This is a genomic window from Haliscomenobacter sp. (genome assembly GCF_965225875.1).
Lineage (GTDB): Bacteria > Bacteroidota > Bacteroidia > Chitinophagales > Saprospiraceae > Haliscomenobacter.
Genome location: NZ_CBDDBS010000002.1, coordinates 2,123,186 through 2,180,856, shown reverse-complemented (window position 1 = coordinate 2,180,856; position 57,671 = coordinate 2,123,186). Strand labels below are relative to the sequence as shown.

Below are 57,671 nucleotides of genomic sequence, written 5' to 3'. Positions count from 1 at the left end.
ACGCTCCGAAGTGGCTTTCCCCTGGGAAAAACTGATGCAGGCAGCCAACAAATTGAACCAGACTGCCATTGCAGACCTGGAAAAAGTGCTACCCGATTACATCGATATCGATCGTACCCTCTGGTTTTTGGCGACTGAGATTGCCTTTGGCGACGACGACAGTTATGTCTTTAAAGGAGGCATGGACTATTACCTGTATTGGGACCCGGAGACCAAAAGATTAACTCCAATCGAGGTAGATGGCAACAGTTCTTTGGCGGGTAGCCGGGCCAGTTGGAGTCCTTTTTACAATGAAACCAACATCAATTATCCCCTGCTCAATCGCATGTTGGCGGTTCCGGCCTGGCGGCAGCGCTACCTGGCGCACCTGCGCACCATTGTGGAGCAAAGCCTCAATCCAAGTGTGGCGAATGTACACATCGATCGTTTGGCAAAAAAAATTGACCCCCTGGTCAAAACTGATCCACAGAGTCTTTATGGCTACTCGAGTTTCACTTCAGGTATCACCACCTTGAAAAGTTTTTTCAGCACCCGTTATACCTATCTGAAGGCCCAAACTGAAGTCAACCGCATTTCGCCCAGCATCAGTGGTACGGTGTATCGGGTGAATAACGTAGAAGGGCAACTGCCACAAAGCGGGCAAAATGTACAAATCCGCAGCAAAGTGACCAATACCGAAGGTATATCAGCGGTTTGGTTGTACTACTCCAATAACCTGACCGGCAATTTCACCAAAATCCAGATGAAGGACGATGGCAACAACGGTGACGGCAGTGCTTCCGACGGCATCTTCGGAGCTACCATCCCCGCTTTTGGGGCTGGGACCTACGTGCGCTACTACATCGAAGCCGTATCCAACAACAGTGTCAAAACCGCCAGTTATGATCCCGTAGGTGCGGAGCACGATGTGTATTTTTATCAGGTACAAACCTCCCTCAGCTCAGCATCCAACGTAGTCATCAATGAAGTTTTGGCTTCCAATACCAAAGACCTTGATGAAAAACAACAAGCGGATGACTGGATCGAGCTGTACAATACCACCAACAGCCGCATCAATCTGGGTGGTTACTTCCTGACGGACAACCTGACCAACCTTAAAAAATGGGCTTTCCCTGCCGATACCTACATCGAACCCAAGGGCTTTATAGCCGTCTGGGCCGATGAAGATCAAAACCAGGGGCCGCTGCACGCCAATTTTAAACTATCCAAATCCGGTGAATTGCTTATTTTGTCCGACCCAAATGGCATCCAACTGGATCGGGTAGAATTTGGAGAACAACAGGACGACCAGGGCTATGCCCGGGTACCCGATGGCACAGGGGCGTTTGTGACTCAAAAATCGACTTTTAACAAAAGCAATAACCTGACTACCACCCCAGTGCTGGACTTAGCTGCCATAGGACTTAAAATTTATCCCAATCCGGCACAAGATCAGGTGACCATTGAAGCTGAATCCAGCATCGAAGGCGAGATTGTAGAATTGTACAATATCCAGGGGCGCTTGATTGCCCGGCAGGTATTGCAGCAAAAAACCATTGTGAATACCAACAACTGGCCAAACGGCACTTATCTGCTACGCATCGGCGGAGTGGGGAGGAAGCTGGTGATTTTGAAATAGTTGAGGAGTTGAGGAGTTGAGGAGTTGAGGCTGCCGCAGAGACTTAGACAATGTTCTTGTCAAAGTAGCTCGCGGTAGCCTCAACTCCTCAACTTCTCAACTTCTCAACTTCACTACTACAGACATGCAGGAATTTTTGTCCATCTACTCGAAGATCGAAAACCCGACCTTCGAAATGGTTTTGTTTACCTTTTTGTTGTCGTTTTTGTTGTCGGCCTTGATTGCCTTCACTTACAACATGACTACGCGCAGCACCCTGCGCACCACCAATTTTATCCAATCCTTGATCCTGAGTGCCTTGATTGCCACGATGGTGTTGCAAGCCATTGGCGACAATGTAGCTTCGGGTTTGGGCATGTTGGGCGCCCTGACGGTGATCCAGTTTCGCACTGCTTTGCGCAATCCACGGGATATTGTGTTCATGTTCGCAGCCTTGGGAACGGGGATCGCCTGTGGTTTGTACGGCTTTTTTATTGCCATTCTGGGGGTATTCTTTTTCTGCCTGCTGGCCATTGTGCTCAGTTTTACCCCCTTCCATTATGGGCGCCACATCGTGTGGGAATTGCGGATCAGGATGGAGGAAAGTGCAGGCGACCCAGGCGAAAATTTCATCCAGGTCATGGCGCAATATTGCCAGCACTGGACGCTTGATTCTGTCAATCTGGATCGGCTCAAAGACAACGCAGTGTCGCGGGAATACGATTACACCCTGCTTTTTAAAGACGATACCAAACAGCCCGCTTTTTTACAAGCCCTGCTCGACAATGGTGTAGCTGTACGCCGCCTCAATAAACAAAATGACGAATTGACGCTATGAAATTCAACGTATTATACCTCTTTTGGGCACTGGCTTTTGCCGCCTGCTTTTGGTTGAAGGACAACTTCATGGGGCGGAGCAATACGTCTTTTTTTGGGGCTACCGAAACGGAAAGTCAAATTCTCAACTACGATCACACCGTAGTCATCCAGGAAGTGCTGGTCAAAACGGGTGATAAAGTGCAGGCTGGAGATACCCTCATGGTCTTTTATCGCGCCGAACTGGACCAGGAAAGTGCCGAAGGTTTGAGCGACATCAACCAATACGCAGTGGAAAAAAATGCGCAAAACAGCATTTTGGACAAATCCCTGGAAGTGCTCAAAGCCCAGCATCAGACGGAATTGAGCGAGCTTCAAGCCCAGATTCGCATCGAACAAGCTGAATACAACGCCGAAAGTGGAGTACGCAAACTTTTAGGCGAATCCACTGATCTCAATGCAACTGACCCCTTACGCGCCGAAAAAATTGCCGCTTTGCGCAGCCAAATTCGCCAGGCCGAAGAAGAATACCGACAACGGGTGCAGGAAATTCAGGCCGAACGCCGGGCCAATCAAGCGGTGTTTGAAGCCCGCAGTGCCAAAACCCAAATCGACCTCGATTTTGTCAACGCCGAACGCCAACGCTTAGCGCTCGTTGCGCAGGTGGATGGCTTCGTAGAAAGTATTGCCGTAGGCACCAACGAAGTAGTACCCCAGCACAAGGAAATGCTAAAAATCAATCCACTTCAGCCTACCCGCATCCGTGGCTTTGTATACGAGCACGCCGAAATCAGCTATCAACTGGGTGATACGGTTCAACTGAGTGCCTACAGTCGCCCGACGGTATTGTCTCAGGGAATCATCATCGGCAGCAATCCTCAGGTGGTTGAGTTGCCCGTGCGCCTGCGCAAGATGCCCGAAGTACGCACCTGGGGCCGCGAATTGTTCATCAAAATCCCCTATGACAATCCTTTTTACCTCAATGAAAAAATTGTCATTTCTTTTGAATAAGGGCGATAAAAAATAAGTGATCATTTTGCCAGAGGATTAGATAAGTAAACGTTTCATTTCAAGTGTCTTATCTAATCCTCTGGCTCAGGAAGAATGAGTACTTATTTTGCCCACTACCTAAGCCAATCGCCATGAAAGTATTGTTGTGTAGCTTGAGTTTGTTGCTTGCTTCCCTTACTCCTATTGACCCCATCAAAATCAGCATGAAAGAGGTCCTAGCCTCCGTCAATCAGGATGAACAATGGCGCTTGAGTCAACAAACAGTCAATTGGTTGGAGCAACAAAACTACCAGAACCCGCTGCTGCAAAAACTGGAGCTACGTGCTGGATCCAATGATTTTTCCCTGACCCGGCAGCAATACGGCATCCGGGTAAGCCCCAATGCATTCGGATTAAGCAAATACCAGAAACAATACCAACAAGCCCAGTCGGGGGTACTTCAGGCCGAGGCCGAAGTGTACTGGAATGAAGCTTTGCTCCAACGTTATGAAGCGATCGTCGCTTATCATTTTGCGCAACAATTGACTTTGGCTAGCCAAAAACTCGACTCTTTGTACCAGGCTCAGGAACAGGTATTTCGGGCCATGTTGCGCCAGGGTTTGTCCGTGAAAGTAAAAGAGGTGGTGGAAAACGAACAGGATCGGCAATCACTGCGCCTCGATCAGGCTCAGTTTTTACAAGCCAAAAGCCAGGCGGAGGAAAAAATCAGACAATTTATTGCCGGAACGGGAGCGGTAGAACTGGAGCTCCTGGACTTCATCTCGATCGCCCGCATCGAACAAGTCATCGCCCGCATCCAGGCCAACTCCCTGGATATCCCCTTGGCCGAAGCCAAAATTCGTCAAGCCCAAATGGGTTTGGTACAATCCGAAATGGATTTGCTCAAAGTCCGCAACCGCGAATACCTCAGTTTTTTCCAGTTTGGCTACGAACGTGCACCCAAAACGCCAACCCTCGACGATGATCTCTTTATGCGTCTGGGCCTGAACATTCCGCTCAACAGCAACAACCGTTTTAAAAACAATGAGCTGGCCCTGGAAATGTATGAGTTAAACACCAAAAATACCTTGACCTTATCTCGCCGCAAACAGGAATTGGATGTACAACTCAACAAAGTCCGGCACCTGATTCAGGAACACCAATTGCTCAAAGAACAGGAGGGAAAAAACTTGTTGCTCAGTATTTTGGAAGACCCCGCGCTACGGGCTTCACTTACACCTACTGAATTGATGGAGGTAAAATTGATGCAGCAGAAAAAACAGTTTGCCCGCCTCAAACTCAGCGAAGAGCTTACCCAGGAGTACATTCAATTGCTTTATCTCAACGGCCAATTGAGCCAAAAACCCTTGCTCAACTACCTGAGTGCCAACCTAGAACCCTGGTAATTGCTATCCAAAAAATTCCATTTGTAGGGGATAACTCCGCTTTTGTATAAAAAATACTTCCATTTGAGCCAACCTGAAGTATTCTTGAGTACACTTTTGGTTGAGAAGTTGAGGGGTTGAGAAGTTGAGGCTGCCGCAGTAACTTAGACAATGTCGTTGTCAAATTCGCTCGCGGTAGCCTCAACTTCTCAACTTCTCAACTTCTTTTGTACCCTAACACCTTTATCGAATCGGCTTATGGAGTTATCTATCCAAAACTTATCTAAAACTTATCCAAACGGAGTGCAAGCGCTCAAAAACGTGAGCCTGCATATTCCGACCGGCATGTACGGCCTCCTTGGCCCCAACGGCGCGGGCAAAAGTACCCTCATGCGCACCCTGGCTACTTTGCAAGACGCAGACAGCGGAACAGCTACCCTCGGCGACATTGACGTGCTCAAGGACAAAGACGCGGTACGCCGGGTACTGGGCTATTTGCCCCAGGAATTTGGCGTTTACCCCCGTATGTCGGCCCTCGATATGTTGGACCACTTTGCGACCTTGAAAGGAATCCCTAGCAACCAACGCAAAGAAGTGGTACAAACCTTATTGAATCGGGTCAACCTCTGGGATCACCGCAAAAAAGCAGTAAGTAGCTACTCCGGCGGGATGCGCCAACGTTTTGGCATTGCCCAGGCCTTGATTGGTGACCCCAAACTGATCATTGTAGACGAACCTACCGCAGGCCTCGACCCAGGTGAGCGGAATCGTTTTTACAACCTCTTGTCTGAAATCGGCGAAAACGTGATCGTCATCCTCTCTACCCACATTGTAGAGGATGTACGTGAGCTTTGTTCCAATATGGCCATCATCAATGGTGGCGAGGTGAAATACGCAGGGATACCCGATGCTGCATTGGGTGAGTTGGGCGGCAAAATTTGGGAAAAAATCATCCTGAAAGCCGAACTCAATGATTACGAAAAGAACTTCAAAGTGATCTCCAGCAAACTGGTGGCGGGCAAACCCATCATCCACATTTTCAGTGAGGATGATCCCGGTGAGGGATTCCAGCCTGCTGAGCCAGGATTGGAGGATGTGTTCTTTTCAAAAATCAACCAATAAAACCCCAATTGCATGCTCTTCACCTTCCTAAAATTCGAATTAAAATCCTGGCTGCGTGCACCCATGCCCTGGATTTTTCTCTTCATATTCGCGTTGATCACCTATTTTGCAACGGTTACTGATCAGGTGCAAATCGGCGGTAGTTTTGGCAACATTTGGAAAAATGCTCCTTTTGTCACCCAAACCTGGTATGCTGTATTCAGCATCCTTTCCCTTTTGCTGATTACTGCATTTTTTAATACCGCCGCCATCCGCGATTTTGAGAACAATACGGCCCAGATCGTATTTGCTTCGCCTGTCCAAAAAATGGGCTATTTCTTTGGTCATTTTTTGGGGGCACTGCTTGTCTGTTTGATTCCGATGCTGGGTATTTCCTTAGGTATGTGGATTGGCGTTGGGATCAATCCTTTGACGCACTGGATTGATCCGGAGCGGCTTGGCCCTTTTGAAATCCAGAGCCATATCAACGCTTATGTTGCTATCGTCATTCCCAACATGATTTTTGGGGGGAGCATTTTATACACTGTGGCTGCACTTACACGCAGCACCATGTATGCTTTCATTTCGGCAATGTTGCTGCTGGCTGGATCAATCATTGCTGCCAGTCTCATCAGCGACATGGAGAACGAAACTTTATCAACCTTGTTGGATCCATTTGGGTTACGGGCATTTGAAATCATTACTAAATATTGGACAGTTGACGATAAAAACCATCTTTCAGTTGGTCTTATACATCCGATGATGTTGCGAAACCGCCTCTTGTGGATGGGGGTCGGCTTACTGGTCCTTTTTGTAGGCTATTGGCGTTTTAGTTTTGCTGAAAGAGCAAAAAGAGTTAGCAAAAAACGTATGAGCAAGGTCGAAGAAGAACCTTATGGCCTTCAACAATTGGGTAAAATGACTACTGTCCAGCCCGCCACTGGATTCAGCATTACCCTGGCTCAGTTCCGCAGCCAATTAAAAGCCAATTTTTGGGGCGTTGTTAAAAGTACTCCCTTTATTCTTTTAACATTCATTGGGTTGTTGAACACAACTTCAAGCATGCAATTTGCTACGGAAACCTACGGCACCCACAACCTTCCAGTGACCTACACAATGGTTGAAATCATTCGGGGTACTTTTTATATGTTTTTAATTGCCATTGTCGCTTACTTCTCAGGTGCGCTGGTTTGGAAAGAGCGAAACGCCAAGGTCAATGAGATTTACGACGCTATGCCAACGCGCAATTGGACCGACTTTTTATCTAAATTCCTGACCATTATTGGAGTGGTCATTATTTTGGTAAGTGTAAGTATTGTAGCCGCCATAATTGCACAAACATTAAATGGCTTTCACCGCTATGACCTTGGAGTATATGTACGGGAACTCCTGGTACTTGATGTTCTATGGCTGTCATCCTTGGTGGTTCTGTTTTTATTGATCCAAACACTTGCCCCCAACATGTACCTTGGCTTTTTTATCTGCATCGTTGTGGCGATCATTAACGTTTACATTTGGGGTGCGCTGCGGATCGAAACAAATATGGTCCAAATCGGTGGTACCCCAGACTACGACTTATCAGACCTCTACGGTTACAAACCTTACGCTAAGGGTTTATTTTGGTTCAACACCTACTGGGTCTTATTTAGCTCAATTCTCGCGGTTGCTGCAGTCTGTTTTTGGCCTCGCGGCAAAGAAAGTGACTGGCGCAAACGTTTCAAACTGGCTGCATTAGAATGGCGGACTTACCGCTGGGCGGGTTTTAGTGCGATTGTCTTGTGGGGTTTGAGTGCAGCCTGGGTGTTTTACAATACCCTGGTTTTAAATCCTTTCAAAAACAGCAAACAGGTTGAAAAACTGACTGTGCGTTATGAAAAGGATTACAAAAAATACGAAGGCAAAGCCCAACCGCGCATTTATGCAGTGAAGTACAACATCCAGGTTTTTCCGGAAACCCGCAACATCGACGCCAAGGCGGAAATGTGGGTGCGGAACCTGCATCCTAAAGCCATCGATACCTTATTGGTGCAAGTGCCCCGGCAAATCAAGTTCAGCTTGAACAACCCTCGCCTGAAGCTACTCAAGGATGATAAGGACGTTTATTTCCGCATTTATCGCCTGCAACCTGCCCTGCAACCCGGCGACTCCATGCGCCTGGATTTTAGCTCTGTATACCAAAGCAAGGGGTTTGAAAATGAACTGAGTGTGCAGCAAGTGATGCAAAACGGCACATTTTTCAACAATTTTGACATCGCACCCCGCCTGGGTTACCAACCCGATGGCGAGATGACCGATAAAAACCGTCGGAAAAAGTTCAAACTTCCTGAAAAGACCCGGGCACCCAAACTCAACCGCGCGGATACCATCGCCCGGGGCAATTCCTACCTGGGCAATGACGCAGACTGGGTCAACGTAGAAACGGTGATCAGTACCTCAGCCGATCAAATCGCCATTGCGCCCGGCTCCCTGCAAAAGGAATGGACCGAAAATGGACGGCGTTATTTCCAGTACAAACTCGATCACGAAAGTTTCAACTTTTACTCCTTCATGTCGGCACGGTATGAAGTGGCGCGCAAAAAATGGAAGGGAATCGATCTGGAGGTGTATTACCACAAAGACCACAAGGACAATGTAGACCGGATGCTCAAGTCGATGCAAAAATCGCTGGAATATTATACAACCAACTTTGGGCCTTACTTCCACAAGCAATGCCGCATCATCGAGTTTCCGCGTTACGCCGATTTTGCCCAGGCTTTCCCGGGCACCATGCCTTACTCGGAAGGCATCGGGTTTATTGAGGATTACCGGGCGGACAAGGACGATATCGACATGGTCTTTTATGTAGTTGCACACGAAATGGGACACCAATGGTGGGCTCACCAGGAATGTGGGGCCTACATGCAAGGCAGCGAAATGACGGTGGAAACCTTTGCCCAATACAGCGCACTGATGGTGATGGAAAAGGAATATGGCCGCGACATCATGCGCAAATTCCTGGAATACGAGGCGGATCGTTACCTGCGCGGGCGCGGGGCAGAGCGTTTGCAGGAACTCCCGCTGGCGCGTTCCGAAAACCAGGGCTACATCCACTACAACAAGGGTTCCCTGGTGATGTATTACCTGAAGGAAATGATTGGTGAAGAAAAAGTCAATCAAGGCTTGCGTGACTTTTTGAACAAGTTCCGCTACGCGCCACCACCCTTCCCGGTTTCCACCGATGTGGTAGACGAGTTCTACAAACAAACACCGGATTCGCTCAAGTACATCATCAAAGACCTGTTTTGGGACATCACCCTCTTTGAAAACCGCACTACTGAGGCAAGTATCAAAGAACTCGGTAAAGACAAATACCAGGTCACACTGAAGGTGGAATCGCGCAAATTAAAGGCCGACGCACTGGGCAAGGAGAAGGAAGAGAAGGTAGCGGACTGGATGGAAATAGGCGCTTTTGCCAAACCTGAAAAGGGTAAAAAGTACGGCAAAACCCTCTACCGCAAGCGGGTTTTCATCAACAAAAAGGACAATACCTTTACTTTTGAGGTCCAAGGCAAGCCTGAAAAGGCGGGCATTGATCCGTTCACCTTGCTGGTGGATCGAAACCCCGAGGACAATATGCGAGATGTGAAGTAAACCAAGGCCAGTCATCCCGAATTGTAATTTCAAAAAAACCATTAGAATCACGGCAGTGATTCAATCTTGAATAGCCGCGGTCGTCCGCGGTAAAATGACCAGAGGAATGTTTCACAACCGCGGCAGCGGTTGAACAAAATGAGGCAAAATTCAACCGCTACCGCGGTTGCCAAACTACTCAGAACCTCTGAGTCCGCGGACGACCGCGGCTATTCAAGATTCAACCGCTGCCGCGGTTGGGGCTTTAGAATTCGGGATGCCCTGATTTTTTTATAAAAATTCACCCAAATAGGTGAGGCGCAGCCGGCACTTATACCCGCAATATTGTAGTGAATACAAACCCATTAAAATTCACTGCAATTATGAACACCAAATCCTATTTAATCTTGACAATGTGGGCCTTTTTATTGCTTGCTGGCAGTTTTGCCTGTAAAAAGGCAGATCCCTGTGAGTCAACAACTTGTCTGAATGGCGGCACCTGTGATTCGGGTGACTGCAACTGTACCGAACGCTGGACCGGAGAGACCTGTAATGCCCAAAAAACACCCGCCTCCATCAAATTCACTAAGCTAGAACTGACCAAATATCCAGCTAAAACTACAACTAACGGCAATTGGGATCCTTCGGATGGCCCCGATGTGTACATGAAAATTTACAAAGGCACCACTTTGATCTGGACTGGGCCAGTTTTTCCCTTGCCACTCGACCCCGTTTCAGGGCAAAACCCGGTATTTTTTCCTGCCACCAAACCTGAATTGACCAGCCCTCTGGAAGAATACACCATCGAGCTATGGGACAAGGATATCGCACCCGATACCGACGATTTTATGGGTGGTTTGAAGTTTAAAGCGTACAATGAAACCAATAATTTCCCGGAAAGCTTGCGTATTGAATGTACGGGTTGTAGTACGGGCTATAAGGTAGATTTGGAGTATACTTTTTAAAAACTGCCCATCTACGTCTTGCCGTTGAGGTAAATTATACCAAATCCATCCCGATTTTGACTTAACTCAAAATCGGGATGTTTTTTTTTGCCACATTTGTCTTTCGATTTTGTCCAATCGAAAAACACCTACCGCTATGCTCACCTTCAATTTTTGTTTGCTCTACGCCGCATTGTTTGTTGTGATTGGCTTTGCGTATGTCAATGTGCAAAAAGCCAGTGATCAACTGCCCAGCAATGGCTTGTTTAAATTGTATGGAGGTTTGATCCTCTGGACCATTTACCTGCTGGTTCTGGATCAATCGGGGATACTGCGGCCTATGGTCAATCCGCCACGGATACCCTTGTTGGTCATTCTGCCTGCCTTTATTTTGATAGTCTGGTTTTTTGCCTCGGGCAAACATCGGCCTTTTACCCAAAACATTCCCATTTGGCAACCGGTATTGATCCAGTCTTTTCGCATTGGGGTGGAGTTTTTGATCCTGGGCATCTATCTCAAAGGCATTGGCCCGGTGCAAGCTACTTTCGAGGGCTATAACTTTGATATTGTTTCGGGCTTGCTGGCTATCCCTACTGCCTGGTTTTTGTACAAAAAAAAGAGCTTTGCCAAAATAGTCGCCTGGATTTGGAGCATCTTCAGCTTATTGCTATTGGCCAATATTGTTTTCATTTTTAATACGCTGGTACTGCGCCCAGAGATGTGGGGCTTTGCGGAAAATCCCATCAGTGTGGAGTTTACTCAAATGCCATACATTTTGATCGCTGGTTTTTACATGCCGTTTGCGGTGTTTTTACATGTGTTTACGATCACGCAATTGCGGGAAAAGTAGAGACGCAGGGCTATGCGCCTCTACTTGAACGAAAGAGTTTCCCCCAAACCCGCAAACAAATAATCCCCTAAAAACACGTCACTAAAAATCTTGAACCCCAAATGCCCGGTGCAATGTGCGGGTGCTACCCGATGCACTGCGAGCCCATCTTTAAGGTAATGGCAAATTTCGCTGATCTTGTTTTGGTCAAAGGGGATCAGGTGGAAGCCTCCGTACACCAATTCAATCTTGTGCGCGGTTTCCTTTTTGGTTTGCTCCACGATACGTTCCACTCCGCTGTGGGAACAGCCAACGATGAGGACTTCTCCTTTATCAGTTTTGAGTGAAAGGGACAATTCAGGAAGGTTGGTGTATTTGTAGTTGGAATTATCGGCACTTTGAAATTGCCCATCCACAAAACTTTTATTGGGATAACCCGAAAAGTAGCCCATAAAGGGTGAGTTGGTGGCAACGAGGCGGATACCTGGTTCAATCTCAATCGAGGATTTGACAAATTCAACATTTCCATTCCAAAAACGCCCGGATTGCATGATTTGGAATTTGGTTTTGCCGCCGCCAAAATAGCGCATGTGTACGGGCAAAAGATTTTTGGTGGTGCTATCCTGCCCGGTAGCGTCGTATGGCACCGGTGCGCCCCAAAAAATATCAAAAGGAAAATAAATTTTGACTTTAGGGTTGATTTTCAACAAATAATCGATGCCGTTGAGGTGGTCAAAATGGCTATGTGAAATCACCACCACATCTACCTTCCGCAAGTCGACGCCGAGGGTTTTTACATTCTTTTTAAAAATATCGGCATTGCTTCCAGCGTCAAACAGGATGGTTTTACCCTGGTATTTCAGGATAGAGGAAAAGCCGAAATCTTGAACCAAATTGCTGTTTTTGCCAAATGCATCGTAGAGGTTGGTGATGCTGCCTTCGTGAATCTCGAATTTTTTATGTGACTGGGCAAAAGATGGGGCAAAAAGCCACAGGGAGAGGAGGAAAACGGATAGTTTTTTCATGTTTCAGGTGTTGGTTGGTTTAACCTACGCAAAAACACCTGATTTGGATGTTTGGACAGGTAGAGACGCACAGTTGTGCGTCTCTATTCGTCCTATATGAGACGCACAACCGTGCGTCTCTACAACGATGTTTATTTAATGAGCGGTTTACTCACAATCTTTTGAATCGCCGCCTCTAGACTGTTCTCCGGCGTGAGTTCCAGGTTCCTTTCTTTTGCTCCTGAGGCAAAAACCATCCTAGCTTTTCCACAGGGCGCAGGACTGATCACCATCGTTACCCGGTCTTTTCCTTTGCTGAAACGCAGGGCGTATTTGGCCATGAAAGGGCAATTTTTGACATTCACCAGGTCAAAGTTTTTGGCATCCACTGCGGCAAAGGTTAGGCTTGCTGCTTCAGCCGGACCCGTTGGAATAAACTCAATCACCTTGTAATCGGCTACGTAAGTGGCATCCAAGGTTTGATCCTGGGCAGCTGTTGGAAAGGCATCCACTGCAAAAAGTTCGACCTTGTCCGAAGTTTTTAACAAATTCACAAAGTCACCTAAGGCTTTGGAGCTGCAGGATTTGTTGCCCAGCAGGACTACACTCAACAAGCACATGAGTAGTTTTGGCATCAGATTAGTTTTTCGATATAGTAGTGGGGCAAAAATAAGTGCTTCATTTTGTCAAAGGATTAGATAAGACACTTGCAATGAATCGTTTACTTACCTAATCCTTTGACAAAATGAAGCACTTATTTTTTTATTTCCCCGTAACGTCGTAATGATAAATTCCGTTTTGCAAGGTACAGTTGCTGCATACCCCTTTGGAGGACTTTCTGCGTGCTCCGGTTACCGTATTGTTGATTAAATCGCGCCAGTCGGCGGCATCATCGCGCATGTAGCTGATCTCTTCCCGCAGGGATTGCAAAAAGCTCACGGTGAAAAAACCACCATTCGCGTTATTGGCCCAGGACACTTCACCGGGGCTGGCCGCAGTAGCCATTAGGTTACCCTTATAGTTCATGAACAAATCGCGCAGCTTGGAGTCATTGTAATTGTTGTTCGCTTGCATAGCCAGGAATTCGCTACCCGTAAGTGGGCTAGGCATATCGATTGTCGAGTTGCAACAATCCCCCAACACGATGTTCAAACGGCCACCTTTAGCCTTGATGGTTTTGAACACATAATCCAGGTCGAGTGCCGTGTTGTCCCCAATGCGGGTGTATGGCGAACTGCGCATGTCCAGTTGAGGCCAGGCACCCTGCTGGTCGTTCCAACGAAAACCGTGTCCGCGATAAACAAAAATCACGATGTCATTCGTGCCGGGGTACAAACTGTTTAAGGTGTTTTGCACCGCAGCTTTGGTAAAATTGTCGCCATTAATCAGGTACTGTTTGTAGCTGATGCCCAAAGAGGATGCAATCCCCTTGAACTCGGCAGTCAAAGACGATTGATCCCGGGAACAGCTCATTCCAATATCGCCAATGTTGGTATTGGCCGCGATGATCAGGTGCATGGTAGTTCCGGGCGTATTGGTATTGACGTTAGGCTTGAGGCGCAGGGTGCTCAAATCGATGCCAAACATCTTGCGCAAAGCCAGGTAATCCGGCTCCGTGGAGGAATAAAATTCACGCAGATAGGCATCGTTGATGTCTTGCTTGGTCAGCGCCCTGAAGGAATCGGCGTGGAGCAGTTTCGAAGTGTCATTCGCGTCGTCGGTCAGGTAAGGTTTTTCCTGATTTTCCAGGAAGATGATGTGATCCGGGTTGTAGCCGTACTGACCAGCAGCAGTGATGAATTTTGGATTGGAACCCAGAAGAACCAGGTATTCGCTCCCATCCGTTTTGCCATGTTCAGATTTGTAGTCTACGTTCACTACTTTGTACATGTTCTCGGCGTTGTAGGCCACGCGCATGTACATCTTACTGTCGTTAAAAATAACCAGGAGTCCTTTGTACTTGACGTTCAGTTTGTCGGTAAACTTGATCTCAAACAAATCTTGTGCAGGTAATACATGAGCAGCAAAGCACAATACTGCCAAAATGGTTAATGCCCGTGTTAAGCATTGTTTTCTCATATTGTAATGGATTTAATGAGCTGGAATCATCAGGCTGACGCCAAACAGCAGAAAGATATTGCTTTGTTTTTCAAGGTATAACTTTTTTTTAAGAAAATTTTCGTCCAAAAGGGCAAGTAGATCAATACAGTGTCGGAAGCGGTCAATAAAGTAGTGGAGTGGGTATCGGAAGCTTGCGTAACTTTGCAGTGAATAATGAAAAGTGAAAAGTGAAAAACAAACACGCCATTTGTTTTTCGATTTCCAAAAGTTCACTTTCACTATTCACTTATCACTATTCATTTTTCACTCTTTATGACTGCGCACTTACGTCTCTTTTTCAACCACAGCACCAGCCGGGCCATCGGTTTGGTTTTTGCCATGCAAGGATTGTTGTTTGGTACCTGGTCGTCCATGATTCCCTACATCAAGCAGAAATTTCAACTGGATGAAGCCCAATTGGGTTTGTTGTTGTTGGCCTTGCCTGTGGGCATCACCATTATGAACCCCATTTCGGTCGGCGTTCTGCACCGCTTGGGCACTGTAAGAGCAACAATGTTAGCTCGTACTATAGGTGCGCTTTTTTTTGTCATCCCTTTTTTAATGCCCAACGTTTGGTTGGTGGCAGCGGCATTGATGTTGCTGGGTACAACTTTTTCCACCACCAATGTTTCCATGAATACGGCCGCTACCACGCTTGAAAATTATGAAGGCATCCGCATCATGGCTACCTGCCATGCATTGTGGTCGAGTGGAGCCATGTTTGGGTCAGCCATTGGTGCAACAGCCATGGGGATGGGCATTCACCCAGTCACCCATGTCATGCTGATTGGCTCGGTGTTGCTTTTGTCAACGCTGGTGATTTATCAGGCCTTTCAAAGGGTCCCCAGCGAAGTAACGGTGAGCAAAAGCAATGGCCCCCGCCCCAAATTCAAAATGCCTAGTGCAGCGCTCTGGGGCCTGATTGCCATTAGTTTGTGTACCAACCTCACCGAAGGGACCATGGCCGATTGGTCGGCAGTATACATGCGCGAGGTTGTACAAGCACCGGCCGCTTTGTGGGGCTGGGGTTTTGCGGCATATGCGTTTTTTATGGCCATGACTCGTTTTACGGGTGATGCCATTCTGAAAAATTACGGAGGTGGTCCGGTTTTGAGAGTGGGTGGAATGATTGCCGCAAGCGGCCTGTTGCTGGCCATTTTATTGCCTTACACACCTACCACTTTGATCGGTTTTGCCATGGTTGGTGCCGGGGTTTCCCTAGGCGCTCCGGTATTGTACAGCGCCGCTGCGAAGGTGCCTGGAATGGCACCTGGCGCGGGTTTGGCCACAATGAATACTTTTGCCATGGTCGGTTTTTTGGGTGGCCCTGCCGTGATTGGTTTTATTGCCAAAGCCTTTAGTTTGCCGATGGCCCTGGGGGGAGTAGTATTGATGGGTTGTGTGTGGATTTGGCGGGCTGGGTATTTGAAAGCCTAAGCAACAAGGGTAAGAAAAATAGCCACAAAGGCACGAAGGCTCAAAGTAACATTCGGTTGAACTTTGAGCCTTTGTGGCTATTTTGTTTTCACTAAGTCCTAATGCTTTTATTTTCAATTTTTTATAGAATAATAGGCTACACAATGACAATCCTTTCCTTTTAAATTTATAACAAAAAAAAAGCGCCTAAATTTAGCTCAATTACACCCACTAAAATCCTTGCACAGTCAAATGAAACACCGGACCAATCTCCCCGCCTTTGCTTTTCTGTTATTACCCTTTTCCTGGCTTTTTTGGCCCCCGGGCACTGCTGAACGGATTCAGGCCCAACTCGCTAAATACCAAAGCAAATACCCCAGCGAAAAGGTCTACCTGAACACCGACAAACCCCACTATGCGCTGGGTGAAAACATCTGGTTCAGTGCATACCTCACTGCCGGAGCAGAACATTTGCCTTCTCTGGTCAGTAATTTGGTTTACGTAGAATTGATTGGACCCGATTTAACCCTCAAAGCCAGTCGCTACATCGGCATTCAGGATGGGGTAGGGAACGGTGATTTTGACACGGAGCGCGACTGGCCCGAAGGCAAATATTTCCTGCGGGCCTACACCAACTACATGCGCAATTTTGACTCCAGCTTTTTCTTTCAGCGGGAGTTTTTGTTGCTCAAACCCAGAGTGGAAATAACTCCTGCCGTGCCGGAAACACCAAAAAGCATTACCGATTTTAGCGTACAATTCATGCCCGAAGGGGGTGATCTGGTCAATGGCTTGAGCTCCCAGATTGGGGTTAAAGCAGTGAGCAACCAGGGAATGGGAATCCAGTTCGAAGGCAAAATTCTCGACGATCAGGGCACCCAGGTTGCTGTATTCAAAACCTACCGCTTTGGCTTGGGAGCATTTTCTTTTACCCCCCAAAGCGGAAGAAAGTACCAGGCCGAACTCAGTTTTCAAGGCATCCAGAAAAAAATCCCCTTGCCTGTTGCCCAGGAACAGGGATATACCTTACAGATCACCCAACGCCCACCGAATCAATTGTTGATCAACGTGCGCAGCAACATTCCGAATGGGTTAAAAGATGCGGTAATCCTGGGGCATTTGCGAGGTCAGAGCATCTTCAGTTTTAGTAATGCGGAAGGTTTAGAAAAACTCAGCCTCACCATTCCCACCGACTCGATTCCTGAAGGCATCGCCCAATTTACACTCTTCAGCAGCAAGGGTGAACCCCTTTGTGAACGCCTCGTTTTTGTGGATAACCCCCGGGAGAGGGGCCGACTAAGTATAAGCACAGACAAAAGCACTTATGCTGCGCGGCAAAAAGTCAGCGTGACTTTGGAACTCAAAGACCAGGTGGGGAATCCCCTTAAAGCCATGGTTTCGGCCACTGTCACCGACAAACAAAGCGTGTATTGGAGCAAATATGGGCAAGACATCCGCTCCTACCTCCTGTTGCAAGCTGACTTACCCGGGCACATCGAAGACCCCGGCTATTTTTTTGTGGAAGAAAACGCAACCCGGCGGCAGTTGCTCGACATGTTGATGCTGACCCAAGGCTGGCGGCGCTTTAGCTGGAAACAAGTCTTACAGGATAACCTGCCTGATTTGGCCTGGTTGCCCGAGCAGGGCTTTACCATTAGCGGCCAAACCACCAAACTCGATCAGCCCGACAAACCCGTTTCAGCGGATTTGATGGTCGTGGCAATGGAAAAAGGGATATCCCAATTGGTCAGCTCTGGCCCCGATGGGCGTTTTTCCATTTCTGGTTTCCCTTTTGTCGACAGCACCCAGGTGGTGATTCAGGGCGCAAAACCCAATAGCAACAGCAAAAAAAGTAAAAACAGTGAAAGCAATCAACAGGGCGTAAGTGGCAATCGTGACATCAAAATCCGACTGGACGCTGATAACCCGCCACCAATTGATCCACAGGTTGGTTTTGGTTTACCGCTCAGTACAGACGCTACTCAGCAAAAAAGTTTTATGGCCGACAGCAAAAAACTGGCCGATCTGGACTCTTTGTTTCCCGGCATTTGGAAACTGAGCTTGGCCGAATTTGAAGTCAAAGGCAAACGGACAAAAAATCCTTACGGGGTGGGGGACATTCCTTACCGGGCACCTACCGATCGGATGATTGTTGATTCTTTGCCAGGTAAAAATACCGCCTTGAGTGTTTTTGATTTCTTGCGGCGGATACCTGGCGCCCAAGTGGTAGGTACTTTTCCCAACCAATCGGTGGTTTTGCGTGGAATCAACAGTTTGAATGGTCCTGCCCAGGCCTTGTTTGTGCTGGACGGGACTGTTGTGGATGCCAGCACTTTGTCGACTGTGCCAGTGTCCAATATCGCATTTGTAGATGTATTGAAAGGAGGCCAAGCCGCCATGTTTGGGAACCGGGGCATCAACGGAGTAGTGGCCGTGTACACCAAACGCACCGGCAACCAGCCTGCTCAGTACGATGTGAATGGCATCATCAACTTCAAACACCCTGGGTTTTACAAAGCCCGCGAGTTTTATGCGCCGCAATACGATAAGAAAAAGCCCGAACACGACCGACCCGACTTCCGCACGACGCTGCATTGGGTACCCATTATCGAAACGGACCAGGCCGGAAAAGCGACCTTTAGTTTTTTTACAAATGATAAAGCTGGAGCTTTTGAAATTTTGGTACAGGGAATGACGCTAAAAGGGATTCCGGTGAGTGGGCGGTATTGAGATCAAGCCCAGACCCTCCGCAAAAAGCGCAACCAATTTCCATGCATGACCCCTTCTATATCCGTATCGCTGTACCCGTGATTTTGCAAAACAGGGATCAACTTATGTAAATCGGCAATAGTCTCAATGTCATAAGGGCATTGTTCTCTGCCAAAGGCCCCATCCAGGTCGGAACCAATTCCGACATGCTGGGCATTGCCAGCCAATTGACAAATGTGGTCGATGTGGCGCACTACCTTGTCCAGGTTACAATCCATGCTCAGGGGAGTGGATTTTCCGCGCACCCAATTGGGCACAATCATCCAGGAATCGAAAGCTGCGCCAATAACGGCGCCGCGTTCAATCAAAACCTTGAGTTGTTCGTCGGAAAACTGGCGGTTGTGGTTGACCAGGGTCCGGCAGTTGTTGTGGCTGGCCCAAACAGCCCCGGAGAAATGATCCATTGCTTGCCAGAAAGCATCGTCACAGAGGTGGGTGGCATCCAGGATGATGTTGAGTGATTCGATTTTTTTCAATAAATCTATCCCCATCTGCCCCATTTTGCCGGTGGAATCAGTACCGTTGGCGTAACGACCGGGGCCGTAATGGGCGGGACCAATGGCCCGTAAGCCGTAGGCATGGGCAATTTCAAGGTGCTCGACACTGACTATGGAGTCGGCCCCTTCTAGGCTGAGGATGAAGCCTACTGGTTTTTGATCGGTTGCTTGCCCATCGTTCCAAAAACTCAAATGTTGTTCCAGGCCCGCCAAGTCGCGGATTTGCACCATTTCATCAGCTGCCACCATCGCCTGGTACCAGGCCAGTTGCGCTTGGGTATGCGCCCAGGCTTGTTCGGGCGAGTGCCAGCCCGGGAGTGGATTATCTGGAGCTACAAAACGGGCAATTTGGGTAGCGACGACCAAACCCACATTGCCTTTGCGGAGTTCAGGCAAGCTAACGGTGCCCTGGCCGCGGTCGGGTTTATCGTGCAGGCCTTGCTCGCGGGCATTGATTTCAGTGACGGGGCGCCGCAGGTCTCGGTTCCATTCCATGGCATTCATGCTGAGGTCGAGGTGGGCGTCGATGGTGAAGAGTGGCTTGGTGGTAGGTGTTGTTGTCATTGAAAAAATTGTATTAGCGCGTTAGTAGTGGGGCAAAATAAATATTCATTTTTTTATCGCCCTTAGAAAAATTAATCAGCTCATTTTCAACACATTCATCAAATACTCCCCATATCCGCTCTTCATATACCGATGTGCCAGCACTTCCATCTGCGTTGCGTCGATAAAGCCCATTTCAAAAGCCGTTTCTTCGATGCAGCCAATTTTGAGCCCTTGCCGCTCTTCAATGACCTGGATGAATTGCCCAGCTTGCATCAAGGATTGGTGAGTGCCCGTATCCAACCAGGCGATGCCCCGGCCCAAAACACCTACTTCCAGTTTTCCTTCCTCCAGGTAGTATTTGTTGACGTCGGTGATCTCGTATTCACCGCGCGCGCTGGGTTTCAAGTTTTTGGCAACCTCCACCACGCTGTTGTTGTAAAAGTACAAACCGGGTACTGCGTAATTGGATTTGGGTTGAGCCGGTTTTTCTTCAATGGACAAGGCCTTGAATTTTTTATCAAACTCAACTACCCCATAGCGCTCCGGGTCGGCTACCTGGTAGGCAAAAACAACCCCGCCCTGAGGATCAACCGATTCTTGCAATAGCTCTTTCAAACCGTTGCCATAAAAAATGTTGTCGCCCAAAATCAGTGCTGCGCTATCGTCTCCAATGAACTCCTCGCCCAATACAAAGGCCTGGGCCAATCCATTGGGGTCATGTTGGGCCACGTAGGAAAAATGACAACCGATATCCGCTCCATCCCCCAGGAGTTTGGCAAAATTGGGCAAATCATGGGGAGTAGAAATGATCAGAATATCCCGAATCCCTGCCGACATCAGCGTAGACAAAGGGTAATAAATCATGGGTTTGTCGTACACTGGCATCAGTTGTTTGCTGACAGCCAATGTGAGTGGATATAATCGGGTGCCGAGGCCACCAGCCAGGATGATTCCCTTCATTGCAGTCTGATTTTATTGGGTTTGAGAAAAAACAAGAGCATGCCTAAATATTTTATTAACCTGCTCTCTAATGCAAAGATAGGCAAGACAAAGTCTCTCCCGTCTAAAAAGCTATGCCTTTTATCGAACAATGCACAAGCCCTAACGATAAGACCTTATCTTTCGTACCTTAATATGACGCAAAAAATCGGGAAGTCAGTTTTTCTGCGTTACTATGAAATGGTTTTGCTATGAATTTTACTGAAAATATCAAGTTGGCCTTCCGCTCCATCCGGGCCAATGCCTTAAGAGCGGTACTGACACTACTGATCATTGCCTTGGGCATCATGGCCTTGGTAGGTATTTTGACAGCGATTGACAGTGCTATTTATTCGCTGAGCAGCAATTTGTCATACCTGGGTGCCAACGCTTTTGATGTGGACCCTAAGTTTGATGAAGGGGTGCGGGGCAATCAGGGAGGCCGGGTATCCAAACGCGGGGAAGTATTCACTTTCCAACAGTCAACTGCTTTCAAAGAGCGCTTCCATTTCAATGCCCGTACCGCCATTTCTTTCCGCTGTACCAACAATGCCGCATTGCGTTATGGCAAGGAAAAGACCAACCCAGTCATGCTGATTTTTGCAGCCGATGAGAATTACCTGGAAGCCAAGGGTTTTGACCTGGAAATTGGCCGCGGCTTTACGGCCCGGGAAGTAAATAGTGGAGGGTATGTGACCATCATTGGAGCAGAGGTGGTCAAATTGTTGTTCAAAGGCAAAGCGGAAAAGGCCATTGGCCAAACCATTTCTACCGGGAGTATGAAACTCACGATTATTGGCGTGCTCAAATCCAAAGGTTCCAGTATGAATCAGGATGAGGACCGCCGCATCATCGTTCCCTTGTATACGGGTAAAATGTCTTATGCCACGCAAAATACCAACTACCGCATCATGGTAGCGGTTACCGACCCTACGCAAATTGACAATGCGATCGCGATTGCTACGGGCCTCTTGCGCAACATCCGCAAGCTGCGGGCTTCCCAAGACAACGATTTTGAAATCACCAAAAGTGATAGTTTGATTGGCATCATCAAGGAAAACACGGTTTATTTCCGGGCTGCTGCAGCGGGTATCGGTCTGATCACGCTATTGGGTGCCGCCATTGGTTTGATGAACATCATGCTCGTGTCTGTGACCGAACGAACCCGGGAAGTAGGCATCAGCAAGGCGCTGGGTGCCACCCGCCGACATATCCTGATCCAATTCCTCACCGAAGCAGTAGTGATTTCCCTGATGGGTGGCTTTTTGGGCATCATCCTTGGCGTATTGATTGGCAACACCGTGACTTACTTCATGGGCGGTTCTTTCTTGTTCCCCTGGATGTGGATTTCGATGGCGGTTTTGACTTGTACGGTGGTTGGGTTGGTGTCGGGTTTGTACCCGGCTATGAAGGCTGCAAGGTTGGATCCGATTGAGTCTTTGCGGTATGAGTAAAATCAACCACTTCCAACAACTCACTAACAATCATCGCCGTAGCGCCCCATAAAATCCGCCCGCCCAGGTCAAAATAAGGTACATCTGTCAGCGTAAAATTGGGATTGATCACTAAATCCTTCACCTTCTGATGGTTTGGATTTTGAAAGTACTCAAAAGGCACTTCCAAAATGTCGGCCACCTCGGATTCCTGGGGCTGCCATTGGGGGGCATATTCCATGAAGCCGACGTGAGGTTGCACATGGAAATTACTCACCGGGATGTACAATTCAGTCAATGCACCCAGCAATTTGACGTCCGCTGGATTCACCCCTACCTCTTCATTAGCCTCCCGTAAGGCTGTTTGACCAGAGTGCCCATCCCCATCATCAAAACGGCCGCCAGGGAAGCTGATCTGTCCCTTGTGGACATCCCTCGGGTTGTGCGAAACCCGCTCAATGAATACCAGATTCCATTGCCCATTTTTTGGAAAAAACAGCGCCAGTACCCCCGCTAAAATAGCTGTAGGAGGGATGGTTCGTCCCTGGTACCGTGCAGGGTGCGCCATTTTGATTTGAGCCAATTCCCCGGGTAAGGGATGTTGTAGATTCTTCTCTAGTTTTTGTATAAATGTCAAGTCCATTTTTGTTAAACAGGATTATAAGTTGAATGGTTGAGAAAGTTGAGGAGTTGAGAAGTTGAGGCTACCGCGAGCGGTATTGACGATGTCCTTGCCTTTGGTGCAGCCACTGTCTAAGTTGCTGCGGTAGCCTCAACTCCTCAACCTCTCCAATCAACCTCTCAACTTTTTTCCGTTCCTTTGCTGCCTGCTAAAAATGATTGCCATGTATTCCATCCAGGCCATTCAACAGATTTTACAAGCCAAAACTACCGAAAGACCGCTGCACGAGGCCCAAATTGAGCATTTGTTGCTGGATAGTCGCCAAATCATTTTTGCCGAGCGCAGCCTCTTTTTTGCCATCAAGGGCGCCCAGCAGGATGGCCATCAGTTCATCGCTGCGGTGTACGAGGCTGGAGTACGCAATTTTGTGGTTACCCAATTCCCGGAGCCCCACACATTCCCGGAAGCCAATTTTCTGCTGGTTCCCAATGTCATTGCAGCACTTCAAAAACTGGCAACTCATCACCGGAGCCAATTTCCCCTCCAGGTCATTGGCATCACCGGAAGCAACGGCAAAACCACCGTCAAAGAATGGCTTTTTCAGCTTCTCTATGCCAATTACGCAATCATCCGCAGTCCCCGCAGCTTTAACTCCCAGATCGGGGTGCCTCTTTCAGTATGGAACATCCAGATGCAGCACGAATTGGGCATTTTTGAAGCGGGCATTTCTCGCCCGGGCGAGATGGCGAATTTAGCAAAAATCATCCAGGCCCAAATCGGAATTTTTACCATGCTGGGGGAAGCCCACAATGAAGGATTTGCCAGCAAACAAGCTAAACTACGCGAAAAATTACAACTTTTTACGAACGTTGAACTGCTGATTTATTGTGCCGATGATCCCGCAATTCAGACAGAAATTCAAGCTCTTCCCTGTAAAAAACTGAGCTGGTCGCTAGGGCAACACCCCAGCGCCGATCTTTTTGTACAAAAGCCGGAAATATTCCTTAGACATACTCACCTGGAAGGCCGTTTCAGGGGCCAAACCGAACGCATTAACGTCCCTTTTACGGATCAGGCCGCCATTGAAAATGCCATTCACTGCTGGGCAGTTTTGTTGCACCTGGGCATCAAAGCCGAACAAATTGCCGAACGTATGGCCCAACTGGAACCCGTAGCCATGCGGATGGAGTTGCTGGACGGGCAAAACGATTGCCTCATCATCAACGACACCTACAATGCCGACCTCAGTTCGCTGCGCCTGGGCTTGCAGTGGATGCGACAGCACGAACATGGGCGCAAACGCAGCTTGATTTTATCGGAAATCTTACAAAGCGGCAGTACCAAAAAACAATTGTACCAAAAAATCAGTCGCCTGATTGAAGAATACCAGATTGAACGGGTGATCGGGGTTGGAGCAGCTACGATGCAATTACAGGATTTTTTACCCCAGGAATTTGAACAAAATTATTTTGAAAACACCCAGCACCTGCTTGATGCCTTGCCTCAACTCCAATTTCAATCTGAAATCCTCCTCATCAAAGGTGCCCGGCAATACCACCTGGAAAAAATCGCCCAAGCGCTGGCGCGCCAGGTACATCAGGCGCGTTTGGAGGTCAACCTGAGTGCGCTGGCCCACAACCTGCGTGCTTATCAGCGTTGTTTGCGCCCCGGGGTCAAAACGATGGTGATGGTCAAGGCTACCGCTTATGGAGCGGGCAGCAAAGAAGTAGCTCGTTTGCTGGAACACCTGCGGGTAGACTATTGCTGCGTAGCCTACGCCGACGAAGGCATCGAACTGCGGCAAGCAGGCATCAGTGCACCCATCATGGTGCTCAATCCCGAAGCCGGCGCTTTTGAACAAATGCGCCAACATCGCCTTGAACCGGTGGTCTATAGCCTGGAACAACTGCGCAGTCTACGCATCGAAACCCTTCCCCACGGCATCCACCTCGGCATTGACAGCGGCATGCACCGATTGGGTTTTGACAGCCATGAACTCCCGGGTTTGCTGGATTACCTGCGGCAACACCCTGCCCTCCTCGTTAAATCCATCTATACCCACCTGGCCGCCACTGAAGACCCTCAACACGATGCCTTCACCCACGAGCAGGCACGCCGATTTCAGCTTGCTTTTGAGCAAATTTCGGGCACTTTGGGCTATCGTCCCCTGCAACATGCCCTGAACTCCAATGGCATTACCCGTTTTCCACAATACCAGCAGGATATGGTGCGTTTGGGAATTGGCCTGTATGGCATCGACGTAAGCAACACCTTGCCCGAGCCCTTACAGGTTGTTTTGAGTTTTAAGGCTACTATTTCACAAATCAAGGAAGTTGCCGCTGGCGAAACCATCGGGTATGGTCGCCGTGCCCAAGCCCATTCTCTCATGCGAACTGGTACCATTTCTGTTGGATATGCCGACGGTTTACGTCGTGGGGCAGGCAATGGCGCTTTTCAAGTGAAGATACGCGGGAAAAAAGCCCCAATTTTGGGCAGCGTGTGTATGGACATGTCGATGATCGACCTCAGCCATATTCCCGAGGCCCAAACGGGGGATACCGTAGAAATTTTTGGATTGGATCCTTCTGTAAATGAACTGGCACAAGTACTCGGAACCATTCCATATGAGGTATTTACCGGAATTTCACCCCGAGTTAAACGTGTCTATTTACAGGAATAAGTATATTTTTGCGACGCTAAAATAAAATTAAACATGGCAAAGAACCTTTTGCTGCTTCTGGGCTGCTTTTTCAGCCTGATCGTTTTCACCCAGGCACAGGATAAAGACCCGGTGTTGTTTACGGTTGACGGCACCCCGGTGCATGTTTCCGAATTCAAGTACATCTATTCCAAAACCAATGGGAAAAATGCGGATTTTTCCCGCGCCACCTTACAAGAGTATTTGGATTTGTACACCAAATTTAAACTCAAGGTAAAGAAGGCCAAAGACATGAAACTGGACACCGTACAGGCGCTCCAGGAGGAATTGGCAGGATACCGCCGTCAGTTGGCTGATTCTTACTTGTTGAACAAACAGGTAACTGAAAAATTGACCAAAGAGTTGTTTGAACGCTCGCAATTTGACCTCGACATCAGCCACATTCTTTTTTCCCTTGCCCCTGAGGCCAAAGGCACCGACACAGTGGAAGCCTATCGCCAGGCGATGGATGCACGCGCGCGCTTGCTCAAAGGAGAGAATTTTGCCACTGTAGCCAAGCAGGTTTCTGCGGATAAGTCAGCAGCTACCAACGGTGGGCACATTGGATATGTTACCGCCATGTTTCCCAATGGCTTTTATGCCTTGGAAAGTGCAGCTTACCGCCTGCCTTTTGAACAACTCTCCATGCCTATCCGCACCAGTGCAGGCTATCATTTGCTCAAAGTACACAGCAAACGCCCAGCTCGTGGAGAAGTTGAAGTAGCCCACATTTTGCTGCGCACTGAGGGCAATGATGCCATTGTTGTCAAATCTCAGATTGACACCATTTATTCATCCCTGAAGCGCGGTACTAATTTTGAAGAACTGGCTGCTAAAAACTCCAACGATTCCAGAACCGCAGATAAAGGTGGTTACGTGGGTTTTGTGACCATCAACCGCTTCGAACAAGCTTTTGAAGATGCGGCATATAGCGTTGCGAAAGACGGAGATTACTCCAAACCTTTTCAAACCAGCGTGGGCTGGCACATCATTAAGCGAATCAGCAAAAAGGAGATACAACCTTATGACCAAATGCGTGGTCAATTAGAAGCACGCATCAAAAGAGATGCCCGCTTTGAAACGGCCCGTAAGGCCATGGTAGAAGACATCAAACGTGAAACCGGGTTTAAAGATTATCCCAATCTGCTGACTGAGTTTTCTGCAAACTTGAACGATACCTTCTTTACCTTCCAGTGGCATGCCCCACAGCCCCCCAGCGCCAAGGTGTTGTTTACGATGGCAAAAAAGGCATATACCCTGGGAGATTTTGCCCAGTTTGTTGAAAACGCTACTCGTCAGCGGATGCGGATGTCGGGCGAGGCATCAGCAGATGCTGCGGTGCAGAGCTTGTACGAGGAATTCGTCAATGAGTCCTGCCTGCGCTTTGAGGAACAACGCCTGGATCAAAAATATCCCGAGTTCAAAGCCTTGTTACGCGAGTACGAAGAAGGCATCCTCTTGTTTGAGGCTACCCGCATCAATGTATGGGACAAGGCTTCTCAAGACACGGTGGGTTTGAAAAACTATTTTAAAACCCTGAAAGGCAAATACCGCTGGGAAGATCGGGCAGAAACAACCGTATTTTATGTTGATGGTATTTCCAAATCGGTTTTAGAACCCATGCGTGAGTACGCCCTCAAACATTCTTCAGAAGAAGTGCTGGCTAAATTCAACAAGTCGGACACCATTGGTATTCGGGTGGAAGAACAAATGTTGGAAAAAGGCAAATCGCCTGAAGCCAGTGAACTGAAAGAATGGAAGGTAGGAGAGGTAACCATCGCCAAATTTGACCGGCAAAACAACGAGTATTCTTTCCGCAAGGTGGATAAAATCATCCCAGCTCAGGACAAGTTGCTCAATGAAGCACGTGGTTACATCATCGCTGATTACCAGGACCACCTGGAAGTACAATGGGTGAATGAACTGAAGAAGGAATATCCGGTGAAAATTGAAAAAGCGGTTTTTGAAAGTTTAATTAAAAAATAGTTGAGGAGTTGAGAAGTTGAGGAGTTGAGAAGTTGAGGCTGCCGCTAGCGATTTTGACAAGGTCTTTGTCTAAGTCGCTCGCGGCAGCCTCAACTCCTCAACCTCTCAGCTCCTCAACCTCCCACAACTTCCCCATCAACAGCTATGTACGGTAAGTGGAGCTTGAACCTGTTGACTTTTTTGGCACTGGCCACGATTTTGATTGCCTGTGACTGGAAATCAGACCAGGGCGCAGATCGCTTGCTGGCGCGTGTTTTTAACCGTGAGTTGCACCTTTCGGACTTGGAAAACATGTTCCCGGAAAAAGCTTCTCGCGCCGACAGCTTTTTGATCATTCAAGCTTTTGTTAGCCGCTGGGTGCGCGAAGAATTGCTGATGTATGAAGCAGAAAAAAACCTGCCTCCAGATCTGAATATTGACCAGTTGGTAAGGGATTATCGGCGTTCTTTAATCCGCAACAACTATGAGCAGGTTTTGGTAGAACAACTTCTGGACTCTACCGTAACCAAAACCGAGTTGCAAGGGTTTTATGAAAAAAACAAGGAGCAGTACGAATTGGAAACGCCCATCATTCGTTGCTACTTCATCAAAATTGCAGCCCCGGTTCCCAAAGCAGATAGTTTGTTGAATTTATGGGCTAAACCCAGAGGCAATAACCTACTCAAACTGGAAGCTTACTGCCAAAAACATGCAACAGCCCATACGCTGGTAGATAGCATCTGGCACAAAGTGGATGTCATTGGGTCGGTGATGCCAAAAGGGACCATCACCGCTGACAACATTGCCTCCAAACGGGAGTTCCGCCAAAGCGACGGCAAATTTGTGTACTATTTCCGACTACTGGAATTAAAAAATCGGAAAGAAATTGCCCCTTTAGGCTACATTGAACAACAAGCGCGTACCTTCGTGCTGCACAAGCGCAAATTGGATTTGCTGCAGCGCAAACGGGAAGATTTGTACGAAATTGCCTTAAAAAAAGGCAATATTGAAATATTCTAAATATGAGATACTTAATTTTTACTGTCTTGCTGACTTTATCAATGGCAGCATCAGCGCAGAAGCAGATTTTGGACAAAATGGTAGCTACCGTTGGGGGAGAAATCACCCTCTTGTCCGAAGTAGAGGAGCAGTACGCCTACACCAAAGCCCAGCGCAATGGTACAGTGCCACCTGAAGCGCGTTGTATGTTGGTCGAGCAGGTATTGGTGAACAAATTGCTGCTCAACCAGGCCAAACTGGACAGTATCGAGGTGAAGGATGAAGAGGTGGAAAGCCAATTGGATGCCCGGATTACCCGCATCCTCAGCTACATGAACGACGACCTCAAGCAATTTGAGGAATATTATGGGCAAACCGTAAATGAGGTGCGTGAGCAATTCCGAGAGGACCTGCGCAACAACCTGCTCATCGAACGGATGCGCAATAAAATCATGACCGACGTAACGGTTACCCCTTCGGAAGTAAAGGATTTTTTCCGGCGGATCCCCAAAGACAGTTTGCCCTATTTCAGCTCCGAGGTTGAAGTAGGTGAAATTGTGCACAAAGTGCCAGTCAACGCTGAACAAAAACGCGTGACGATGGCCAAGCTGGAGGACATCCGCAAGCGGATTGTAGAGGGTAAGGAAGATTTTGCCGAACTGGCCAAGAAGTACTCAGACGATGGTTCTGCCCGTGGGGGCGGCGATCTGGGCTTTGCCAAACGTGGCAAGTACGTCACTGAATTTGAAGCAGCAGCTTATAAATTGGAAGAAATGGAGGTCTCACCTGTGATTGAAACCCAGTTTGGTTTTCACATCATTCAGATGTTGGGCCGCCGGGGGAACTCCATCCACGTCCGGCACATCCTGATTCGTCCGGAAATCACCGATGAGGATGTTTCCCTGGGCAAACGCCACATGGATACCGTACGTACCCTTTTGCTGAAAGATTCGCTCTCTTTTTCCCGCGCGGTGAAGAAGTTTTCGGACAAAAATGTACAAAGTTTCAACAACGATGGTCGGATGGTGAACCCTACATCAGGCAATACCTTTTTTGAAGTGGGCGACCTCGATCCTGATATCTACTTCGCGATCGATACCATGAAAGTCAATTCGGTATCCAAACCCATCGAATTCCGCGACGATGCCGGCGATTATTTCTTCCGTTTGGTGAAACTGATGTCGCGTACCACGCCACACAAAGCCAACCTGGCGCAAGACTATGCCAAAATCCAAAAGGCCGCCATCGAATCCAAACGCAATGAAATTGTGAACAAGTGGGTGGAGGAAAGGATCCGGAAAACGTTTATCCTGATTGACCGGACTTATCAGGGCTGTCCGAATTTGGAGCCCTGGATGAAAGAGAATATGGCGGCGATCAAGCCATAAGAAAAAGGGTAGCAATTCCTGTTGCTACCCTTTTTTTTATGGTATCTTATACAATTCCACTTTCCGCCTTTCCGGGTCTTCTACCACACACATCCAGCCGAACTCACTCTCATACGGAGTCTGAATGATTTTGCCTCCATGCTCAGTTAGCTTTTCTAGTACCGTATCAAATTCCTCAATTTCAAAACCCAAGCGTAAATTCGGATCAGCAGCCTCTTGTCCTTTGGCCAAAGGGTAGATTTCCAAAACTGTTTGAGCAATCGTACAGGAATAATGCAGTGGGCCTTTACCGTGCCGATGCTGTTCAAAGATACAGCCCAGTTGGGTGTAAAACTGCGCGAGTTGGGCAGGATTGGCGCTGCGAATGACAAGGAGTTTGAGTCGCATTATCGATTCTATTGTATTTTTATAAACCTAGGCCATCACCGCCAACATATCCAGCACCACTGCCCCCAGTTTTTGCTCCCCTTCAATCTCCACTAAATTCGCAGCCTCTGCTTTGGCAATCCCTTTGGTCAACATGCGCCAGGCGATGGCCCCGTCAATATTTACTGAAGCAATAGGTGCTTGATTCAAAGTCTTGCTTAAAACCCAGGCATTTTCGCCGCGTTGCAAATACCATTGCGCGTTTGGAATCCCTTTTACCACAAAAGCAATCACCGTTCCTGGCTCAGCCACCACATTTCGATAATGATGCGGCAATGCCTGCATCGAAGTATCCAGGTATGGGAAATACAAGTCTGGAGCATACAGCATTTCCTCCTGTCCCATAGCCAGGCGCATTTGTTGCTGGTGGTGCCATTTTTCAGTGTATTCGCGGGCGATATGGAACCAGTTTTGGGATTTTTCCTCACCAGCCCAGGCAACCGAAAATAAGGCAGGAGTGTACGGGTTAAGTGTCTTGAGATAAGTATAGTATTGGGATCCCGTGAGCTCCAATAATTCAATCAACACAGTTGGGCTCACCCTTTTGAAGGCTTTGACCCAATCGGCATTTAGGCGGTTGAGGTAGGCCACCAGATCGCCATAAGACTCGATGGGGTCTGGCTTTTCACCAAAATACTGGTCGCGAGACATGGATAAGGTGCGCAGGTTACCGTCCAGCAAGTGGGCAGCAATGTCTTTGATGGTCCAGCGTGGCACGATGGTTTGTTTGTCCCAATCAGCGGGGGAGAGGTTGCGCAAAAACTCCAATAAAAACTGGTCCAATTTGGGGAACAAGTGTAAGGTAGGGATCGGAATCTCAGGTGGCATAACTTGTCATTTTTAAAGGTAATATTAAGCAGTACAAAATCAAGAGGCAAATGATTCCAAAAACAGGTAATTTTCAGCCTCAATTCACCCACTCAATCAATTCATTTTATGAAACAACTACTCATTTTCGCAATGACATTACTGCTGGGCAATGTGGTTGCTTACGCTCAATTGGACCTTCCACCGGTTGCCGGGAACCCTCGTGCCATGGTCAGCGAAGAGGTGGGCATCACCAGCATCACCATCACTTATGCTCGCCCGGATGTGAACAAACGGGAAGGGAAAATTTGGGGAACCTTGATTCCGCTGGGCTTCACCAATTTCAGCTTTTTGACCAATGCCCCTACCGCGCCCTGGCGGGCTGGTGCCAATGACAACACCACCATTACCTTTGAACACGATGTAAAAGTGGAAGGCAAAGACATTAAAGCCGGGAAGTACGGCTTTCATGTGGCGTACAATCCAGATAGCTCCATTTTGATTTTTAACAAGGTCAATAACGCCTGGGGCAGCTTTTACTACGAGCAAAAAGACGATGTTTTGCGTGTAAAGGTTAAGCCACAGCCCCTGGATAAAAGTGTGGAATACCTCAAGTACGAGTTTACCAATCACAGCGCCAATGCCTGCACCATCGCCTTGATGTGGGACAATCTTTCCTTGCCATTTCGGGTGAGTGTGAATACCGAAGACATCGTCATAGCCACGATTCGCGACCAGTTGAAGGGCAATATTGGTTTTAACCCCCAAATCGTTCTACAGGCCGCTCAATACTGCTTCACTGTGAATAAAAACCTGGAAGAAGCCTATGGCTGGAGCAAAAGAGCCATCACCGGATTTGGTGGCCAAAAAACCTTCCCAACCATGAGCAACTGGGTCAATGCCGCAGTGAGAACCAATCGTTTGAAGGAGGCAGATTCCTTGATGACTGAAGTAGTAGCCTTGGGCAATGCGCAGCAACTGGCTACTTTTGGTCGCAGCTTGATCACGCTGAAACAAGCAGATCGTGCTTTGAAGCTAATGCTGGACAACCAGAAAAAACACGGGGACAATTTTGTGGTTAACAGTGGTTTGATGCGGGCGTATAGCGCCAAAGGGGATTTTGCCAAAGCCATAGAGTATGCGGACAAGGCCATCGCTCAGGCGCCTAACGACCAGCAAAAGAAGGCAACGGAGGACCTGAAAACCCAGTTAAAAGGGAATAAGGACATCAATTAAACCATACGCCTCCGAGCTGCTGAGGTGCTGCTGAGGTGCCTTCGGTTTCTTAGGTGGTGAAATCTTTTTACCACCTAAGAAACCAAAGGCACTTAAGAATCACTTTAGAACTTATTCATTCCGCATCGACTTCACAGGGTTCGCCATTGCCGCCCGAATACTCTGCCAACCTACCGTCAGCCCGGCAATCAGCACCACGCCCAGAATCGGCAATACAAAAAACCACCAGCCCACCTGGATGCGGAAAACATAACTCTTCAACCATTGCTGCATCAATACATAAGCCAGGGGCAATGCCACCACCCCAGCGATCAAAATCAGCCGGAAGTACTCGCTCGTCACCAAACTTAAAATTTGCCCGATATTGGCCCCCAAAACCTTGCGGATGCTGATTTCTTTGGCCCGTTTGGCCAATATAAAGGCCGATAAGCCCAACAAACCCAGGCAAGCCACTACAATCGCGAGCAGGGTAAAACACCAAAGGATGGCGTTGAACTGCCGATCCACCTTGTATTGCTGGTTATAAAATTCATCCAGGAAAACGTATTGGAATGGGTTGCCCGGAAAATAGGATTTCCAGGTGCTTTCCACCTTCGCCAGGGTTTCCTGCATGTTGGTGGTATTCACTTTCAGCGAATAAAACTGCCAAAAATTGGAACTGGCATAAAAAACGATGGGGTCGAAATCGTTGCGGAGCGATTCCTGATGGTAGTCCTTCAACACGCCCACTACAGTCAGATCACCATCGGAATAGGTGACTTTTTGTCCAATGGCCGCTTCAGGTGTTTCAAACCCGATAATGCGGGCAGCGGTTTCGTTCAAAACGATGTTGCGTTGAGCGGCGTCAGAAGCAAAGTTTTCTCGAAACTGCCTCCCGGCGATGATTTTCAGGCCATAATTGTCTAAAAAATGTTCGTCTACCCCAAGGGTGCGGCAGCGTTTTTCATTGCGGGTGTTTTTCCGCCAGAAGGTGGTGGAATTGCCCACTTCTTTACCGGGGATATCGGTGGAGGCGCTGGTGTTGATGATATCGGGATAACGTTCCAGTTCCTGCAAGTAAGATTTTACCTTCAACAAACCCAGGCTATCACGGGGCATGGTTTCCTGCACTACCAGGGTTTGTTCGATGTTGACGCCCAAATCCAGGTTTTGCATGTAGCGCATTTGCTGGAATAAACCCATGATGACCGCCACCAAAATAATGGCTGCCGAAAACTGCCCCACCACTAAAATCTTGCGCAAGAGGTTGTTTCCAATTTTGCCTGTTTCATTCAAGGCTGCACTTTTTAAGGTTTGGATAGGCCGGAAGCCCGACATCACAAAGGCTGGGTAAAACCCTGCCAGCAGCGACCCTGCTACAAAAATGCCTGCCAAGGCTAACCAAAAGCTCCAGTTTTGTAAACCAAGCCCCGGGATTTTTTTGCCCACGAGCTCGCTAAAATACGGAAGTGATAGTTGAAAGATCAGCAAACCCAGCACAATCGCAACTAGATTGACCAGCAATGCCTCTACCAAAAACTGCCGAATCAGTTGTTGCCGAACGGCTCCAACCACCTTGCGAATCCCGATTTCCTTGGAGCGATCCAAAGCCCGGGCTGTGGCCAGATTGACATAATTGATCCAGGCGATGACTAGAATGATGAACCCTGCGATGGCCAAAAAGCCTAGGTATTTGAAATTGCCATTGCCTTGAAATTCATAATCGTAATGGGATTTGAGGTGAATGTCTTTCAGGGGTTGCAACAAAAACTGCATGGTATAGCTGGTGGCTTTCATGTCTTCACCCTTGTAGCGCTCAGCGAAGGAAGGCATTTTGGCGCGTAAGGTATTGACGTCGGCCCCGGGTTTCAGCAAGACATAGGTGTAATAGTCCGACCAGCCCCAGTTGTCGCGGATGCGGCCACCTTGTGCTTCCACCAATTGGATGTATTTGTCAAAATTGAAGAGGATGCCGAAGCGGATGTGGGAGTTTTCAGGCAAATCCTTCAGAACGGCTTTAACCACATAATCCTCCTCCTGATAACGAATGGTTCGGCCGAGGGCTTCTCCTCCTCCAAAATATTTTTGAGCGATGCTCTCTGTCAAAACCACGTCGTTCAGCTCATTGAGGGCAACGCGGGCATTGCCTTTGGCGAAGGGAAAGGAAAAAATATCAAACACTGAGCGATCCACAAAAAAGAGCAGGCCAGGTTCCAGATACACCTGCTCATTAACCTTAATGGGCCCGCCTTGGCCTCGCCAGCGCACCGCCGTTTCAACCTCCGGAAAATCCTTCATCATAGAAGTGGCTACGGGGGGATAGGTGAAAGCGAAAGTTTGGGTAGCGCCACCTTTTTCGGTGATTTCCATGGGCACCCGGTAAATGCGTTCGGCATTCACATGGAAGCTATCGTAACCCTTTTCAAAATTCAGGTAATTGAGAATCACCAGGGAGGCCGCCATCCCGAGGGATAAACCCATGATGTTCACAATGGAAAAGGCGCGTTGTTTGCGCAGATTGCGGAGGGCGATTTTGAAATAATTCTTCCACATGGCATGCTGTTTTAGGGTGGTACACGAAGTTTATTTTTTGACCAGATGTAGCTCAAATTTTCCATTTAAATCCGCAGCTGTTTTTTCCAGCTGCACCAGGGGGTGTTTCCCTTTTTTTGCCCAATCCAGCCAATGTTCATTCATGGCCGGATCATCACTAAAAACTACTTGAGCAGAGCGAATTGCATAACCATCAGCATAGGCCAAAATATGGATGTGCTGCGGCAATAAGCGCCCCTCGTACTTTTTGGGGTAATTGGCTGGACGCACGGTCTGGATCGAAAAACTGCCCTGTTCATCCGTGTGTAAAAAACCATCCAGTCGCGGGTCTTGCTCCAACATTCTACCTGAAATCGAATCCAGCGGCGAATAATAACCCCGACTGTCGGTGTGAAATATATGCAGTTTGGCTCCTGCAATGGCTTGATTTTTTTCATTGAGCAATCGACCTTCGAGGTGCAATTTTATACCCGGTTCGGTATTCGGGCAAAGGATTGCCGATGACCATTTTGCATGTTTTTCCAAACTTGCCCGCAAGGATTTTCTCTCTTCCGTACTTAAATCTGTGTAATGTTCAGCCAGTAAAAATTGTAGTGCATTGTAAGCCTGGTGACTTCGATCGGACTCCAATTTTGATTGTAATGCAGTTAAATTAGAAGCCTTTCTCTGAGGCGACTGACATGAAAGAGGGCTCAGGAAAAAGCAAAAAACTACAAATAGGATACAGTGGCGGAGTGATGGGTACTGCATAGGCTTGATGTAACTTCTAATTAGCTCCCCCAATTTTTATACCAACAAAATAAAATTCAAATAATCAATTGCTTGAGTATGCAAAATATTCAAGCAATGTTCGGCCTCGAACAATCCTGTCCGCTTTTGTGAAAAATAAAATAATTGGTTTTGTTTAGTGAATAATGTTTTTAATTTTGAAAAAAATCACCCAAATATTTGACAGACAAGGCGTTGTTTAAAACAATAAAGCTATGGAAGATTTTGTCATCAAAGACCCCTTGTTCCGCGAAGCCGTTGAGGCCATTGATCAGGGCAAGTTAGAGACCTTGCAAGGTTTACTCGCAGAACACCCTGAATTGGTGGGTATGCGCCTGGACAGTCCCACTGAGGGCTATTTCCAACTGCCTTACCTCCTCTGGTTCGTAGCCGACAATCCCATCCGTCACGGCAAATTGTCCGCCAATATTGTTGCGATTTGTGCCCTGATTATCAACAAAATCAAAGGCCAAAACCTGGACACCCTGCAAGTGCAACTGGATTACACCCTTGGCCTGGTCGTCACCGGTAGTACACCGCGCAAAAGTGGGGTACAAATTGAATTGATGGATTTGCTCATCGACGAGGGGGCTAACATTGGTCTTGGGCATGGCGCCCTGGCGCATGGCAATAGAGCTGCGACCCAGCGGCTCCTGGAGCGGGGCGCTCAACTCACTCTAACCACCGCCATCTGCCTTGATCGCTGGGATGATGTTCCCAAATTGATGCAAACTGCCAGTACCACTAAGGCAGAAGTCGCCCTGGTGGCTGCGGCATTTTTCGGAAATGTACGCGCTCTGGCTTATTTGTTAGATCAGGGTGTAAACCCCAATGCTTATCCAGATCCTGACGAGGGTTTTCATTCACACGCCACTGCCTTGCATCAGGCGGTATGGTCAAGTAGTCTGGAAGCGGTTAAGGTATTGGTGGAGGCGGGTGCCAGACTGGATTTAAAAGACAAGATTTATGAGGGGACACCTTTGGGTTGGGCGCAGTATTCGTTGACTACGGAGGAATTTGAAGATCCTACAATGAGGGAAAAATATACCGCGATTGCGGAGTACTTACAACAACAGGCAGGATAAGTGAATACCTTCTAAGGTGCTCTAAGGTGCCTAAGGTGGTTCAAATTTATGTTATGTTTGTTTTGAACCACCTTAGGCACCTTAAAGCACCTTAGAAAGGTTACGCCTTAGATACTTTTATGCCCAAGAGGCTATGTTTATTCTTGTATTTCACTCATTCCGCAACGAATCCACCGGATTGACAATGGCTGCCCGAATCGCCTGATAACTCAGCGTCAGCAACGCAAAAGCAATCGCCAGTCCCCCAGCCAAGGCGAACATCCACCACTCAATCGCAATGTGAAAAGCAAAATCTTTCAACCATTGCTGCGCCAAATACCAGGCAATTGGTGAACCCAAAAGGATCGAGATACCTACTAACAACAAAAGTTCTTTCGACAACAGGGCCACGATATTGGAAATGGAAGCCCCCAGAATTTTGCGCACCCCAATTTCTTTGGTCCGTCGGCCGATCATAAAAGACACCAAACCAAACAAGCCAATGCAGGAAATAAAGATGGCAATTCCTGTAGCTGCACTCATGATTTTTGAAGTGCGTTGCTCGTTTTCATAAAATTTTGCAATATCCTGGTCTACAAAGGTGTATTCAAATTTTTCGCCAGGATAAACGGTTTTCCAAATTTGTTCCACCTGCTCCATCGTCGCTTTAAAAGAATCAAGGCCCTTGCCTTGGGTTGCCAATTTGAGGCTCAGTTCCCGGCGCTGGTTCAAAGGACTAATCGCGATTACCAGGGGACGGATGGGCTCATGCAAAGAACGGCTGTGAAAATCTTTGACCACACCCACAATCGGGAATTCCTTGCCCTCTTCAATGATCCCTTTGCCCAGGGCATCTTGTGGATGTTTAAAACCCAGTTGTTTCAATGCCGTTTCATTGATCAGGTATTCCCGCGTGGAATCAGCAGGCAAAAGATTGCGTCCAGCCAGAAGTGCAATATCGTACAGATGCAGGTACGCAGTATCCGCGCCTTTGACCAAAAACTCGTAATCTGCGGTTTCTTTTTTGCCTTTGTAATTGAAAATGCGGGTATTGATTCCTTGTGAAGCCGGTGCATCCGCGTGGATCGAAACACTTTTTACGCCAATCAATTGCCGCAGTTGGTTGCCCAATAGGGCTTTTTTCTCCGACTCATACTGGAAGGGTGGCCGAAAATGCACCACCGCATCTGCATTGAAACCCAATTCCGCATTTTGCATAAATTTGATTTGCCGCCCGATGATGAGGGTCCCAGCAATCAGCGCCAGGGAGAAGGTAAATTGAAAAACGATCAAACCTTTGCGCAGCCATTCCACCCCGCTGCCTGTACCTTTGCTAGACAACTTGGCCTTCAAAGCCAAGGCAGGCCGGAAACCCGAAAGCACAAAGGCCGGATACAAACCCGCCAGAACACTCACCAGCAACACCACCGCACCAATAAAGGCCAGAACACTAGGCGTAAACAAGTCAAAGGTTAGACCTTCGGGCAAAAACTCCCGGAAAAATGCCATTGCGCCCTTCGACAAGGCAATGGAAAACAACATAGCGACAAAAGTAATCACCAGGGTTTCGCCCAAAAACTGGCTGATCAATACACCGCGGGTGCCGCCCAAAACCTTGCGTACGCCGACCTCTTTGGAGCGTTGAATAGACTGGGCCGTAGCCAGATTGATAAAATTGATGCAGGCAATCAACAAGAGCAATCCTGCCACCAGTGCCAAAGCATTGAGCGTTTTTCGGTTGGCAGGGGCGGCGCTGTCGTTAAAAATTCCGATAGTGGAGTAGCGCAAGTCGGCGAGGGCTTGCATGGGGTACACCAGTTTGAGTTTGGGATCTTTATCGGGTTGGTATTTTTTGACCAATTGGGCCAGTTGTTTGCTGAGTCGTGCTGCTTCAACATCCTTGTTCAATTTGATAAAAACCTGAGAAGCACTGGTGGTACTGCCCCATTCTTTCATGCCCTCTAAGCCACCTACATCGTGCTTCAACCAGCTTTGCGGGATGGTGCTGAAAGAAATGAAATCGGTAAATTTCAGGTCGGTCTGTTTGGGCAAATCACTGACAATACCGGAAACCGTCACCAACAGTGAATCGTTGTAGCTGATTTCCTGACCAAGGGCAGCGCGAGGCTCAATGTTGCCGAAATAGAACTTCGCCCTACTCTCGGTCAACACCACTTTAAAAGGCTCACTCAACGCCGTTTGGGGCGTTCCCGCCAGCCAATGGTAGCTATCAAATACCCGAAAATAATCGGGTTCAGCAGCAATGATGTGGTTTTGTTCTTCAAAAACCTTGCCCTGCTCTTTTTGCGCACCCAGGCTTATTTTGAGGTTGCTGAAAGTCATAAAATGCCCGACGGCTTCTACTCCAGTGCATTCCTTACGAATGGCATCGGGTATGGGGAAAGCAATACCGCTGTTGGTTGCCTCAAAAAGGCCACTGTAAACGGTGTAAACGCGGTAAATACGTTCCTTATCCGGATGAAAGGTGTCAAAACTGCGTTGGTGGTGAACCAGCAGAAAAATAACCAAACACGCGCTGATGCCAATAGCGAGCCCCATCACATTGATCGAGCTGTGCAATTTGTACCGCAACAAGTTGCGAAAAGCGATTTTGAAATGGTTTTTCAGCATGATTATTCCGTTTTTAATGATTCAACTGGATTGACAATGGCCGCTTTGAACGCCTGATAACCAACAGTCAGAATCGCAATACCCAGTGCCGCCACGCCCGCCAACACAAACACCCAAGCCTGCAACTCGATATGATAGGCAAATCCAGCCAGCCACCCCCGCATCAGGTACCAGGCAATGGGAAGCGCCAGCACAATGGCCAGCAGCACCAGGCGGACAAAATCCATGGAAAGCAGTCGCATCACACTCAATACCGATGCGCCCAACACTTTGCGGATTCCAATCTCCTTGCCCCGCCGCTCGGCTGTAAAGGCTGCCAGACCAAACAGCCCCAAACAAGAAATCAGCACGGCCAAGGCCCCAAAATAACGCGACAACAGTCCTACCCGTTTTTCAGCCACATATTGCGCCCGGTAAGTTTGATCCAAAAAAGTATAATCAAACACAAAACCAGGATTGTAATCTTTGTAAAACTGCGCCAAAGCGGCCAGGGTCTTTTGTTCGGTCCCCGCAGCGATACGCACCATCACGGTTACGGCATACATGCGATCGAAGCGGAAGTAAAAAGGTTTGACGGGTTCGTGCAGGGATTGCAGGTGGAAGTTTTTAACCACGCCCAAAACTTCTACTTTTCTGCCGCCAAAATCGATGACTTGTCCTGCGACAGGTTCGGACAAACCCATCACCGCTACGGCCTCTTCATTGAAGATCAGCTTGCTGGTGTCAGAGCTGAAAGCCCTGGAAAAAGGCCGACCAGAACGCATCTCCAAGCCCAGGGTTTCAATCATGCCGTAACCCACCCCTACATTTTGAAAGGCAATTTTTTTCCCTTTCCAATCGATGTTGGGCAGATTGCCGCCTGGCGCAACGACGATGTTGGTCAACATATTTGCAGCCGATTCCACACCGGGCACCTTGCGCAAAGCGGCCAAAAAACCTTCCGGATTGGCCGTGGCTTTGCCTTCCATTTCAAAGTAGAGCAGGTTGTTTTGCTTGTAGCCCAGGTTTTTGTTTTGTACAAATTCAATTTGCTGGTAAATGACCAGTACGGCTACAATGAACACGATGGAAATGCCAAATTGAAAAACCACCAGTCCTTTGCGGGCCAGTAGCTCTCCGCCAGAAGTACTAAATTTTCCTTTCAGCACCGCCACTGGTTTGAAACTGGAAAGGTAAAAGGCCGGATAACTGCCTGCAACCAGGCTGGTAGCTGCAGCAATGGCCAGGGCACCGAGCAACAAATTCGGATTCCAGCTCAGTGCCAGTTGTTTGCCCGTAAGCTCATTAAACGCTGGCAAGAGCAGCACAACCAGCAGCCCGGCCACCAAAAAAGAGAGCAGGGTCATGGCGGTAGATTCCCCCAAATGTTGCCAGATGAGGGTACTGCGGCGGGCTCCGATGGCTTTTTTGATGCCCACCTCCTTGATCCGGTTGGCCGCTTTGGCGGTAGCCAGATTCATAAAATTGACGCAGGCGATGAGCAGGATAAACAGGGCGATGAGGGAAAAAAGGCGAACGTATTCGATCCTTCCACCTGCCTGGACGCCGTTTTCGTACTGGCCGTACAGGTAGTTGTCGGCAAAAGGTTTGATGAACAACTCAATCTTTGCCCCTGGGTTTTTGCGCTGAATGTAATCCGCAATTTTGGTATTGAACTGCTCCTGCTCAACCCCTTTTTTCAACACCACATAAGTATTGAATAGATTGTCCCAACTAAGGCTCCGACCGATGATGTCCAAAAACGATTCAAAGGGCACCACAAAGTCAAACTGCTCGGAGGCATTGGCGGGCAAGTTTTTAAATACACCACTTACCGTGCATTGTTTTTTTAAACCAGCCAGGTCCCATTCCAGGCTTTTGCCGATGGCGTTTTCGTTGGATTTGAACAAACTTTTGGCCAGTTTTTCTGAAATGACAATAGCGCTTTTATCGCGCAGTACCTGGTTTTTGTTGCCTTGCAGAAGTTCGTACGAAAACAAGCGGAAGAAGTCCCCACTGGCAAATTTACCTACTCCTTTAATCGGATCGCGTTGGGCATTCAGGGTGAATTTGGGAAACCAGGCGGGAGGGGTAGTCGTAGCGGCCATTTCTACTTCGGCCATTTCTGTGCTCAGCAACTCGGCCAGGTGTTTGGGGGTAGCCGATTGGGTAAACAACTTGCCTTCGTTTTCCAGGTTGCCCATGACCTGAAACAAATGCTGGTCGTTTTTATGAAAATGGTCAACACTCAGTTCATCGTTGACCCAAAGGTAGATCAATAAGGTACAAGCCAATCCGGTAGACAAGCCGATCAAGTTGATGAAAAAGCTGTGTTTAAATCGTTTGATGTTGCGGTAAATCAACAAGAGGTTGTGGTGGAGCATCGTGTGTGCAGTTTTTTCAAAGCCAATCGTAAAATAGGGGTCAATTTACATGCCAATAAAATAAAATAACATAAAACCAGGCAATTAGACATTAAGGATTCTGACGCACTGTTCACCGATGAACACTTTCGTTCGATTTCGTAAAATTTTGATTTAGAATACAAAACGTTTTGTATTTTGTGTATCATTCAAGGCTTGTTTAAACTATAAACTACATGAAAAACTTTTTCCTACTGATCGCAGTGATGGGTAGCCATCTCCTTTTTGCACAAACCAGCAAAGTTTTCGACAACCTTACCCTCCAAAGCAAAATCCTCAACATGGAGCGGAAGTACGCCATCTATCTGCCGCCCGATTATGAAACTTCTTCCCGCAGTTACCCTGTACTCTATCTCCTACACGGTGCAGGCGACGACCAAACCGGCTGGGTTCAGTTTGGCGAAGTGCAAAACATCACCGATAAAGCCATTGCCGAAGGGAAAGCCACGCCCATGATCATCGTCATGCCCGATGCCAATACCGGGCGCCGGGGTTATGCCAACACCGTCACGGGTACCTGGCTTTATGAGGATTTTTTCTTCAAGGAATTGATGCCTGCAGTAGAAAAAAAATACCGCATCAAGGCGGAAAAGCGCTTTAGAGCAGTGGCTGGCTTATCGATGGGTGGCGGTGGTAGTTTTGCCTATGCCTTGCACCATCCCGAGTTGTTTTCTTCCGCTTGTCCATTGAGTGCAGCCACCGGGCCTTTGGATCTGGAGGCAGCCAAAGCACAAATCAAACGTGGCCAGGATTCTACAGCCACTGCCGCCCAGGTTGAGGCCTATTACAAGCAACAAAGTGCTTTGTACATGATTAACAATATCCCCGACGACCAAAAGAAGGCAGTGCGCTGGTACATCGACTGTGGCGACGATGACTTTTTGTTTGAAGGCAACTCCCTGGTGCACATCGCCATGCGCAAAAAGGAAATTCCTCACGAATTTCGCATCCGCAATGGCGGCCACACCTGGACCTATTGGCGCGAAGCACTACCCGATGTACTCGCATTTATCTCCCAAGCCTTCCATCAGTATTAAAAACTAGCTCTACCTCGTTGAGACATTCCTTTTCACCTCTTAAATACAACACTTATGAACTCTACCAAACTTTTGTTGGGAACCCTGGCCGGTTTCATCGGCTATTTTATGGGCGGTTTTGTAATGTACACCATTGTATTTAAAGACGCTTTGGCTTCGGCTATGCCCAACATGGCGGCGGCTCAGGCCGAGCCCAAAATGGAAGTGCTGGTCTTTGGAAATTTAGTCGCTTCTTTCCTGATTGCCTGGATTTTTGAAAGATGGGCAAACATTCGTACGCTGGGCACGGGTGCCATTTACGGTGGGCTCATTGGTTTTTTGATCGCGGTAAGTTATGACTCGATGATTCATGGAACCTCCAACTTGATGAGCTGGGGTGGGGTGTTCCTGGATGGCATCGTGTATGCAATCGTCAGTGCCATTGCCGGAGCTTTAATCGGCTTTACGCTGGGCTACAAACGGAAGTAGAGTAGTTTTTTGCCACAAAGACACGAATAGGAACGGAGGGCGATTTTAGAAAATTTGCCCTTCGCGCCTTGGTGCCTTTGTGGCTTATTATCAAGCCGTAGAAAAAGAAAATACCCGAAGAAGCAGATGAAAAAAAGTGATGCCCACATTGTTGAAAACATCCGCAAATACATTCCCTTAACGATAGAAGAGGCAGCTCATTTTTTGAACTTTTTCAAACCCCATAAAGTCAAAAAAAATGAAATATTCACCCAGCAAGGTAGTTTATACGCCCCCTTTATTTTGATCAAAAGTGGCTGTTTGATGACCTATTTTACCGATGGAAAAGGCCAGACCCACGTCATTCAATTTGGCATAGACATGTGGTGGACGGGTGATTTAAATGCCTTTCTCAATCAACACCCATCGCAATATTCGATCAAAGCCATGTTGGATTCCGAGTTGTTGATCCTGGACCTGGAGGCTTTTAATCAATTGTTGCAAACCATGCCTGCCCTCGAAAAATACTTCCGAATCTTGTTTCAAAACTCCCTGATCAGCCACCAACAGCGCATTTTAGGCAACATCTCTTATACGGCCGAGCAGCATTACATTGCCTTCATCCAACGCTATCCAAGCCTTGAACTCATTGTGCCCCAAAAGTACATTGCCTCTTATTTGGGCATTACTCCAGAGTTTTTGTCTGCCACCAAACGTAAACTTTCCGGGAAGTAAGCCCCAAGGAATATTGAACTAGATTAAGATTTTTGCTCCTTTCCTCTCGTTTTACAACTTCAGATCCAGACCTCCGGTTATTTCAGTGCAAATGAGACCATCGCAAGGGTCTCTTTTTTCAAACCCATACTACATTTCAACCATGCTCCCTAGCACCTACATCAATGGCCTGCACCACCTAACGGTTTGTGTGGGGGCCGCCCAAGAAGACGTTGATTTCAACACCCAGGTTCTTGGCCTGCGGATGATCAAACAAACCGTACTTTTTGATGGCGCGGCCAGTATTTACCACCTTTATTACGCCAATGCCAACGCTGAAGTCGGCTCCGTTTGGACCACTTTTCCCTTCAAACAAGCCGGAGTTCAAGGAAGGATTGGCAGTGGGCAGATTGAACGCTCAATGTTCTCCGTTCCTACCCATGCTTTGCCATTTTGGGTACAACACCTCAACAAACATGGGGTGGGCAATAGTGGCATTATATCCAGATTGGGTGTAAAAATGATCGAATTTGCGCATCCATGCGGCCTTGGTTTGGCCGTAGTAGGTGATGATTCTGACCAGCGCAAAGCCTGGCATACCGACGAAATTCGAGAAGAAGATGGCATCAAGGGCATTTATGGGGTGCAGATCACTTCGCGGGATATGGAAGGTATGGAACACTATTTAAAAACCGTGCTCGGCTTTACGGCAGCTGCTCAGGATGGCGATTTTTACCGCTTCCAGGTCAAGGATGGCGGGGCAGCCCGTATCGTCGATGTTCACCATGTGCCCGATTTGCCCCAGGGCAGCTGGCATTTTGCCGAAGGGATTCCGCACCACGTGGCCTTTGCTGTGGACAGCGATGAGCAAAACACCGAACTGAAGGCCTACATCGAAGGTTTCGGCTACACGGATGTGACCGAGTTGAAGGATCGCAACTATTTCCATTCCATTTACAACCGGACGCCATCGGGCGTGTTGTTTGAATATGCTACTTCTGATATTGGCTTTTTCATCGATGAGTCTGCCGATCAGTTGGGGCATCACCTGCTTTTGCCGCCACATATGCTCGATCGCAGGGATGAAATCATTGCACCTTTGGAGCCAATTAAGGTACCAGCATACATTGCCTAGCAGTGGGGCAAAATGAATCACTTATTTTTTATTGCCCTCTAATGAAATTCAGCTACCAATCTTTTGCAAACAAAGTGATTTTTGGGCAAAACCTGGTTCCAGCCCTGGAAGCGGAACTGGCCTTGGAAGCAGCACCGCAGAATGTGTTGCTCATCGCCAGTGCCCGCTACCGGGAGCTGGTGGAAGACATTTCCCGTTTGCCCCATTTGCACATTGTGGAGCACATTGATCAGGTAGCGCAGCATGTACCCGCCGAGTTGGTGCAGGCAGTTTTAGGCAAGATTCAGAACAAAAACCTGCATAAAATCATCAGCATCGGCGGCGGGTCTGCAATTGGTTTGGCCAAAGCACTGGCCTTGGAAACCGCCCTGCCCATTTGGGCGGTCCCTACCACCTATTCGGGCTCCGAAATGACCAACATGTATGGCATTACTGCGGATGGTGCAAAAAAAGTGGGTCGTGATGATCGGGTGTTGCCCCAAAAGGTTTTTTACGACGCTGCCTTATCGCTCAACATGCCCCTGGCATTAGCAGCCTGCAGCGGCATGAACGCCTTGGCGCATTTGGTAGAAGCCTTGTATAGCCCCAGTGGAAACCCGCTTACCCGACAAAATGCGCTTACGGGTATGGGCCATTTGCTAGAGGGCTTGCGTGCATTGGCCGTGCAAAAAGCACTCAATGCCGAGGTCAATGAGCAACTGTTGCTGGGAGCCTGTTTGAGCGGCAAATGCCTGTGTGAAGTCAACATGGCCTTGCACCACAAACTGGCGCACGTGGTTGGCGGGAATTATCGGCTGGATCACGCGCAAACCCATAGCGTTTTATTGCCGCATGTATTGGCTTATCAGTGGCCCTATTTGGGGGAGACTTTGCAAGCGGATTTTCAGCGGATTTTTGGCAGTCCGTACCCACCTGCGGCGATCAAAACTTTGGCTCAGCAATTGGGCATTCCGACCAGTTTGACCGAAATTGGATACCAGGAAAGCCACATCGAAGCCACTGCTGCGGCCATTGCCAAACAACAATTTGAGAACCCGGCGCCTGTAGATTTTGAGCGATTGGTTTTATTGCTCAAGGAGACTTTGAATGGAAATTTGCCAGGGAATTGAGAGGCTTAATTTAAAAATGATCGTAACTATTTAGCACACATCCACCTGCGGTGGATTTTATATTCAATCTTTTTTACCACAAAGGCACAAAGACACAAAGACACAAAGACACAATATTTTAGAGTTTAATGTCTTTGTGTCTTTGTGCCTTTGTGGTAAAAAATTCCGCCGCAGGCGACTGCTAAATAGTTACAAATGATCAAAGCTTTTTTTAGCTTTAGGGTTTGTCCTCAAATCCTACAAGATGCTTAAGATCCACCTTTTTCAAGCCATTCGCACTGTACTTTTATCCCTTACCTTTTTATGCCTGCTGCTGACCACTGCTCAGGCTCAATCCGGGGTAAAAAGATACCTCTACGTAGCCGAACCCGGCATCCGCAACTACCTGGAATACGGCGGCCATGGTATTTTGGTGTACGACATCGACGACAATTACAAATTGGTCAAACGGATTCCCACGGGCAGCCTGGATGCCACGGGACATCCCTCTAACGTCAAGGGTGTCTGTGTAAGCCTGGCCACCCAGTGTATTTACGTGAGTACCGTTAAGTCGCTGATGTGCATCAGTTTACAAAGTGAAAAATTGCTTTGGGAAAAGATTTACGAAGCGGGCTGCGACCGCATGGCCATTTCGCCGGATGGATTGACCATCTTCCAACCTTCTTTTGAAAAAGATCAATGGTACGTCCTTGATGCCAAAACCGGCGAAGTGAAAGAACAGATTGTGCTCAAAAGTAAGGCCCACAACACCATTTTTGCACCCAACGGTAAGGCGGTGTACATGGAAGGCCTCGCCTCACCGTATGTAACCGTGGTCAACCCCAAAAACACCAGCAAACAACGCCAGATCGGGCCATTTTCGGCCAGCGTGCGGCCCTTCACCATTGATGGCAAACAGTCGCTGTTGTACGGCAATGTGAACGAACTGCTGGGTTTCGAAATCGCTGACCTAAAAACGGGAAAAATGATCCATCGGGTGGAGGTACCCGGTTTTGAAAAAGGTTTCATCAAAAGACATGGCTGCCCCAGTCACGGCATCGGCCTGACGCCCAACGAAAAAGAACTATGGGTGGCCGATGGTGCCAACCAACGCATGCATATTTTTGACAACCAACAAATGCCGCCACGTTACCTGTCTTCAGTAGCCTTGCGCGACCAGCCGGGTTGGATCACTTTTAGCATGGACGGGCGCCACGCCTGGCCGAGCACGGGTGAAATCATCGACATCGCCAGCAAAGAAATCATCCAGCGCCTCGCGGATGAAAAGGGCGAGATTGTACAAAGTGAAAAAGTAGTGGAAATCCATTTTCAAGGGGGAAAGGCGGTGAAAAAAGGGGATCAATTTGGTTTGGGAAGGGTTGTAAAATGAGTTGCTGGTGCAAGTCTATGGCTAGTCAAGGCGCATCAATTCAAGGTTTCATAGATCTGACAATTTAAAACCTCCAGGCTTCAGCCTGCAAGGCGATTGAATAGCCCCAGGCTTCAGCCTGGGGATTATGGTAATCGCTCTCTTTTGGGCTAAAGCCCAGATCGGGGAGCATTACGCCAACCCCAGGCTAAAGCCAGGGGCTATTCAATCATTATTCAGGCTGAAGCCTGGAGGTTTTCGATTATCTTCCAAGCTGATGAAGTTTTCAAAATAAAGCGTCCCTAAATGAGCCAGAAATTGAGAAAAGCTGGCAGCTACAAAAGATCGGTTATTTCAAAAAACTTCATTAGCCCCATCCGCTGTCACCAGCATCAGCCTGAAAAAAACACCCCCTTTTTTCACCAACTACTGCACACTAGCCCGATAACGCTGTATCGGGTTTTTGATCACTGGAACCGTTTTCAGGTAAGCAAAAATGGCCTTTATTTCTGCATCCGACAACATCGGACGGGGGCCCATGGGACGGGACAAAGTACCACCGCGTGGATTTTTTCCAAAACGCACCGCTTCAATAAAATCCTGTTCGGTCCAGTTGCCGATACCCGTTTCTTTGTCCATGGTCAGGTTGGCTGAAAAAACGGTTTCTCCTTCCGGGTTCCGCAAGGGAATACCTCCGCCGTAAAAGCCAAAACTTTTTTCCGGCACCAACATGTCGACTTTTAAAATATCCCCGGAATGGCAGGAATAACAATCGCCCACTGCGTTGGCTACGTATTTGCCCAGCTCAACATGTTGGGAGGTGTCGGGCATCAAAATAGGTTTTGCTGGCATTGGTGGGGCGGTGAATAAGGTATTCGCCAAAATTTTCACCACCAGGTTAAAACGGTTCGGTGCTGCCTCGTGGATGTCTGGTGCCAGGCGTGGATCATCCGAACGCAACCAGGCGATCACCGAGTAGATGTCATCATCCGCCAGGAGAGAATACTTGGGCATAAAAGGTGGCGACCAACGGCCATCTTTGTGAATCCCGGTGCGCAAAAAGTAGTACAATTCGCCATCGGTCCAGTTGCCAATGCCGTACTTCTTGTCCTGGGTAATGTTCAGACTGTGGATTTTGCCAAACATCGGTGGTAAATCCGAAATGGGTTTACCGGTCATTTTTCCCTCAGCGTTGGCATGGCATTCCACACATTGCATGGCCCCAATCACCCTGCCACGCGCAACATGGGCGCTATCGCGGGGTACTTTCAGGTTTACGATTTCGGCCGGTGGATCGTACTTGTAGTTCGGAATCCCTTTGAAGTGAAAATAACCCAGCACGAGTACAAGCAACAAGGCCAGGGTGCCTACAGTGTAAGCAAGGATTTTAAGTGTTTTTTTCATAATACGGTCAGGTGAATTTGTACTACAAAGTTCAGACACGTGAACCAAAGCCGAGGTGGCTTTTTGCGCCAAAAAACGTACAGTTCGCGCCAATCAATAGACCAATTGAATCAAAACAGGTACCAATAAACCCAGGCACCATGGCAATGTTAAAATAACCCCTAAGTACCAGCCCACAAGCCGCTAATCCTGATAATTTTGTACTCAAACACAAACCTGCACTATGTGGCGAATCCTGCTCTGTTTTTATTGCTTCATCCAGTTTGATTTGGCCTTTGCTCAAGTCAACTCAAACACAGCACCACCAGCGGATCGGGCAGCCAGTTTGATCGAAGCCGGGCAGGCTTTTGTGCAAAAGCGGGATTACGTCAATGCCTTAAAAAGTTTTGACCAGGCCAAACCCCTACTGGAACAACAGAACGATGAATACCGCCTGGGGCGTTTGCTCAAACAAATTGGCGACCTGTACGCTGCCCGCAGCTACTTCCGTCAATCGGCAGAACATTACCGCGATGCCATCACCCTTTTGCGCAAAACCGGGCAAAACGACCTCGTGGGCGATTGCCTCGAAAGTTTGGCCAACATCAACGTCAATTTTGGCTATTCCGCCCAAGCCATCACGAACTACACCCGGGCCCTCGCGGTCAAAGAGCGACTGAATGATACGAAGGGCATGTTGCAATGCCATGTGATGCTGTCCAAACTGCATTTTTCGGATAAAAACTACGAGTTGGCCTTGTCGCACAACCGGGAGGCGCAAAAACTGGCCGGGAAAGATTGGCTGGCGGAAACCAACACCGCCATTCAGGATGGGGTGATTTTGACCTTTTTGGGCAACATCGACCAAGCTGAAGCGGCCTTAAAAAAAGCCGCAGCCCTGGTGAGCAAACAAAACAACCCCAGCAGTTCCATCAAACTGTATTCGGCAATGGCCAATTTATGCCTGGCCAAAAAGGATAAAACCTGCGCCAGGGCCTATATCGATTCGGCAAAAACCATGATGCAGGCAACCCAAGCCCCGGAACTCGCCATTGAAGCTTTAAGCCAAATCGCCGAAATCCACAAAAACAATGGGGATTATGCCGCCGCCTTCGACGCCATGCTCTGGATGGATCGCTACAAGGACGTGTTCCGCACCGAAAACATTGAACGCATTAGTGCCGAAATCCGGGAGGCAGCAGGGGCAGCCCTGCGGGAAAAAGAAATTGAATCCCTGAACCTGAGCAACCGACTGAAAGAAAGCCAGTTGAGCCGGGAAAAACAGTCGCGTTTGGCCCTCTTGCGCGAAAGTATCCTGATGGACTCGTCCTTGCTTGCCCAAAAACGGCTCTTTGCGGCGCTCGAAAACCAGTCGCAACTCCGCGAAATTCAACTCTTCAAAGAAAAAGAACTCAGCCAATCACTGAGTAGAGAAAATACCCTGAAGCAAAAATTGCTCAACGACGAGCGGCGCAACCGCAACTTCCTCTTCCTGGGGCTCAGTGCCATGATCTTGCTGGGCGGCGTGATTTACCTGCAATACCGCAAGCAACACAAAAACAACTCCATCATCCAGAAGCAGTCGGCGGAACTGGCGGTATTGAACCGCGAGATCCACCACCGGGTGAAAAACAACCTGCAAGTCATTTCCAGTATGCTGGATTTGCAGTCGCAAACCCTCCAGGACAGCAGCGCCAAAGGGGTGATCAAGGAGGCGATCCTGCGGGTGCAGGCGATGGCTTTTATCCACCAAAACCTGTACCGCGATGAGGCGGTGAACAGCGTCAACATGAACGAGTACATCCAGATCCTCTCCGATCACTTATTCAAAACCTACAACATCAATGCGGATAAAATCCAGTTGCACACCCAGATCGAGCCGCTCCAATTGCATACCGATACCGCCATCCCCCTGGGCATGATCCTGAACGAGTTGATCAGCAATGCTTTGAAATACGCGTTTAAAAATCGGGAGCATGGCTCTATTTGGGTGGTTTTGAAAAAAAACAACCAGGAATTGTTGTTGCAGGTCAAAGACGATGGGGTAGGAGTGCCGCCCGATTTTGACCCCGAAAACACCAGCTCTTTTGGCTACGAAGTCATCCAGGCCATGGCCCAAAAATTGCGCGCCCGCCTGAACATCAATGGCAACCCGGGAACCGATGTACAATTGCTCATTACCAAGTTCAAAACCACCACTTAGTATGACGCAGGTTTCTGCGTTACTTAAACAAGCTCTAAGCCATGACCGCCATCAAAGTCCTGATCGTTGAAGATGAACCCCTGATTGCCCGGAATATTGCGATGTACCTGCGCAACAACAACTTTGAGGTGTCGGCCATTGCTCACGACCCCGAAGAGGCCCTGTTTCAATTGCGCCGCCAGCCGCCGGACTTTGCCATCCTGGACATCAACCTGGAGAGTGAACGCGATGGCATTGAATTGGCGGAACACATCAACAAAACCTTGTTCATCCCCTTCGTTTTCCTCACTTCCTACTCGGATAAAGAAACCCTGGAGCGCGCTAAAAAGACCAGCCCCGCGGGCTTCATCGTCAAACCCTTCAATGAACAAACCCTCTACGCCACCATCGAAATTGCCCTGGCCAATCACGCCACCCAGGCCAATCGCCACGTACCCGAGCTGGTTTTGGACAAACTCAATGGACACCTGCTGGCCCCCTTGACCGAGCGGGAGTTTGACGTAGTACGCCTACTCTACGCAGGCAAAACCAACCAACAAATCGCCGATGACTTGTACATCGCCATGAATACCTTGAAAAAACACATCAACAATGCCTATTTTAAACTGGATGTGAACAGTAGGACGACAGCGGTGGCGCTGCTGCGGGACTTGATGCTGCGCTAGATCACTTATAAAAGTTTATACACTAATGGACATTGTGCTCGGAGGACATGAATAGCCCCTCTGGGTCATGGAGACGCCCTCTTGATCGGGCTGATGAAATTTTTGGGAATAAACGATCTTTTGTAGCTGCCCGCTTTTCTCAATTTCTGACTCATTTAGGAACGCTTTCTTTTAAAAACTTCATCAGCCTGGAAGATAACCGAAAACCTCCAGGCTTTAGCCTGAATAATGATTGAATAGCCCCTGGCTTTAGCCTGGGGTTGGCGTAATGCCCCCCGATCTGGGCTTATGAAGTTTTTCGTAAAAAACGATCTTTGAAATATTGGTAACTTAGCATCAAAAAGAGGAGAGATGAGAATCTATCTAACCTTGAGCGAAGGGGAAAAAGAAGCCTTGGAAGGCCTCTTGAAACGTTCACCCAAGCCCTATCTTCGAGAGCGAGCGAGTGCCATTTTACAAATTGCGTCTGGTTCCTTTGGCAACGAAGTTGCAAACAAAGGCTTACTGCGACGTCGGCGCAAGAACACGGTCTATGACTGGGTGGTTCGCTACAAAGCAGGAGGCATCAAAGGCTTAGAACAAAAGGCAGGCCGCGGTCGTAAGCCTGGGTTTTCCCCCTCTAAGCCCCCCACAACTACAAACCCAGGTTGAGTTGGTGGTAGGTCAAAGTCCAACTAACTTTGGTTTAGATCAAAGTCGGTGGACGCTAAAGGCATTGAGGGAAAAGATCGAGGCATTTAAGGACTACTCCCTGGGTGGAGTGTGGCAAGTACTCAAAAAAATTGGGGTTCGCCATTTACGAGCACGCCAATATGTACATAGCCCTGATCCAGCTTATCAGGCCAAAGTAGAGTACCTGCTACAGCAAATCCGAAGCCATAATCGTGGAGAGCAGGAAATTTATTTCTTGGATCAGCTCACCGTATATCTCCAGCCCACGATTGGCTATGACTGGAGTCCAGCTTCGCAAAAGCAACCCTTGTGTAGATTAGGTCATTATTCCAATAAAACGTTCAGAATCTGTGGCGCTTTAAATGGACTAACGGGCCAAACCCACTATTTGATTCGTCATAAAATCAAGGTACCCACCATCATTCAATTTTTTGAGGAACTCACCCTGAAGCATCCTCAAAAAACCATTTGGGTCATCCTGGATAATTGGCCGGTTCATTTTCACCCCGACGTCCTTGCTGCTTTAGCTCCTCAGCAATCTCCATTCCCCATAATTTTACCCAAATCATGGCAACATCTCAAGCCTAAAGCAAAGTTCAAGGGTAAAAATTTACCCGTTCAATTGTTGTTTTTGCCCACTTATGCTTCTTGGCTCAATCCCATTGAAAAAATGTGGCGATGGCTCAAGCAAGATCTTTTGCACAATCATCGCCTGGTCGATCAATGGGATGCATTGAAAATTAAAGTCGAACAATGGTTTGCACAACCTGGTCATCAAAACCAGCCTTTGCTTCAATATGTGGGCCTAAGGGCTTTACAGTCGCCTTTTTATCGCCCTTTCGCTGATGTTAGTTCCAATATGTCAAAGAACGCTTTTTAAAGAAAACTTCATTAGCCCAATATTCATAAGGTGTTTAAAGAGTTGGGCTAAAGCCCGCAAGAGAGCGATTGCCATAGTCCCCAAGCTGAAGCCTGGGGCTATTCAATCGCCTTGCAGGCTGAAGCCTGGAGGTTTTAAATTGTCTGATCTATAGAACCTTGAATTGATGCGCCTTGACTAGTCCCTGGCTGATGAATTTTTTGGAAATAAACGATCTTTTTTAGTTGCCAGTTTTTCTCAATTTCTGGCTCATTTAGGAACGCTTTATTTTAAAAACCTCATCAGCTAGAGGCAATTCAAACACCAGCGCCTAAAAATCCAATCAATCCTTTTTAAACGTCAAATCCAATCGCCCGTTCTGACTGGAAGTATCTTCAACGTTCAGCTGATAGGTGTATTTGCCTTCCTTCAATTTCTCTTCGCCAAAATAATCAATGGGCTGCAGGACGTAAAGTTTGTTCCTGATTTTTAACTCAATGTAGGCGTAGCGATAAGCCATTGAGAAGGCCTGATAATTGGACTTTTCTCGCGGAGACAAGGTCCCGTAAAGCTTTTCCTCATCAATGACGACTTTGATGTCCTTGAAGGTATACTTGCTGTTGTTCTCGATGCGGATGAGGATGCCTTCAGTGGGGACTGCTGTTTCTGTTTCCTTTTCTTTTTGGCATCCCAACATTAGGAATATAGCCATTAGGAGGATCATGCTGCGCTTGTTCATTGGCTTTGGTTTTTATGGAAAGTAAGACGGGTGATTGGGGGGATTGGGTTGGGGCGATTTGGTTGCGTAGCTTCGCTGCTGGGTTTTATGCACCGCGACGTACCTGACGATCAAGACGTATTACGCGCTTTGCGCTTGGACGCCTTCGGCGTAGAGCGACATGAATAGCAACACGGATGCCACGGATTAGAACGGATTAGAACGGATTTTGACTCGCCTTCGGCTCGTCCTTTTCCACCGCAGGTGGAAAAAAATCCGTTCTAATCCGTGGCATCCGTGGTATCCGTGTTGCCATCATGCCGCTTTGGTTGAATTAAATTGAGAGTGAACAATTATCATTATTATTTCTTAACGCTCGTTGCTACAGGCGACAATAGTAGCAGCGCGGAAAACGCGGAAAGATGCATTTTTGGATAAAACATGGAGATACGAAGCCTGAGATTTCTGGGCTATCCAAATGATTAAACTGACTTACTCAATTTATAATACGTTTACCCTACACCCCTCTCCGTTTCAAAAACGCCTCCACCACATTCCGCGCCAGCCGCTGCTGCTCCGCCTCGTTCCCCGCATCCACCACCAATTCATCGCCGCTGCCCCCATCGGCCGCTTCATAGCGCTCGATCCAAAAACTAAAATCCGACTCGGCCTCCTGGATGATGCTCACCCGCTGCTCGCCTACCTGCACGCGCAGAAGTGGATTGCCGTCTGAAGCTTGTTGGAGGGTATCAAAACCGGGGGTGATGCCGTTCAAAAAAGTGATCCAGTGTTGTACATTGGCTTCCATGATTGCAAAAATTTAGGAACGAGTGAAAAATAAGTTGGCGATTTTGACGCCGCTATTTTGAGCTTAATCGAGTATCTTTTGAGGCGAATAGCAGGCCTATTTAACGAAAAAGATAGGAAGAGTAAGCTAAAAAGAGCAAGGCAAAACGCTAAATTATTTTTTAATCGTTCCTTAGTTCAAGATAAAATAAAGTACCACCAACAAGGCTACGGCTATAAAGGCCCGACCCGCCAGCACCTCAATGTCGACCCGCACATCTTTGGTTTTGCGGTTCTGAAAGCTGCGCCGCTCCGGGGCGGGGATGCCATTGGCCCCGGCAATGTAGCGCTCGGCCTGCTCAAACTGCTCGGCCCGCTCGGCGTGTTCCTTCTCGCTGAGCTGCCCCTTGAGCTGTTGGAGCAAGGTTTTGCCTTGCTCCCGCGAAAGGGGTTCATCCTGGCTCCAGGTAACCGATTTTTCTACGCCGTTTCCCTGGGCCTGGATGCGGCCCCGATATTTCTTGGTCATGAGGATGGTGTTTTGTGGACAATTTAGGAGGGTGAAAAGTTCCGTGAAATCGTTTTTTTGTACGAAGTAGGGTGGGGGGTGGAAGTTTGTTTTGGTCATGATTGAGGAATTTTGTTAATTGCGTAAGAAGTTTTTATCGACACACAAAGATAACTAAAAGTATTTAATAGTAAATATTTTTAGCTAAAAATATTTTCAATGCCCAAAAAAGCACCAGCTGATTTGACCGTTCATACTCGCGTAAAAGAGACACTCAAGTCCCTTAATCTTGACCAAACAACCCTGGCCCAAAAACTGGAGGTTACTCAAACCATGGTCAGCATGGCGCTGCGTGGCACCAACCAAAAAACCTTCTTGCGCTTATTGACCCTGCTGAAAAATGAATACAACCTGGACTTTAATGAAAGCTCAACAGGTGGTGACGACATCGAAATGATTAAGGCGGAATTGCAAGACTTGCAAGGCAAAATGGGGGAGGTGTTGAAAGGAATTGAGGAATTGAAGGAAATGATGAAGAAGTAAATATTAAGCACTACAACTAACCGCGGAGCGGTTAAATTCAGAATAGCCCCGGTCGTCCGGGGACAAGGAACGGGATAGGTGTTCGCAACCGCGGCAGCGGTTGAACTGTCCCCCAGATGCTTATCTCGGATCTTCACAAAAATCACCAAAGCGGCATTTTTATTGGCACAAAGGAAAAAGAAGAGGACACGGAGGACACAAAGTGAAATGTTGACAGAGCGCTTGCCAATACAAAACTTATGATTATATTCGTAAAAAATAATAACCTATACAACAATAGGATTTAAAAGCTCAATTAAAGTAAAAATTTGATTCCAGCAAACGACATAGTCAAGCGGATAGAGGAGATCAAGTATTACGTTTCGGTGGCCAATTTTGATGCGGCCTTGAAGCGGCTGATCGACCTTACCCGTGATTTTTGCCAGGATCAGGAAAATACAGCTCTACTCATCAGCAGCACCTACTACGTCGTCTACCAATCTGAACTCAACGGCGTAATCGACTTCAAAGAAGCGGTGAAAGAAAAAAATGGCGTGGCCCTGCGTATCTTAAACACGCTTCCATTGATCACCCAAAACCTCTCCGCCGCATGAACGAGCAGCTAGAACAACGAGCAGCGAGCATCCTGGAGCTCTTGCGACAGCAACCAGAGCGCGGAGCCGATCTTTTGATTGATTTCAGCAAACAATACGCCGCAAATCCACAATTGGAAGATGAAGCCATTCTTGCCAAGCTACAGTGGATGATGGCGCCAGATGATGTCGATAAAGCATCAGCTTTGCAACAATTGGAAGCCTTGACGCAAAGGGTGGTACAAGATTACAATCCCGTCGCTCTGAACGCCATGCGAGCCAAAGAAAACGCCCTGACCGAACGCATGAAGATTTTGCCAGTGCCCAATGCCCTGGTTTTGCAAGCGAGTGGTTTGCGGAAAAGTTATGCCAGCAGCAAATTCAGCCTGGAACTGGAGAAACTGGAGTTGCGACTGGGTGAAATCACCGGCTTGGTGGGGGAAAACGCTACGGGCAAAACCACCCTGTTCCGCATTTTAGCGGGCGAACTGGCTGCCGATGCCGGGGAACTGCGCTACCCGCTGTTCAGCGCCAAACCAAAACCTTTTTGGCCACAGCTAAAAAACCACATTGCCTACGTACCACAAGAACTGAGTCCCTGGCTGGGCTCCCTCTCCGAAAACCTCAGTCTGGAAGCAGTACAGCATGGCCTAAAAGGAGAGGAGAATCAAAAGGCCGTAAACTACATCGTACAACGCCTGGGCCTGGCCCCACATCTGGACAAAAGCTGGGCCGAACTCTCCGGGGGCTACAAGTTGCGTTTTGCCCTGGCCAAGGCCCTCATCTGGAACCCCCAACTTCTGATCATCGATGAGCCCCTGGCCTATCTGGATGTAAAAACCCAGCTGATTGTACTGAATGATTTAAAAAACCTGGCCCACAGCCTGCGGCATCCATTGGCCATTTTGCTCAGTTCGCAACACCTGCACGAGGTTGAAGCAGTGGCGGATCACATGTTGTTCATGCGCAATGGACAGGTGGAAAATCTGGGGCATAGCCAAGACTGGGGCAAAAACCGCCGGGTGAATGTATTTGAATTTGGTTCAACGCTCGACTATAGCGCTTTGACTGCGGCCTTGCAGGGCCTGGCCTACCATAAGCTCTGGCACAATGGCCTGAATTGGTTACTATCTACCGACTTGAGTGTATCGAGCCAGGATTTTTTGCAGTTCCTGAGCCAAAAACAAATGGTGATCACCTATTTCCGCGACATCAGTTCTTCCGTCAAAACCCGCTTTTATGAAGAGTATATCTAAGTGGCTGGTACCTGTTTTTTTGCAGCGCTTGGACCAATACCTGCGGGAGCGTTATCCGGTGATTTGGTACACTGGGGTGCATTGGGTCTTATTTTATAGTTTGGTTGGTGCGCCACTGTTGTTTGGAGCGGGCTTATTGTATCCGGTGCATTGGGCGACAAGAG

General features: G+C 48.1%; 47 protein-coding genes (2 of these 47 running past the window's edge). 31 read left to right on the top strand and 16 right to left on the bottom strand.

Annotation, left to right across the window (positions count from 1 at the left end; translation table 11 throughout):
* From ACO08K_RS11405 to ACO08K_RS11370, 8 genes are all read left to right on the top strand, one after another.
* Window positions 1–1,618, top strand: the 3' portion of a protein-coding gene (locus ACO08K_RS11405) for a CotH kinase family protein (protein WP_421796521.1). Its footprint begins 749 nt before the window's first position; 1,618 of the gene's 2,367 nt are visible here — the last part of the coding sequence; its start codon lies beyond the left edge, outside the window; its stop codon occupies window positions 1,616–1,618.
* A 124-nt stretch (window positions 1,619–1,742) separates the two neighbouring features.
* Window positions 1,743–2,435: a DUF4956 domain-containing protein gene (locus tag ACO08K_RS11400; RefSeq protein ID WP_421796520.1), complete on the top strand. Its 693-nt coding sequence runs from the start codon at window positions 1,743–1,745 to the stop codon at window positions 2,433–2,435.
* Window positions 2,432–3,424, top strand: coding sequence for a hypothetical protein (locus tag ACO08K_RS11395; protein WP_421796519.1), 993 nt, complete (start codon window positions 2,432–2,434; stop codon window positions 3,422–3,424). Before ACO08K_RS11400 ends, ACO08K_RS11395 begins: the two co-directional genes overlap by 4 nt.
* A gap of 131 nt (window positions 3,425–3,555) precedes the next feature.
* Window positions 3,556–4,809, top strand: a complete 1,254-nt coding sequence (locus tag ACO08K_RS11390; RefSeq protein ID WP_421796518.1) for a hypothetical protein — start codon at window positions 3,556–3,558, stop codon at window positions 4,807–4,809.
* A 237-nt stretch (window positions 4,810–5,046) separates the two neighbouring features.
* Window positions 5,047–5,910 carry an ABC transporter ATP-binding protein gene (locus ACO08K_RS11385; protein ID WP_421796517.1) on the top strand — a complete coding sequence of 288 codons (864 nt, stop codon included), beginning with the start codon at window positions 5,047–5,049 and terminating at the stop codon, window positions 5,908–5,910.
* A 12-nt stretch (window positions 5,911–5,922) separates the two neighbouring features.
* Window positions 5,923–9,519, top strand: a complete 3,597-nt coding sequence (locus ACO08K_RS11380) for an ABC transporter permease/M1 family aminopeptidase (protein ID WP_421796516.1) — start codon at window positions 5,923–5,925, stop codon at window positions 9,517–9,519.
* A gap of 362 nt (window positions 9,520–9,881) precedes the next feature.
* Window positions 9,882–10,463 carry a hypothetical protein gene (locus tag ACO08K_RS11375; protein WP_421796515.1) on the top strand — a complete coding sequence of 194 codons (582 nt, stop codon included), beginning with the start codon at window positions 9,882–9,884 and terminating at the stop codon, window positions 10,461–10,463.
* A gap of 136 nt (window positions 10,464–10,599) precedes the next feature.
* A complete protein-coding gene (locus ACO08K_RS11370) occupies window positions 10,600–11,292 on the top strand; it encodes a hypothetical protein (RefSeq protein ID WP_421796514.1) in 693 nt (230 codons plus the stop codon).
* A 20-nt stretch (window positions 11,293–11,312) separates the two neighbouring features.
* Here the strand turns inward: ACO08K_RS11370 and ACO08K_RS11365 are convergent, their stop codons facing one another.
* The 3 genes from ACO08K_RS11365 to ACO08K_RS11355 form a co-directional block, all read right to left on the bottom strand.
* Entirely contained in the window at window positions 11,313–12,296 is a 984-nt protein-coding gene (locus ACO08K_RS11365; protein WP_421796513.1) for an MBL fold metallo-hydrolase, read from the bottom strand.
* Window positions 12,297–12,427: 131 nt separating this feature from the next.
* Window positions 12,428–12,910, bottom strand: coding sequence for a hypothetical protein (locus ACO08K_RS11360; RefSeq protein ID WP_421796512.1), 483 nt, complete (start codon window positions 12,908–12,910; stop codon window positions 12,428–12,430).
* A 127-nt stretch (window positions 12,911–13,037) separates the two neighbouring features.
* A complete protein-coding gene (locus ACO08K_RS11355; protein ID WP_421796511.1) occupies window positions 13,038–14,354 on the bottom strand; it encodes a caspase family protein in 1,317 nt (438 codons plus the stop codon).
* Window positions 14,355–14,648: 294 nt separating this feature from the next.
* Here ACO08K_RS11355 and ACO08K_RS11350 point away from each other — a divergent pair, with 294 nt between their 5' ends.
* Both ACO08K_RS11350 and ACO08K_RS11345 read left to right on the top strand, forming a co-directional pair.
* Window positions 14,649–15,812: an MFS transporter gene (locus tag ACO08K_RS11350; protein ID WP_421796510.1), complete on the top strand. Its 1,164-nt coding sequence runs from the start codon at window positions 14,649–14,651 to the stop codon at window positions 15,810–15,812.
* Window positions 15,813–16,043: 231 nt separating this feature from the next.
* Window positions 16,044–18,521, top strand: a complete 2,478-nt coding sequence (locus ACO08K_RS11345) for a TonB-dependent receptor (RefSeq protein WP_421796509.1) — start codon at window positions 16,044–16,046, stop codon at window positions 18,519–18,521.
* A gap of 2 nt (window positions 18,522–18,523) precedes the next feature.
* Here ACO08K_RS11345 and ACO08K_RS11340 read toward each other — a convergent pair whose 3' ends face one another.
* Window positions 18,524–19,621 (bottom strand): dipeptidase, encoded by a 1,098-nt coding sequence (locus ACO08K_RS11340; protein WP_421796508.1) that lies wholly within the window; start codon window positions 19,619–19,621, stop codon window positions 18,524–18,526.
* A 75-nt stretch (window positions 19,622–19,696) separates the two neighbouring features.
* Window positions 19,697–20,563: a glucose-1-phosphate thymidylyltransferase RfbA gene (gene rfbA / locus ACO08K_RS11335; RefSeq protein ID WP_421796507.1), complete on the bottom strand. Its 867-nt coding sequence runs from the start codon at window positions 20,561–20,563 to the stop codon at window positions 19,697–19,699.
* Window positions 20,564–20,793: 230 nt separating this feature from the next.
* On the opposite strand from rfbA, the gene ACO08K_RS11330 reads away from it, so the two are divergent.
* Window positions 20,794–22,035 carry an ABC transporter permease gene (locus ACO08K_RS11330; RefSeq protein ID WP_421796506.1) on the top strand — a complete coding sequence of 414 codons (1,242 nt, stop codon included), beginning with the start codon at window positions 20,794–20,796 and terminating at the stop codon, window positions 22,033–22,035.
* On the opposite strand, the gene ACO08K_RS11325 is transcribed toward ACO08K_RS11330, so the two are convergent.
* Window positions 21,986–22,657, bottom strand: coding sequence for an NUDIX hydrolase (locus ACO08K_RS11325; RefSeq protein ID WP_421796505.1), 672 nt, complete (start codon window positions 22,655–22,657; stop codon window positions 21,986–21,988). The two genes, ACO08K_RS11330 and ACO08K_RS11325, sit on opposite strands and share 50 nt — an antisense overlap.
* A 202-nt stretch (window positions 22,658–22,859) precedes the next feature.
* On the opposite strand from ACO08K_RS11325, the gene ACO08K_RS11320 reads away from it, so the two are divergent.
* The 4 genes from ACO08K_RS11320 to ACO08K_RS11305 all read left to right on the top strand — a co-directional run bounded on the left by ACO08K_RS11320 (window position 22,860) and on the right by ACO08K_RS11305 (window position 29,686).
* Window positions 22,860–25,316: a bifunctional UDP-N-acetylmuramoyl-tripeptide:D-alanyl-D-alanine ligase/alanine racemase gene (locus tag ACO08K_RS11320; RefSeq protein WP_421796504.1), complete on the top strand. Its 2,457-nt coding sequence runs from the start codon at window positions 22,860–22,862 to the stop codon at window positions 25,314–25,316.
* A 33-nt stretch (window positions 25,317–25,349) separates the two neighbouring features.
* Window positions 25,350–27,320: a peptidylprolyl isomerase gene (locus ACO08K_RS11315; RefSeq protein WP_421796503.1), complete on the top strand. Its 1,971-nt coding sequence runs from the start codon at window positions 25,350–25,352 to the stop codon at window positions 27,318–27,320.
* A gap of 144 nt (window positions 27,321–27,464) precedes the next feature.
* Window positions 27,465–28,319: a hypothetical protein gene (locus ACO08K_RS11310; RefSeq protein WP_421796502.1), complete on the top strand. Its 855-nt coding sequence runs from the start codon at window positions 27,465–27,467 to the stop codon at window positions 28,317–28,319.
* A gap of 2 nt (window positions 28,320–28,321) precedes the next feature.
* Entirely contained in the window at window positions 28,322–29,686 is a 1,365-nt protein-coding gene (locus ACO08K_RS11305; RefSeq protein ID WP_421796501.1) for a peptidylprolyl isomerase, read from the top strand.
* A 36-nt stretch (window positions 29,687–29,722) separates the two neighbouring features.
* On the opposite strand, the gene ACO08K_RS11300 is transcribed toward ACO08K_RS11305, so the two are convergent.
* Together ACO08K_RS11300 and ACO08K_RS11295 are read right to left on the bottom strand one after the other, a co-directional pair.
* On the bottom strand, window positions 29,723–30,073 hold the full coding sequence (locus ACO08K_RS11300; RefSeq protein WP_421796500.1) for a VOC family protein: 351 nt from the start codon (window positions 30,071–30,073) through the stop codon (window positions 29,723–29,725).
* Between the two features lie 27 nt (window positions 30,074–30,100).
* Window positions 30,101–30,940 carry a maleylpyruvate isomerase N-terminal domain-containing protein gene (locus ACO08K_RS11295; protein ID WP_421796499.1) on the bottom strand — a complete coding sequence of 280 codons (840 nt, stop codon included), beginning with the start codon at window positions 30,938–30,940 and terminating at the stop codon, window positions 30,101–30,103.
* Between the two features lie 108 nt (window positions 30,941–31,048).
* Between ACO08K_RS11295 and ACO08K_RS11290 the strand changes: the two genes are divergently transcribed.
* A complete protein-coding gene (locus ACO08K_RS11290; protein WP_421796498.1) occupies window positions 31,049–32,155 on the top strand; it encodes a DUF2911 domain-containing protein in 1,107 nt (368 codons plus the stop codon).
* 111 nt (window positions 32,156–32,266) lie between these two features.
* On the opposite strand, the gene ACO08K_RS11285 is transcribed toward ACO08K_RS11290, so the two are convergent.
* Both ACO08K_RS11285 and ACO08K_RS11280 read right to left on the bottom strand, forming a co-directional pair.
* Complete coding sequence (locus tag ACO08K_RS11285) at window positions 32,267–34,687, bottom strand: ABC transporter permease (RefSeq protein ID WP_421796497.1); 2,421 nt, start codon at window positions 34,685–34,687, stop codon at window positions 32,267–32,269.
* A gap of 30 nt (window positions 34,688–34,717) precedes the next feature.
* Window positions 34,718–35,317 (bottom strand): hypothetical protein, encoded by a 600-nt coding sequence (locus ACO08K_RS11280; RefSeq protein WP_421796496.1) that lies wholly within the window; start codon window positions 35,315–35,317, stop codon window positions 34,718–34,720.
* A gap of 353 nt (window positions 35,318–35,670) precedes the next feature.
* On the opposite strand from ACO08K_RS11280, the gene ACO08K_RS11275 reads away from it, so the two are divergent.
* Window positions 35,671–36,540 carry an ankyrin repeat domain-containing protein gene (locus ACO08K_RS11275; RefSeq protein ID WP_421796495.1) on the top strand — a complete coding sequence of 290 codons (870 nt, stop codon included), beginning with the start codon at window positions 35,671–35,673 and terminating at the stop codon, window positions 36,538–36,540.
* Window positions 36,541–36,690: 150 nt separating this feature from the next.
* On the opposite strand, the gene ACO08K_RS11270 is transcribed toward ACO08K_RS11275, so the two are convergent.
* A complete protein-coding gene (locus tag ACO08K_RS11270; RefSeq protein ID WP_421796494.1) occupies window positions 36,691–39,150 on the bottom strand; it encodes an ABC transporter permease in 2,460 nt (819 codons plus the stop codon).
* Between the two features lie 2 nt (window positions 39,151–39,152).
* Complete coding sequence (locus ACO08K_RS11265; RefSeq protein WP_421796493.1) at window positions 39,153–41,513, bottom strand: ABC transporter permease; 2,361 nt, start codon at window positions 41,511–41,513, stop codon at window positions 39,153–39,155.
* A gap of 215 nt (window positions 41,514–41,728) precedes the next feature.
* On the opposite strand from ACO08K_RS11265, the gene ACO08K_RS11260 reads away from it, so the two are divergent.
* The 6 genes from ACO08K_RS11260 to ACO08K_RS11235 all read left to right on the top strand — a co-directional run bounded on the left by ACO08K_RS11260 (window position 41,729) and on the right by ACO08K_RS11235 (window position 47,363).
* A complete protein-coding gene (locus ACO08K_RS11260) occupies window positions 41,729–42,589 on the top strand; it encodes an alpha/beta hydrolase (RefSeq protein WP_421796492.1) in 861 nt (286 codons plus the stop codon).
* 54 nt (window positions 42,590–42,643) lie between these two features.
* Window positions 42,644–43,057: a DUF1761 domain-containing protein gene (locus ACO08K_RS11255; protein WP_421796491.1), complete on the top strand. Its 414-nt coding sequence runs from the start codon at window positions 42,644–42,646 to the stop codon at window positions 43,055–43,057.
* A gap of 126 nt (window positions 43,058–43,183) precedes the next feature.
* Window positions 43,184–43,771 (top strand): Crp/Fnr family transcriptional regulator, encoded by a 588-nt coding sequence (locus ACO08K_RS11250; RefSeq protein WP_421796490.1) that lies wholly within the window; start codon window positions 43,184–43,186, stop codon window positions 43,769–43,771.
* 142 nt (window positions 43,772–43,913) lie between these two features.
* Window positions 43,914–44,885 carry a ring-cleaving dioxygenase gene (locus ACO08K_RS11245; RefSeq protein ID WP_421796489.1) on the top strand — a complete coding sequence of 324 codons (972 nt, stop codon included), beginning with the start codon at window positions 43,914–43,916 and terminating at the stop codon, window positions 44,883–44,885.
* Between the two features lie 41 nt (window positions 44,886–44,926).
* The gene (locus ACO08K_RS11240) at window positions 44,927–45,994 is read left to right on the top strand and encodes a maleylacetate reductase (protein WP_421796488.1); all 1,068 of its coding nucleotides are present in this window, start codon (window positions 44,927–44,929) and stop codon (window positions 45,992–45,994) included.
* A gap of 244 nt (window positions 45,995–46,238) precedes the next feature.
* Entirely contained in the window at window positions 46,239–47,363 is a 1,125-nt protein-coding gene (locus ACO08K_RS11235; RefSeq protein ID WP_421796487.1) for a YncE family protein, read from the top strand.
* A gap of 405 nt (window positions 47,364–47,768) precedes the next feature.
* Here the strand turns inward: ACO08K_RS11235 and ACO08K_RS11230 are convergent, their stop codons facing one another.
* Window positions 47,769–48,746 carry a c-type cytochrome gene (locus ACO08K_RS11230; RefSeq protein WP_421796486.1) on the bottom strand — a complete coding sequence of 326 codons (978 nt, stop codon included), beginning with the start codon at window positions 48,744–48,746 and terminating at the stop codon, window positions 47,769–47,771.
* Window positions 48,747–48,969: 223 nt separating this feature from the next.
* Between ACO08K_RS11230 and ACO08K_RS11225 the strand changes: the two genes are divergently transcribed.
* The 4 genes from ACO08K_RS11225 to ACO08K_RS11210 all read left to right on the top strand — a co-directional run bounded on the left by ACO08K_RS11225 (window position 48,970) and on the right by ACO08K_RS11210 (window position 53,145).
* Window positions 48,970–50,928, top strand: coding sequence for a histidine kinase dimerization/phosphoacceptor domain -containing protein (locus ACO08K_RS11225; RefSeq protein WP_421796485.1), 1,959 nt, complete (start codon window positions 48,970–48,972; stop codon window positions 50,926–50,928).
* A 41-nt stretch (window positions 50,929–50,969) separates the two neighbouring features.
* On the top strand, window positions 50,970–51,593 hold the full coding sequence (locus ACO08K_RS11220; protein ID WP_421796484.1) for a response regulator transcription factor: 624 nt from the start codon (window positions 50,970–50,972) through the stop codon (window positions 51,591–51,593).
* 351 nt (window positions 51,594–51,944) lie between these two features.
* Window positions 51,945–52,244 carry a hypothetical protein gene (locus ACO08K_RS11215; RefSeq protein WP_421795433.1) on the top strand — a complete coding sequence of 100 codons (300 nt, stop codon included), beginning with the start codon at window positions 51,945–51,947 and terminating at the stop codon, window positions 52,242–52,244.
* Between the two features lie 4 nt (window positions 52,245–52,248).
* Window positions 52,249–53,145, top strand: coding sequence for an IS630 family transposase (locus tag ACO08K_RS11210; protein WP_421798307.1), 897 nt, complete (start codon window positions 52,249–52,251; stop codon window positions 53,143–53,145).
* A gap of 322 nt (window positions 53,146–53,467) precedes the next feature.
* On the opposite strand, the gene ACO08K_RS11205 is transcribed toward ACO08K_RS11210, so the two are convergent.
* From ACO08K_RS11205 to ACO08K_RS11195, 3 genes are all read right to left on the bottom strand, one after another.
* Entirely contained in the window at window positions 53,468–53,863 is a 396-nt protein-coding gene (locus ACO08K_RS11205) for a hypothetical protein (protein ID WP_421796483.1), read from the bottom strand.
* 496 nt (window positions 53,864–54,359) lie between these two features.
* Window positions 54,360–54,650: a hypothetical protein gene (locus tag ACO08K_RS11200; RefSeq protein WP_421796482.1), complete on the bottom strand. Its 291-nt coding sequence runs from the start codon at window positions 54,648–54,650 to the stop codon at window positions 54,360–54,362.
* Between the two features lie 171 nt (window positions 54,651–54,821).
* Window positions 54,822–55,157, bottom strand: coding sequence for a hypothetical protein (locus tag ACO08K_RS11195; protein WP_421796481.1), 336 nt, complete (start codon window positions 55,155–55,157; stop codon window positions 54,822–54,824).
* A 198-nt stretch (window positions 55,158–55,355) separates the two neighbouring features.
* Here ACO08K_RS11195 and ACO08K_RS11190 point away from each other — a divergent pair, with 198 nt between their 5' ends.
* From ACO08K_RS11190 to ACO08K_RS11175, 4 genes are all read left to right on the top strand, one after another.
* Window positions 55,356–55,679 carry a hypothetical protein gene (locus ACO08K_RS11190; RefSeq protein WP_421796480.1) on the top strand — a complete coding sequence of 108 codons (324 nt, stop codon included), beginning with the start codon at window positions 55,356–55,358 and terminating at the stop codon, window positions 55,677–55,679.
* Window positions 55,680–55,987: 308 nt separating this feature from the next.
* A complete protein-coding gene (locus tag ACO08K_RS11185; RefSeq protein ID WP_421796479.1) occupies window positions 55,988–56,272 on the top strand; it encodes a hypothetical protein in 285 nt (94 codons plus the stop codon).
* Complete coding sequence (locus tag ACO08K_RS11180; protein ID WP_421796478.1) at window positions 56,269–57,507, top strand: ATP-binding cassette domain-containing protein; 1,239 nt, start codon at window positions 56,269–56,271, stop codon at window positions 57,505–57,507. Before ACO08K_RS11185 ends, ACO08K_RS11180 begins: the two co-directional genes overlap by 4 nt.
* Window positions 57,491–57,671: the 5' end (the start) of a hypothetical protein gene (locus ACO08K_RS11175; protein ID WP_421796477.1), read on the top strand. Its footprint extends 1,508 nt past the window's final position; 181 of the gene's 1,689 nt are visible here — the first part of the coding sequence; it begins with the start codon at window positions 57,491–57,493; its stop codon lies off the right edge, out of view. Before ACO08K_RS11180 ends, ACO08K_RS11175 begins: the two co-directional genes overlap by 17 nt.

Coding starts and splice junctions, on each gene's coding strand:
- ACO08K_RS11230 (WP_421796486.1), bottom strand. CDS start 48,746: ATGAAAAAAACACTTAAAATCCTTGCTTACACTGTAGGCACCCTGGCC.
- ACO08K_RS11340 (WP_421796508.1), bottom strand. CDS start 19,621: ATGACAACAACACCTACCACCAAGCCACTCTTCACCATCGACGCCCAC.
- ACO08K_RS11305 (WP_421796501.1), top strand. CDS start 28,322: ATGAGATACTTAATTTTTACTGTCTTGCTGACTTTATCAATGGCAGCA.
- ACO08K_RS11190 (WP_421796480.1), top strand. CDS start 55,356: ATGCCCAAAAAAGCACCAGCTGATTTGACCGTTCATACTCGCGTAAAA.
- ACO08K_RS11315 (WP_421796503.1), top strand. CDS start 25,350: ATGGCAAAGAACCTTTTGCTGCTTCTGGGCTGCTTTTTCAGCCTGATC.
- ACO08K_RS11390 (WP_421796518.1), top strand. CDS start 3,556: ATGAAAGTATTGTTGTGTAGCTTGAGTTTGTTGCTTGCTTCCCTTACT.
- ACO08K_RS11320 (WP_421796504.1), top strand. CDS start 22,860: ATGTATTCCATCCAGGCCATTCAACAGATTTTACAAGCCAAAACTACC.
- ACO08K_RS11350 (WP_421796510.1), top strand. CDS start 14,649: ATGACTGCGCACTTACGTCTCTTTTTCAACCACAGCACCAGCCGGGCC.
- ACO08K_RS11205 (WP_421796483.1), bottom strand. CDS start 53,863: ATGAACAAGCGCAGCATGATCCTCCTAATGGCTATATTCCTAATGTTG.
- ACO08K_RS11225 (WP_421796485.1), top strand. CDS start 48,970: ATGTGGCGAATCCTGCTCTGTTTTTATTGCTTCATCCAGTTTGATTTG.
- ACO08K_RS11200 (WP_421796482.1), bottom strand. CDS start 54,650: ATGGAAGCCAATGTACAACACTGGATCACTTTTTTGAACGGCATCACC.
- ACO08K_RS11260 (WP_421796492.1), top strand. CDS start 41,729: ATGAAAAACTTTTTCCTACTGATCGCAGTGATGGGTAGCCATCTCCTT.
- ACO08K_RS11250 (WP_421796490.1), top strand. CDS start 43,184: ATGAAAAAAAGTGATGCCCACATTGTTGAAAACATCCGCAAATACATT.
- ACO08K_RS11255 (WP_421796491.1), top strand. CDS start 42,644: ATGAACTCTACCAAACTTTTGTTGGGAACCCTGGCCGGTTTCATCGGC.
- ACO08K_RS11300 (WP_421796500.1), bottom strand. CDS start 30,073: ATGCGACTCAAACTCCTTGTCATTCGCAGCGCCAATCCTGCCCAACTC.
- ACO08K_RS11285 (WP_421796497.1), bottom strand. CDS start 34,687: ATGTGGAAGAATTATTTCAAAATCGCCCTCCGCAATCTGCGCAAACAA.
- ACO08K_RS11195 (WP_421796481.1), bottom strand. CDS start 55,157: ATGACCAAGAAATATCGGGGCCGCATCCAGGCCCAGGGAAACGGCGTA.
- ACO08K_RS11375 (WP_421796515.1), top strand. CDS start 9,882: ATGAACACCAAATCCTATTTAATCTTGACAATGTGGGCCTTTTTATTG.
- ACO08K_RS11275 (WP_421796495.1), top strand. CDS start 35,671: ATGGAAGATTTTGTCATCAAAGACCCCTTGTTCCGCGAAGCCGTTGAG.
- rfbA (WP_421796507.1), bottom strand. CDS start 20,563: ATGAAGGGAATCATCCTGGCTGGTGGCCTCGGCACCCGATTATATCCA.
- ACO08K_RS11290 (WP_421796498.1), top strand. CDS start 31,049: ATGAAACAACTACTCATTTTCGCAATGACATTACTGCTGGGCAATGTG.
- ACO08K_RS11365 (WP_421796513.1), bottom strand. CDS start 12,296: ATGAAAAAACTATCCGTTTTCCTCCTCTCCCTGTGGCTTTTTGCCCCA.
- ACO08K_RS11370 (WP_421796514.1), top strand. CDS start 10,600: ATGCTCACCTTCAATTTTTGTTTGCTCTACGCCGCATTGTTTGTTGTG.
- ACO08K_RS11360 (WP_421796512.1), bottom strand. CDS start 12,910: ATGCCAAAACTACTCATGTGCTTGTTGAGTGTAGTCCTGCTGGGCAAC.
- ACO08K_RS11355 (WP_421796511.1), bottom strand. CDS start 14,354: ATGAGAAAACAATGCTTAACACGGGCATTAACCATTTTGGCAGTATTG.
- ACO08K_RS11240 (WP_421796488.1), top strand. CDS start 44,927: ATGAAATTCAGCTACCAATCTTTTGCAAACAAAGTGATTTTTGGGCAA.
- ACO08K_RS11380 (WP_421796516.1), top strand. CDS start 5,923: ATGCTCTTCACCTTCCTAAAATTCGAATTAAAATCCTGGCTGCGTGCA.
- ACO08K_RS11385 (WP_421796517.1), top strand. CDS start 5,047: ATGGAGTTATCTATCCAAAACTTATCTAAAACTTATCCAAACGGAGTG.
- ACO08K_RS11245 (WP_421796489.1), top strand. CDS start 43,914: ATGCTCCCTAGCACCTACATCAATGGCCTGCACCACCTAACGGTTTGT.
- ACO08K_RS11215 (WP_421795433.1), top strand. CDS start 51,945: ATGAGAATCTATCTAACCTTGAGCGAAGGGGAAAAAGAAGCCTTGGAA.
- ACO08K_RS11310 (WP_421796502.1), top strand. CDS start 27,465: ATGTACGGTAAGTGGAGCTTGAACCTGTTGACTTTTTTGGCACTGGCC.
- ACO08K_RS11295 (WP_421796499.1), bottom strand. CDS start 30,940: ATGCCACCTGAGATTCCGATCCCTACCTTACACTTGTTCCCCAAATTG.
- ACO08K_RS11265 (WP_421796493.1), bottom strand. CDS start 41,513: ATGCTCCACCACAACCTCTTGTTGATTTACCGCAACATCAAACGATTT.
- ACO08K_RS11270 (WP_421796494.1), bottom strand. CDS start 39,150: ATGCTGAAAAACCATTTCAAAATCGCTTTTCGCAACTTGTTGCGGTAC.
- ACO08K_RS11325 (WP_421796505.1), bottom strand. CDS start 22,657: ATGGACTTGACATTTATACAAAAACTAGAGAAGAATCTACAACATCCC.
- ACO08K_RS11345 (WP_421796509.1), top strand. CDS start 16,044: ATGAAACACCGGACCAATCTCCCCGCCTTTGCTTTTCTGTTATTACCC.
- ACO08K_RS11400 (WP_421796520.1), top strand. CDS start 1,743: ATGCAGGAATTTTTGTCCATCTACTCGAAGATCGAAAACCCGACCTTC.
- ACO08K_RS11220 (WP_421796484.1), top strand. CDS start 50,970: ATGACCGCCATCAAAGTCCTGATCGTTGAAGATGAACCCCTGATTGCC.
- ACO08K_RS11180 (WP_421796478.1), top strand. CDS start 56,269: ATGAACGAGCAGCTAGAACAACGAGCAGCGAGCATCCTGGAGCTCTTG.
- ACO08K_RS11330 (WP_421796506.1), top strand. CDS start 20,794: ATGAATTTTACTGAAAATATCAAGTTGGCCTTCCGCTCCATCCGGGCC.
- ACO08K_RS11235 (WP_421796487.1), top strand. CDS start 46,239: ATGCTTAAGATCCACCTTTTTCAAGCCATTCGCACTGTACTTTTATCC.
- ACO08K_RS11395 (WP_421796519.1), top strand. CDS start 2,432: ATGAAATTCAACGTATTATACCTCTTTTGGGCACTGGCTTTTGCCGCC.